Here is a 56,140-nt window from a genome sequence, read left to right as displayed (position 1 = left end):
ACCAGCATCGAGACGACGGACAAGAAGACAAAAGAGAAGCGGCAGTACGAGACTCGCACGATTCTATGGACCGCGGGCGTCGAAGCAGTGCCGTTCGCCGAGGCACTGGCCACGGCGCTGGGTGTGAAGCAGGTCGGCGGTGGCCGCATCGAGGTGGAAGCCGATCTGACCGTTCCCGGCCACCCGAACGTCTACGTGGTGGGCGACCTCATGTCGCGGGACAAACTTGCCGGGGTGGCCGAGGTCGCGATGCAGGGTGGTCGGCACGTCGGTGCCCGGATCGCTGCAACGGTGGAAAACGGCGTGCCCAGCCGAAAACCGTTCAAGTACCGCGATCTTGGAACCGCGGCCTACATTTCGCGACGCCACGCGTTGCTTCAGGCAGGGCCGGTCCAGTTGTCCGGGTTCATCGGATGGGTGTCATGGGGAATCATCCACATCGCGTTCCTCGCGGGGTTCCGCAATCGCGCCAGCACGGTGCTGAACTGGGGCGCAACCCTGGCGTCGAAAACGCGTCGGGAACGGGCAATCACGTACGGCGACCCCGAAACCGCGCGGCAGCCGTACAACTGAGGGTTACTCAGTCTTGAACACGGGGTTTCCGGCGGCGTCGATCATCCACCACAGGCTGCCGACGCTCTGTCCGAGCATGTCTCCGGGAACCTTGTCGTCGAGGTACCGATAGACGGGCTTGCCGTTGACGGTGATCTGGAAAGATCCTTCAGGCCCGTCGACAGTGTCGATGACGGCGTCGATTCCTTCGACGATCGGCGAATCCGTGACCGAGGTGACCGCCGGCCAGTAACGCAGGCACGCTTCGTCGCACGACCCGGCTTGTGAGTTCTCCTCGTCCGGGTTGTAGACGTAGACGGTCATGCCCTCGCCGTCGACGGCGATCGTCCCGAGTGGGGAGTCGGCGGTCTTCAGCAGGGGTGCATCAGCGGCGGCGGGTGGCGACAGCGACGTCGAAATGGCAGTGACGTTGTCTGCGCTGTCCCCGGAATCGAGGGCGTCGGGCGAGCAACCGGTGAGGATCAGGGCGCTACTCGCAACCGTCGCGAACAACCACTGTCTGCGCATGACGTCTCCGTTCTGGGCGGGAGTGCTCGGGACAAGCAATCGGGGATACCCGTTGCGGACGAGCTGAAAACGCCGGGCGTCCGGATTCCTCGACAATAGCTCTGTTACAGAGCTATTGTGAGGTGTGGATGAAATCGGAGCAGATCACAGGCTTTCGGATGATGTCCTGGAGACGCTCGGGCAATTGCGTCGAGGCACGAGGAAGGCATCGGGGCGACCGTTTGCAGAACGACCGCTCGGCGGCGCCCAAATCGAACTCGTCAGGCTGCTACGGCGCAACCCGGGTCTGTCGGTGGCTGAGGCTGCCGGGCGATTGGGTGTCGCGGCAAACACGGTGTCCACCCTGGTTCGGCAGCTCGTCGACGATGGAGTGATCGAACGGGTTGCCGACGAGGCTGATCGACGCGTCGCGCGATTGGTCCTCTCGGACGAGGCGCGCGCCCGCGTCGAAGTGTGGCGTGATCGCCGGAGTGTGATTGTCGGTCAGGCATTGTCGAGTCTGACCGGAGAAGACAGGGCGAGGATCGAGGCTGCGCTACCAGCCCTGTCGCGATTGGCGAGCGCTCTGGCAGCAGCCGGATCAGAAGGTGAGGGGCAGTGAGATGCTGACACAGTGGTGGAAGAGCCGAGCGGCAGGTTCACCCGACCCTGGCGCACACACGGTCGAGATCGACTCGGTTACATACAAGTTCGGCGACCACCGCGCGGTGGACAACCTGAGTCTGGTCATCAATGCGGGGGAGTGTTTCGGCCTGCTCGGTCCCAACGGCGCAGGAAAGACTACGACGATCAGGTTGCTCAACACGTTACTTCCTCTGCAAGACGGTGACATTCGGATTCTCGGTCGCTCAGTTCGTACCGAGGCGATGACCATTCGGCGCTACCTCGGGTACGTGCCACAACAGCTCTCGATCGAAAGCGCATTGACCGCACGCGAGAACGTGACCTGGTTCGCGAGACTGTACGACGTTCCGCGGTCCGAACGACGCGAGCGCGTCGACCAGGCGCTCGAGATGGTGGACCTGCTCGATTCAGGTGATCGTCTGGCGTCGAGTTTCTCCGGCGGTATGGTGCGACGGCTCGAACTTGCACAGGCGCTGGTGAACCGACCGTCGCTGCTGGTACTCGACGAACCGACGGTGGGGCTGGATCCCATTGCCCGCGAATCCGTCTGGCAGCGAGTGGCGGAGATGCAGAAGCAGTACGGCATGACTGTGCTGCTGACGACGCACTACATGGAAGAGGCCGAGGAGCTGTGTGATCGTGTTGCGTTGATGCATCACGGTGAACTTCGGGTGGTGGGCGAGCCGAGCGAGTTGGCCGCCGAACTGGGGCCGGAGGCCACTCTCGAAGACGTGTTCCGTCACTACACCGGCGACGATCTCACCGGCGACAAGTCAGGAGGTCTCCGCGATGTCCGCAGTGCCCGTCGCACAGCGCGCCGCTTGGGCTGATCCCACTACCAACGGTTTCGCTCGATTGCTCTCGAGAATTTACACATTCTGCCTCGTGGAAGTTCAGAAGTTGCGGCACGACCGATCTGAATTGGTCACGCGCGCAATCCAGCCGATCCTCTGGTTGGTGATCTTCGGCCAGACGTTCAGTCATATCCGAGCGATCCCCACTGGCGACGTACCGTATCTCGACTTTCTCGCGCCCGGCATCATCGCGCAGTCCGCTCTTTTTGTTGCGATCTTCTACGGAATCCAGATCATCTGGGAGCGTGACGCGGGAGTCCTCACCAAATTGATGGTCACGCCGACGCCGCGCGCAGCATTGGTGACAGGTAAGGCATTCGCCGCCGGGATCCGCGCAGTCGCCCAGGCAATGGTGGTCGTCATCGTGGCGGCGCTGTTGGGCGTGAGTATGACGTGGAACCCGCTCAAACTGCTCGGGGTCGTATTGGTCGTTGTCCTGGGTTCCGCGTTCTTTGCCTGCTTGTCGGTTGCGATCGCGGGAATCGTGCTCAAACGAGATCGATTGATGGGCATCGGGCAGGCAATCACCATGCCATTGTTCTTTGCGTCCAACGCGCTGTACCCGGTCGAACTCATGCCGACGTGGGTTCAGTGGCTCAGCCGCATCAACCCGCTGAGCTACGAGGTGTCAGCACTGCGCGGTCTACTCATCGGAATGCCGACCAACTATGTCGTCGACTTCGGCGTGCTGATCGGGGCAGCGCTGCTCGGAATCGTCACCGCCTCGGCACTATTGGGCCGCTTGACTCGCTGATCTTCGCGCTGGATCAGTCACGAGTGAACGGTGGGGCGTACGTGCTGCAATCCGGAGGTACGGCCGGGAGTCCTTCGGACGAGCGAAGTTTCTCCGCAATCGACGAGAGTAGGTCCTGCGATTCAGGGGAGAGATCGACCGCTTTCATAGCCAGAGAACGCAATTCGCTGTCGTGGAACTCTTCGACAACCGAACGGTCTTCTTCCGGAATCAGTTCGGGATCTTGGCGAGGCGTCGGGCCGAAGAAGTACTCTGCTGCTACGCCGAAGTAATCGGCCAATGCCAAAACGACTTGCTCTGACGGATTTGTGCGCACACCGCTCCGGAGCTGAGAGAGGTACGGTGTCGAAATCTTGCATCCGCGTTGTGAAAGGGCTTCCACAACTTGTGCGTTGGTGAGTCTCGGTGCTGTGGCCGGGTACAAGGCGTTCAAGCGGTCCTTGAATGAATCGGTCACAATTCCTCCCTCGAGCGTGACCCAGCGTCACAGCTACTTCGCAGTTTTCACATAGTAGACGACACGGTTATTCTGGACTCCGGTCGAAAGTCCTTTCACCTGCGGATATTTGGCGCGGAGAGATTCCAAAGACTTTGTAAAGTATGTGATTTACGCCGCGTACTGACCGTTCGTTTTGCCAACGGGCGTGCGGGTGGCGTATAAGCAAAATGTCGGTGGTTACGCCGTTGCGCTGCAGGTTCTTTCGGCCGGTCCTATGTAGCTGCGTCGATGCATTGTGGCCCTGTCTGTAACGTGCGAGCACTGCCGCCGGGCGCCGGGCGTCACTCTCTCCGGCGGTTGGCGCGCCGCGTGTTCGGAACTCTTTCTCGGTGCTCTGCTCGACGCTCGCGCGTAGTGATGGGCGAGTATTTTTCTAGGCAGTCGAGAGTGAGCGGGCAGGTGTGTCGACCTGTCGAAAGTGGCGCGCGTCGAAAGCGGCCGATTGGTATGTCATCGACGTTGGAACACAGTGCTTCTCGTCAGTCGCCGCTATCTCCTGCGGTGATATCAGCGTCGCCCGGACGCGTTTTGCGGCAGACCGAGCTCGAGGCGCAGCGTCCCGGCACGACATGTCGAGCATCGCCTCTGCGTCTTTCGGATCGGAATAGCCCGCTGCGCCGGTAGTAGTCGACGTCCGTCGACATCGGGTGCGTGTCAGGACCCTTCGAAGGACTACGCGGCTTGCACACGGAGGGCGACAGTCCGGGCGGCAATTCTGTCGCACAGATCTACCATCAGCCCCTGCCGTGCGCTGCTCCTCCTGCAGGATGCGTGCCTCGGCCTCGGAAGCGGCTTATGGCACGGGGCTTGCTGACCGGCGCATACTGGTTACAACGCGGTGTGTTCGAAGGGCAGGACTGACATGGTCAGTGTCGAGAAGTGGGCGATGTGGGATTCCGCCGTGGAGGTGGACGTCACCGAAGGCGCTGCGCTGCCCACTGCGCACGCGTTGATCGCAGCTGTCATCGACGAGACCGAGGCGGTGTGCGACCTTCGCCGCGGCGACGCCGAGATTCACGCCGTCAACCTCGCTCAGGGAACTCCGGTCAAAGTGACTCGGCGTATGTCTGCTCTCTTGCGGTCGGCGCTGTGGGCGGCTCGTATGACCGGCGGCGCAGTCAATCCGCTTGCCGACAACTACTCCGAGGACGAGTCCATCCCTCCGGTCCACCCGACCCCGACGTTCGAGGACGTACAGCTCGACGGCGACGTGGTGTACGCGCCCTGGGGTGCGTCGTTCGACATCACCGGAGTTGCCAAGGCAGACACCGTCGATCGCGCCGCGCAGATCGTGGCTGCCGAACTGCAATGTGGTGTTGCCGTACGGATCGGCGACGTGATCGCCACGGCCGGCCATGCACCGGCCGGTGGCTGGCAGATTCCGGTACCGGGCAGCGAGGAAGTCGAACTGATCAACGGAACCGCGATGGCGACGGCGCGGGCGGTAGAGCTGCCCTCCTGGGAGCCGAACCAGGAGCGTCCCTCCACGGAGTGGGCGCAAGTCTCGGTGATCGCGGACGACGCGGTGTGGGCGTACGCCGCGAGCGAAGCAGCGTTGATCCGGGGTATCAGCGCCATCAAATGGGTTGAACAGCAAGAGCTTCGCGCTCGGCTCGTCGACCGATCCGGACGTGTGTACGCGACGGAGAGTTGGTTCGGCCCTGCTGCCGCGTGAATCAGGCCCGTCCGCGCTCCTTGCGGTACCAGTGCACGAGTGCGTCGGTGGACGTGTCGCCGAGGTCGCCTGGTGCCTCTTCGGATGAGAGTGCAGGTCCCAGTTCCAGTGCCTGCGTCTTGCCGAGTTCGACGCCCCACTGATCGAACGGATTGACACCCCACACAGCACCTTCGACAAATACCTGGTGCTCGTAGAGTGCGATCAACTGACCGACGACCGAGGGCGTCAATTCCTTGGCCAGGATGGTGCTCGAAGGCCGGTTGCCTGGCATCACCTTGTGCGGCACCAACTCCGGGGCCGTGCCCTCTGAAGCGATTTCTTCGGCGGTCTTGCCGAAGGCGAGAACCTTTGTCTGAGCGAAGAAGTTACTCATGAGCAGATCGTGCATGGATCCGGTGCCGTCCGCCGTCGGCAGATCGTCGGTGGATTCCGCGAAGCCGATGAAATCGGCGGGCACGAGCCACGTGCCTTGATGCAGGAGCTGATAGAACGCGTGTTGGCCGTTGGTTCCCGGCTCGCCCCAGAAGATCTCACCGGTGGACGTGGTCACCGGTGAGCCGTCGGCGCGCACCGACTTGCCATTGGACTCCATGGTCAGCTGCTGCAGGTACGCGGGAAAGCGCAACAGGTCGTTGGAGTAGGGCAGCACTGCGCGGGACTGAGCGCCGAAGAAGTTGGAGTACCAGAGCCCGATGAGCCCGAGGAGAACCGGCGCGTTCTGCTCGAGCGGTTGGTTTCGGAAGTGCGTGTCGATCTGGTGGAAACCGTCGAGGAATTCGGCAAAACGAACGGGTCCGACGGCGCACATGACCGACAGTCCGATCGCCGAGTCGACGGAGTAGCGCCCGCCGACCCAATCCCAGAATCCGAACATGTTCGCGGTGTCGATGCCGAACTCCGCCACGCGATCACCATGGGTGGAGACTGCGACGAAATGCTTGGCTACGGCCGAGACGTCTTCGCTGCCCAGACCGGCGAACAGCCAACGCTTTGCCGCCGTCGCATTGGTGAGCGTCTCGAGGGTGGAAAACGTCTTGGACGCGACGATGAAGAGGGTCGTCTCCGGATCGAGGTCGTCGAGCTGCCCGACCAGGTCGACCGGGTCGATGTTGGAGACGAACCGAACGCTGATTCCGGCGTCGGCGTAGTGCCGTAGCGCGCGATAGACCATCACGGGCCCGAGGTCGGAACCGCCGATGCCGATGTTGACGATGGTGCGGATGCGCTTGCCGGTGGCGCCCGTCCACTCGCCACTGCGCACCCGATCCGCGAAAGCGCCCATCGCGTCCAGAACTTCGTGAACGTCCGCGACGACGTCCTGACCGTCGACGGTCAGAGCAGAATCCTTCGGCAGACGCAGTGCTGTGTGCAGCACGGCTCGGTCTTCCGAGCTGTTGATGTGATCGCCCGCGAACATCGCGTCGCGTCGTGCCTCGACGCCGGCCTCGCGGGCCAGCTCGACGAGTAGCGCGAGAGTCTCGCGGCTGACGCGATGCTTGCTGTAGTCGATGTGAAGATCACCGGCGTCGATCGTCAGCTCTCGCCCGCGGGCTGGATCGTCCTGGAAGAGTTCTCGCAGGTGAACGCCTTCGATGTCGGCGTAATGAGCGCGCAGTTTCTGCCAGGCTGAGGTTCCGGTGATGTCAGTGCTCACGATCATCGACTTTAGTGGCACAAGCTGGAAACTTCCGCGTGAGTCTCGCTGGCGGGCAGACGGACGCGGCTCCGACGAGCATCATGGAACCCATGGACACATTCGAATTCATTCGATCAGTTCCCACCCAGTTGTTCGTCGGCGGCCGGTTCGTGCCCGCGGAGAACAACGCGACCTTCCCGGTGGCGGATCCGGCGACCGGAAAATCGTTGACCGATGTCGCCGATGCGAGCCCCGCGGATGCGATGCGCGCTCTCGACGAAGCCGTGGCCGTCTCGTCGAAGTGGGCGAGCACACCTGCGCGCGAGCGTGGTGAAATTCTGCGAGCCGTCTTCGAGAAGATCACCGAGCGCGCCGAGGACGTGGCGCTGCTGATGACCCTCGAAATGGGCAAGGCACTCGCCGAGAGCCGTGCCGAGGTCAAATACGGCGCCGAGTTCTTCCGGTGGTTCAGCGAGGAGGCCGTTCGCATCGGCGGGCGCTACACGCCGGCGCCGGCGGGCAACGGCCGGATCCTTGTCACCAAGGCGCCGGTCGGACCGTGTCTGGCCATCACTCCCTGGAATTTTCCGTTGGCGATGGGCACCCGCAAGATCGGACCGGCGTTGGCCGCCGGCTGCACGATCATCGTCAAGCCCGCCTCGGAGACCCCGTTGACGATGCTGCTGCTCGCTCAGCTCATGGCCGAAGCAGGGCTGCCCGACGGAGTCCTCTCGGTGTTGCCGACATCGAAATCCGGTGAAGTGACCGGCCCTCTCATCGACGACCCCCGACTGCGCAAGCTCACCTTCACCGGGTCCACCGGCGTCGGCAAGATGCTGGTGGAGAAGTCCGCGAAGCGATTGCTCCGCACGTCGATGGAATTGGGTGGCAACGCGCCCTTCGTCGTGTTCGACGACGCGGACGTCGACAAGGCAGTCGAGGGTGCGGTACTGGCCAAGCTTCGCAACGGAGGCGAAGCCTGCACCGCCGCCAACCGGTTCCATGTCGCCAACGCCGTGCGTGAGGAGTTCACGACCAAGCTGACCGAGAAGATGGCGGCGTTCACGATGGGACCGGGTACCGACCCGGAGACGAAGCTCGGCCCGCTGATCAACCAGAACCAGCTCGACACGGTCGCAGAGTTGGTTGCAGATGCGGTGGATGCCGGGGCGAAGGTTCGACTGGGCGGTAAAGCGCCAGGTGGTGAGGGTTACTTCTATCCGGCTACGGTGTTGGCCGACGTTCCGGCGAGCGCGCGGATACTGAAGGAAGAGGTGTTCGGACCCGTTGCCGCGATCACCGGCTTCGACACCGAAGCCGAAGGCATCGCGGCCGCCAACGACACCGAGTTCGGATTGGCTGCGTACATCTTCACGAGGGATCTCGACCGTGCGCTTCGGGTCTCCGACGCACTGGAATCAGGAATGATCGGCGTCAACCGAGGAGTGATCTCGGACGCGGCAGCGCCGTTCGGCGGTGTGAAGGAATCCGGATTCGGCCGCGAGGGCGGGACCGAGGGGATCGAGGAATACCTGAACACGAAGTACATCGCGCTCGAGAACTGATACACACACGAACGGCTACATCGGGACTGCCAGAGGCATCCGATGTAGCCGTTCGCAAGTGATCTGGGTGTGCGCTAGTGGCCCAGGCGTCCGCGGCCCAGGCGCAGGAGCAGCATCGCGAGGGTGTGGCCTTCCTGGCCCAGCTCGTTGAACCGTTCGAGGACCTTCATCTCTCGGCTGTGCACCAGACGCGGACCACCCGATGCCATCCGGGTACGGCCGATGATCTGGGAGACCTCGGAGCGGCGTTTGATGGCCGCGAGGATCTCGGCGTCGAGACGGTCGATTTCTTTCCGTAGTTCGTCGATCTCCGCCTCACTCTGGGGGATCTCGACGTCTGTCGGAGCAGTGTTTACAGTATTTACAGTATTTCCATTGGGGGCTGCAGCCTGGGTGCTCATTGCTATTCGTCTCCTCTTCCTACTGCGTGGATCGTGGTCTCGGCTCGGGTCGTTACCGATCCAGGCACACTGACGAAAATGCCCCGGATCCGATTCGGACCAGGGGCGGGTGAGCTGTTCAGATCACGTGCACCGAGGTCCGGGGCACGTAAAGTAACGCCACAGCGGGCCGACGGGGTCGGCCGTGTTGTCGCGAACGGAAATGCTGAACATAGCGTCCAGTTTGCCATGCTCGACACAGGTAATCCAAGTGCCTCTACCAGCAGGTGGACGCACTGACGACCGTGTCGGTGGACGCCGGTAGCGTGGACAGGCGATGAACACGTACCCAGCACTCGGTGAGCACGACGGACATTCCCAGCACGACGGGGGCGGCGCGCGGGGACATGGCGCGGGTTCGGACGCCCTCCTCGAGGGTCTCAACCCGCAACAGCGCGAGGCCGTGGTCCATGCCGGTTCGCCGTTGCTGATCGTCGCGGGCGCCGGCTCGGGCAAGACGGCAGTACTGACGCGTCGCATCGCCTATCTGCTGGCCGAACGGGGTGTCACCCCCGGTCAGATCCTGGCCATCACGTTCACCAACAAGGCTGCGGCCGAGATGCGCGAGCGTGTGGCAGCCCTTGTCGGACCGCGTGCCAACGCCATGTGGGTATCGACGTTCCACTCCAGTTGCGTGCGCATCCTGCGAGCACAGGCGGCGCTCCTGCCCGGTTTGAACTCGAATTTCTCGATCTACGATTCCGACGATTCGCGTCGACTGCTGACGATGATCTCGAAGGACCTCGAGCTCGACACCAAACGATTCTCCGCGCGGCTTCTCGCCACTCACATCTCCAACCTGAAGAACGAACTCGTCGGACCGGAAGAGGCGGTTGTCGCAGCCGATCAGGATCCGGCCGAGCTGCCGCGACTGATCGCCAAGGTCTACGGCCACTATCAACAGCGGTTGCGTGCGGCGAACGCACTCGACTTCGACGATCTCATCGGTGAGACCGTTGCGCTTCTCCAGGCGTTTCCCCAGATTGCCGAGTACTACCGCCGCCGCTTCCGTCACGTGCTCGTCGACGAGTACCAGGACACCAACCACGCGCAGTACATGCTGGTGCGTGAACTGGTCGGCGGTGCCGGAGAGTCCGACCATGCCGTTGCCCCGGCCGAACTGTGCGTCGTCGGTGACGCCGATCAGTCGATCTACGCATTTCGCGGAGCCACTATCCGCAACATCGAAGAGTTCGAACGCGACTACCCGGACGCTCGGACCATCCTTCTCGAACAGAACTACCGTTCGACGCAGAACATTCTGTCTGCGGCCAACTCCGTGATTTCCAAGAACACCGGCCGACGTGAAAAGCGTCTGTGGACCGATTCGGGTGAAGGTGAACTGATCGTCGGCTACGTTGCAGACAACGAGCACGACGAAGCATCTTTTGTCGCCTCGGAGATCGATCGGCTGGTGGACCAGGGCGAGACCAAGTTCGCCGACATCGCGGTGTTCTACCGGACCAACAACTCCTCACGCGCGCTCGAGGAGATCTTCATTCGACTCGGTGTGCCGTACAAGGTGGTCGGCGGCGTTCGCTTCTACGAGCGCAAGGAAGTTCGGGACATCGTCGCGTATCTGCGCGTCCTCGCCAACGAAGACGACACCGTGAGCCTGCGACGCATTCTCAACACGCCACGACGCGGTATCGGTGATCGAGCCGAAGCCTGCGTCGCCGTGCACTCCGAGCATCGCAACATCAGCTTCGCCGCCGCTCTCCGCGACGGCGCGGAAGGCAAAGTGGCGCTGCTCAATACGCGGTCACAGAAGGCCATCGCGTCGTTCCTCGAGATGATGGACGGGCTGCGGGCCCTGCTGCCGACAGCAGCCGCCGACGAGGACGAACCCTTCGAACTCGGTGACATCGGTGAGGTCGCCGAGGCAGTGCTCGAGCGAACCGGCTATCGCGCCGAGCTTGCGGCCAGCAGCGATCCACAGGACGGCGCGCGACTCGACAACTTGAACGAACTCGTCAGCGTGGCAAGAGAATTCAGCTCCGACGCACGAAACGCGGCCGGACTGATCGATCCGGACGACGAGGAAACCGCAGCAATGCGTGAAGGCGAACCCGATCCGGGTTCGCTTGCCGCCTTCCTCGAACGGGTATCACTTGTCGCCGACGCCGATCAACTGCCGGACTCCGACGACGGCGTCGTGACGATGATGACGCTTCACACCGCCAAGGGCCTCGAGTTCCCGGTCGTCTTCGTCACCGGTTGGGAGGACGGGCAGTTCCCGCACATGCGCGCCCTCGGTGATCCGGCAGAGCTGTCCGAAGAGCGTCGACTCGCTTACGTCGGCATCACCCGTGCCAGGCAGCGCCTGTACCTGACGCGCGCGATCATGCGTTCGGCTTGGGGACAACCGATCCAGAACCCGGCGTCGCGGTTCATCCAGGAGATCCCGGAGGACCTGATCAATTGGCGCCGTGAGGATCCGGGCACCGGTGGTGGATTCGGAAGCGGCAGGCCGGGTTACGGCAGCGGAAGCCGATACGGCAGCCAGGGCGGCCAGGGATACGGTGGCGGGCAGAACTACGGGGGAGGGTCCGGCAAGGCTGCGTCGACTCCCAGTTTCGGTGCCGCGCGTGGCCGCAACAACGTTCTGGTCCTTGCCACGGGTGACCGCGTCAGTCACGACAAGTACGGTCTGGGCACCGTGTTGGAAACCAAGGGCACCGGACCCACCGCGACGGTCACCATCGACTTCGGTAGCGCGGGCAAGGTGCGGTTGATGCTCATCGGCGGTGTGCCGATGGTCAAGCTGTAGAAGACAGACAAAAAACTTCCGGCCCGTACCTGGAAAGGTGCGGGCCGGAAGTTTTTGTCAGAAGCGTTGGGCTTGCGGTCAGTCCTGCTCGATACCGAGGCTGATGCCGCGTGATGCGAGCCAAGGGAGGGGGTCGATCTTGTTCTCGCCGGCGAGGTGAACCTCGAAGTGAAGGTGCGGGCCGGTGGAGAAGCCGCGGTTGCCGACAGTGGCGATCTGGTCGCCGGCCATGACCTGCTGACCGACGGTGACGGTGGACGTGTCGATGTGGCCGTAGACGGTGATCGTTCCGTCTGCGTGCTGTAGGCGTACCCACATGCCGAATCCGGAAGCCGGACCTGAATCGATGACCTTGCCGTCGGCGACTGCGACGATGGGCGTCCCGATCGGGGCGGCGATGTCGACGCCGGCGTGCAGGGTGCCCCAGCGGGTGCCGAAGTTGGACGTGAACGTGCCGACTGCCGGCAGGACGAACAGCGGGCGACGGGCAGCTGCTTCGCGTGCTGCGCGCTCGTCACTGAAACGCTGGCCCTTGGCAAGCAGGTTGCTGAACTGGGAGAGGTCGGTCGGTGCTGCGACGTTGAGGACCTGGGGAGCGTCGGCCTCGGTGGTGGCTGCCGTGGAGGTGGCCGGAGCGAACTGAGCGGCCTGCGGTTCTGCGGTGGTGCCGATCGCGGAGGACTCGTTGGCGAGTGCAACTTCCGAGTGGTCGGCGGCGGAAGACGAACCGTCGTTGACAACTGCCTGGCCCGCGGCGACAACTGCGCCGGCTGCAACTGCCAGAACGGCGGCGCGGCCCTTGAGAGCAGAGGGAGGGGTGGGGAGTCGGTGAGCACCGCTGCGGCGAACCGGAGATTCGACATCGACTGTCGGTGCGGAAGAGGCGTAAGTGGGGGTGCTGATCACGTCGGACTCGACGGACTCGTGAGAGTCGGAATCTGACGACGTGGAGGATGAATTTCGAGTGAACATATCGGTAGAGATCTCAGAACTTTTGGTCTCGGTGTAACGCCTGGCCGAGTGCGTTGGATAAGTGGTCGTGACCTCGTCTGGAGCTGAGTTCGAGAACCTACTAGCGGTGAACTGGCTGCGGTGATGCATATGCCGGTTCTCTCCTCGAGTTCGTGATCAGCCCGTGACTTAGACCGACTGACGGTAACGAAATGATTGCGATGGGCGCAAGCCGTAGCGGAAACCTGTCCGATTATGTGACGTGCCTCACAGCTTGACCTGGGAATATGTCGATACGGGCAAAACGGACGAATCATCTCGTTTCGTGATCACGCGTGTCACAACCGGATCACCGGTCCATTCAGGCACTACCGTCGATCGAGTGTCCACAACACCTGGAACTACGTCGCAGGCGCGTTTCGACGACCCCGGAGTGAAGTCCGGGGCGCCACTCGCGGCGGTAATCGGACTGCTCGGTGCCGTCGGAGTGGCGGCCAGCCCCGTCGTCGGAGTCGGGAGTGGCCGCGGGGTCGACACGACGGGGGCTCTTGCTTCTGCCGCTCTCTTCGCGGCCGTCTGCACGATCATCGTGCCGTTGGTTGCAGTGCTCACCTCGGGCCGCAGGCCTGCCTTGGCCGGTGGACTCCTGGCCGGTATCGGAGCGGTGTCGCTCGGAGTGGCGATTCTCGACGTCCAGTTGTTCGTCGACGCAATCGATGCAAACCGCTTGGACCTTTTCCGTCCGATTTCGGCGGGTTCGATCGATGCGGGTCCGGGCGCTTATCTCGCGCTCGCGGGACACTGCCTTCTTGTCCTGTCCGGGGTGCTCGGACTTGTCGCCGTCCATCGTGAATCGGAACGGGACGGATACGGCAGCGCTCGCGCCGCAGAATTCGACGGGCGATCGGTTGGCGGACGGATCGGCGCGTGGCCGACAGCGCTGCTGATTCTGGTCGCAGTGGTGTTCGTCCTCTCCCTGTTCGGTCCTTCCTTCAGTTCGCAGGATCCGATCTTTCTGGTCAAACCGCTCGTCGACTCTGCGTCGGCCACTGCCGTCGGTACAGGATTGGTCGGCGTCGCGGTGCTCGTTGCGGTCGCGGCGGCATTGACGTCCATCTCGCTGCCGGTGGGCTGCGGCGCTCTGATCGGTGTTGGTCTCGGCGCGCTCGCAGTCAGTGGAACCAGGGTGGTGGCTGGGTTCGCGGCCGGCGATCGGATCGGCGTCGGATCGGGATCCGTGGTCGGGGCGCTGGCCGCCGTGGTCATCGTCGTGATCGGAGTTTCAGCGCCTTACCTCGCATCCAGGCGTGAAACAGATGCGATTCCCGCTGAAAGTGTGGTCCGCGCGCCTGCGAAGACAACAAAGGGTGCGCTCAAAGCAGCGATGGTGGCTCAGTCCCGGGCGGCGCAAGCGCGGGTCGACAGACTTCACCGCGTCGCCGGTACCGCCGCAATCATCACTGCGGCTGTTGCGGGCGTCGGCTCGGCTTTGCCTGTCCTGTCGTTGCCGGACGGAATCCCGGAGCCGTCGATGCTGTCGTCTCGAGTTGTCCTGCTCGCCGCTGCCGTATTGCTCCTCGCCGCGCTGGGCCTGTTTGCCCCGGGCCGCGCCGCCGTGGTGCGTCCGGCCGTCGGAGTGTTGTGGACCACGGTCGTGATGGGAGTCGCCGCTGTCATGCAGTCGGCGGTCATCGCGACGGACGTTCCAGGCGTCGGGTTGGGAGCCGGTGCCTTCGCGCTCTGCGGCGCGGCTTTCCTCGCTGCGGCGACGGGACTGCTCGTCTGGCTGGCGGGAAGCGCAGAACGTGAAGACGTCGACACGTCGGTAGTCGGCGGTTCGAAAGGGCTGGTGCTTCTCATCGGTGGGATCGGCGCAGTCGCTGTCCTGATCGGGACCGCGCTTCCCCTCTATCGGGGTGACGCCTACACAGCGGCGTCAGTTCTGGAGTGGCCGTGGGGAATTGACGTTTGGGGGCAACTGCTCGTCGGCGTCACCGTCGTGATCGCCGCTGTGATCGCAGCGTCTGCGCGGCCGGCTCGAGGCGCGGCATTGCTGATCGGATCTGCCGTGGCAGCTCTGGTGTACGTCAGTGAGTGGCCGCTCACGTCATCGCGCATATCGGACGCAACCGTGGGGGTGGGTGCGATCACAGCGGCCACGGGCATAGTGTTGCTTCTCGTTGCAGCGTTCTCGAGCGCAAGAATCAGTGAGACTGATGCTTGACAAATTCGGTGTGGCCACCTTGCTCGATCGGTGAGGCGTGCCTCATTGCGCATTTGCGCGTGACTTGGGCCACATAGCATCAGTGCGGGCGCAAACCGAACGCGGCAACTGGTTAAAGTCCAGAACAGACCCGCTCCTACCCCTCGAGCGGGTGACAACGCAGACGAGACGGTGAGCAGATGGATCTCTTCGAATACCAGGCGAAGGAACTCTTCGCCAAGCACGGAGTGCCGACTTCGGCTGGACGTGTTACAGACACAGTCGCCGGCGCACGCGAGATTGCCGAAGAAATCGGTAAGCCCGTGATGGTGAAGGCACAGGTCAAGGTAGGCGGCCGCGGCAAGGCCGGTGGCGTCAAGTACTCGCCCGACGTGGATGCCGCAGTGGCAAACGCCGAGGCAATCCTGGGCCTGGACATCAAGGGCCATGTCGTCAAGAAGCTGCTGGTCGCAGAGGCAAGTGACATTGCCGAGGAGTACTACATCTCCTTCCTGCTCGACCGCACCAACCGCACCTACCTGGCCATGTGCTCGGTAGAGGGTGGCGTCGAGATCGAGGTCACCGCCGAGGAGAACCCCGACGCCCTCGCCAAGATCCCCGTCGACGCAGTCAAGGGCGTCGACCTCGCGTTCGCGCGCAGCATCGCCGAGGCAGGAAAGCTGCCCGCAGAGGTGCTCGACGCAGCGGCCGTCACGATCCAGAAGCTGTGGGAGGTCTTCATCAACGAGGACGCACTCCTCGTCGAGGTCAACCCCCTCGTTCGCACGCCTGACGATCAGATCCTCGCCCTCGACGGCAAGGTCACCCTCGATGAGAACGCGGCGTTCCGTCAGCCCGGCCACGAGGCATTCGAGGATCGCGACGCTACCGATCCCCTCGAGCTCAAGGCCAAGGAAAACGACCTCAACTACGTCAAGCTCGACGGTGAGGTCGGAATCATCGGCAACGGCGCAGGCCTGGTCATGTCCACCCTGGACGTCGTCGCATACGCCGGCGAGAACCACGGTGGCGTCAAGCCCGCCAACTTCCTCGACATCGGCGGCGGAGCTTCCGCTGCAGTCATGGCTGCCGGCCTCGACGTCATCCTGAACGACGCACAGGTCAAGAGCGTGTTCGTCAACGTCTTCGGCGGCATCACCGCGTGTGACGCAGTTGCCAACGGCATCGTCGGCGCACTGAAGACCCTGGGCGACGAGGCCAACAAGCCGCTCGTCGTTCGCCTGGACGGAAACAACGTCGAAGAGGGTCGTCGCATCCTCGCCGAGGCCAACCACCCGCTGGTCACGGTCGTCGCAACCATGGACGAGGCCGCCGACAAGGCCGCCGAACTCGCTCACGCAGCGAAGTAAGGGACTCACAGAACAATGGCAATCTTCCTCACCAAGGATTCAAAGGTCATCGTCCAGGGCATCACCGGCGGCGAGGGCACCAAGCACACCGCTCTGATGCTCAAGGCCGGCACCCAGGTCGTCGGCGGCGTCAACGCTCGCAAGGCCGGCACCACGGTCTCGCACGTTGCTGCTGACGGTTCCCCTGTCGAGCTCCCCGTCTTCGCGACGGTCGAAGAGGCAATCAAGGAGACCGGCGCAGACGTCTCCATCGCATTCGTTCCCCCGGCCTTCTCGAAGGACGCCATCGTCGAGGCCATCGACGCGGAGATCCCGCTCCTCGTGGTCATCACCGAGGGCATCCCGGTTCAGGACTCCGCTTACGCTTGGGCGTACAACGAGTCCAAGGGCAAGAAGACGCGCATCATCGGACCGAACTGCCCCGGCATCATCACCCCGGGTGAGGCCCTCGTCGGCATCACGCCCGCCAACATTGCAGGCACCGGCCCCATCGGCCTGGTCTCCAAGTCGGGCACCCTGACCTACCAGATGATGTACGAACTCCGTGACTTCGGCTTCTCCACCGCCATCGGCATCGGCGGCGACCCGGTCATCGGAACCACCCACATCGACGCCATCGAGGCGTTCGAGAAGGATCCCGAGACCAAGGTCATCGTGATGATCGGTGAAATCGGTGGCGACGCGGAAGAGCGTGCAGCCGATTACATCAAGGCCAACGTCACCAAGCCGGTCGTCGGCTACGTGGCTGGCTTCACCGCTCCCGAAGGCAAGACCATGGGCCACGCAGGCGCCATCGTCTCCGGTTCCTCGGGAACGGCTCAGGCAAAGCAGGAAGCTCTCGAAGCTGCAGGCGTGAAGGTCGGCAAGACGCCGTCCGCCACTGCTGCTCTCGCTCGCGAGATTCTTCAGTCCCTGTAAGGGGCTTCGCCCCCGTGCGTGGTTAGGGAGTCTCCGGACTCCTTAACCACGCACAGTGGTATCGACCCACATCGACCCGGCAGGTTCCAACTGCCCGGCACCGGATGTGATGGATGCGACGATCGAGTCGAGATCGTCGGCGTCACCGGCGGCGAGCGTCATCACCGCCTTCGATCCGTACGCAGTTCCGAGCACCGAGACGCCCCGCGCTCTCAGCTCCGCTTCCACCCGACCGGCCTCTGAGTGCCGGATCGCCAAAGTGCGCAGGATCCTCCTCTCCCTGGCCACAAGCTCGGCCGAATCGAGAGCAACCGAGACGGCTCCCGAATACGCGCGGACCAATCCACCGGCGCCGAGCTTGATTCCGCCGAAGTAGCGCGTGACGACAACAATCACATCGACCAGATCTCGAGACTTGAGAACCTGAAGCATCGGCACCCCAGCTGTCCCGCCTGGTTCGCCGTCGTCGTGTGCACGCTCGACGCGTGAGTTCGCTTCGTATCCGATCACGAAAGCCGAACAATGATGGCGCGCATCGGGATACAGCGACTTCTGCTCCGCGACGAACTCCGTGGCGGCCTCGGCGTCGTCGATCCGGCGAAGCGCGGCGATGAATCGTGAGTGCTTCACCTCGGTTTCGACGACATGGTCGGCGCCGGGCGCGAGGGTGAAGGGCATCTGCCCATTGTCTCCTGTCGGTGTTAGCGTGCGAAGTCGAGACACATACGCTGGTAACCATCGAAGACCGTCTACGAGGAGAAGTCATGACGTTCACGCCGCAAGGGCCCAGCTTCGGGCCACCGAATCAGCCGGCAGCGGGCGGTGGAACCAAGAATCTCGGATTCATCCTGCTCATCGCCGTCGCGGCACTCGGCCTGATCAATTTCCTACTCGGTTTTGCGCCTTTCACGTCGATCAGTGGAAGCAGCAGCGGCATCGGTAGCGGTCTGGACACCAGTTCGAGCTTCTTCGAGTCGAGCATCTACGGCCTCGGATTCGTTTTCGCCGGCGGTGTGGTCGCAGGCGTATCGCTCCTCCCGAAGCAGTCGTATGCAGGCATTGCCGCAGCGCTCACCCTCACGGGTTTCTTCGCTTTGGTGTTCGCCGCGTTCTCCGTAGGTACCAGCGACTACGTCGACATCAGCCTCGGTTGGGGTCTGATCATCGTGCTGATCCTCTCGTTCGTGCAGACGGTCGTCGCAGTCGCCGCGTTGTTGTTCGAGATCGGAATCCTGAAGGCTCCCGCGCCGCGTCCGGTAGCTCAGCAGTACGGTCAGCCGCAGGGCTATGGCCAGCCCCAGGGCCAGGCGCCGGGGCAGGCGCCAGGTCAGCCGCAGGGATACGGACAGGCTCAGTACGGCCAGCCGCAGCAGGCTCAGCAGCCGGGCCAGTACCAGCAGAACCCGCAGTACGGGCAGGCGCAGCAGCAGGGATACGGGGGAGCGCACGCCGCCCCCGCCGACCCGACTGCTTCGCAGCCGCCTTACGGCCAGACTGCGTCTCCCTACGGTCAGAACCCGGTGCAGAATCCCGCACAGACCGACTCGGCCGCGACGACGTCGTCTTACTATCCGCTGACCTCGCAGCCCGCGAGTCAGCCGAACCCGAGTTACTCGTCGGATCAGTTCACCGCTCCGCGCGGTTACGGCCAGCCGTACAACCAGCAGCAGACTGGCTCGACCGAGCAGCCGACGGGCTTCGAGCCGCCCACTTTCGAAGCGCCGACGCCGTCTGCTGAGCCTGACCAGGGCAGCAGCGATTCCGCGGCCGAGACCAAGGTCTTCGGGTCGCAGAACCCCGACGAGCGTCAGCAGTAGTACTACTTCGTTTCACGAACATGAATGTGGCCTCCGACCCGCTGCGGGTGGAGGCCACATTCCGTGAGCCCGACGGCGCGCCTGAGTGCGCGGCGCACTATCGAGTGAAACCCTCGAGGGGATGAGTTCTTTGATTGATGGCACCCGGTCCCGTCCCGCGTCCTCACGACCCGGACGTGGTCGTACTGGCGGCGGCCGCGTCGGCGGCGGTCGCCCGGCACCGAACCCGGACCTGGCGCGCAAGCTGCTGACGGTCGCCTTCCGGCCGTCGGGTCTGACGATGCTGCTGATCGCGGCTGTCGTTGTGGTCACCTTGGTATCGGCGAGCAGCGACCTGACCGGAACCTTCGGCGCCATTGCCACCACATGGTTGGTCATCCACCAAGTGCCGGCGACTATCAGCGGCGTCCAACTCGGTGTACTGCCTTTGCTTCCGACGGCCGTCATGATGTGGGTGGTTGCACGCCGATGCGCGTCGACTGCGGTGCACACCGACTCCCGTGACGACACCCTCCGCCTGGTGGGGGCCGCGGTAGCCGGACCGTTGACTATCACGGCAATCGCTCTCGCCGTGGTCGCCGACGCCTCCGCAGCCATTCCGCTGTCGAGCCCCAACACGTTGGCCGCTTTCGGCTGGGTCGCCGGGATTCACCTGATCGCCGCGTCCGTCGGTGTTGCTGCTGCGCACTGGGATCGCGTCGTCGCCGAGATTCCGCCGTGGGCATCTGCCGCTCTTCGACCGGCAACGGCTGCGTCGGCAGCGCTGTTGGCTGCGGGCGCCGTGGCCGTCGTGGTGTCACTACTCGTGTCGTGGTCGACGGTCGGTGACCTACTCGCGCGCGGCAACGGGTTTGTCGGCGTACTGGGATTAACGGTGTTGTCGCTGCTCTATCTGCCGAACCTCGTGGTCGGCGCAGCCGCGGTGATGACGGGATCGACGGCCGATTTCGGCAATGTCTCCATCAGCGTGTTCGGCAACATCGGCGGTGACCTGCCACCCTTGCCCCTTCTCGGAGCGATTCCGGAAGGCGTCGCCGGTGGAATCTGGCCCGTGTTGTTGATCGTTCCGGCAGCGGTGGGCATGATGCTCGGCCGTGATTGCGCTCGACGCATCGCCGGGCAGGACAGTGTGCTCGCAGTGCTGACGGCAGCTGCCGGTGCCGGCGTCGTCATGGCGCTGCTCGCTCTTGCTGCCGGGGGAGACCTCGGGCAGTTCGGCACCGTCGAGGTCCTGTGGTGGGGCTTCGGTCTTCTGACTTTTGCGTGGCTGGGATTGTTCGGAACCGTCTCGGCGCTGTTCGCGATGTGGTTCTCACACCGCGGACACATGAGGGACGAGGTTGCGCCCCCGACGGCTGAACCGGCTCGAACAGTCGAGCCCGAACTTGCGATCACGGCTGCGGCCACACCGGAAGACGAGGACGACGAGAACACGGGCGAAGTGCTGGCCCAGGAATCTGCGGTCGTTGTCACCAAGGTCGTCGAAGCGGAAATCGTCGAGGAATCAGGCGAACCCGTGCAGGTAGTGACAGAGGAAACCGTCGAGATCGAAGTAGTCGACGCCGAGGTTGTCGCGGCACCCGAGGCGGACCCCACAGCCGACTCCGCAGCCGGGGCCGAGCCGGAGACCGACCTGCCCTCGAAGCCGCAGAAGTCCAGCGACTAGGCTGTCATGCGGCCGATACTCCGGCCGCATCATCTTCCAGTTCTCAGGAGTAGTGCGCTGACTGCCTCGGCCGACAATCCGCAGCCGACAATGCCCGACGGGGTCCAATTTCGCGACTCGATCGCGCGGGTAGTCGTACTCGCTTCCGGCGCGGGAACCCTGTTGACTTCGCTGATCGACGCTTCGCACGCCGAGGGATACCCGGCCGAGATCGTTGCCGTCGGTGTAGATCGTGACTGCCTCGCCGCCGAGCACGCTGCGGGCTCGAAGATCCCGTCCTTCAAGGTCTCGATCAAGACTTATGAAAATCGTGCCGCCTGGGACGAGGCGCTGACAGCAGCGGTGGCCGAGCACGAACCCGATCTCGTGGTCAGCGCAGGCTTCATGAAAATCCTCGGCCCCAGCTTTCTCGCGCGTTTCGGCGGCCGAATCATCAACACTCATCCCGCGTTGCTGCCTGCCTTTCCCGGCGCGCACGCGGTTCCCGACGCTCTGGCGTACGGCGTGAAGGTCACCGGTTCCACGGTGCATCTCGTCGACGGCGGAGTTGATACCGGGCCGATCTTGGCGCAGGAAGCTGTGCCGGTGCATGACGACGACACCGAGTCTTCGTTGCATGAACGCATCAAAATTGTGGAGCGACGGTTGTTGGCGGACGTCATCGCCGCTGTTGCTACGCGCGGAGTGGTTTCCGATGGACGAAAGGCCGTGATCCCCAGTGAGTGAACGCAAGGCTGTGCGCCGTGCACTTGTCAGCGTCTACGACAAGAGTGGTCTGATCGAGCTGGCCACGGGCCTGCACGAGGCCGGTGTCGAGTTGGTCTCGACCGGTTCGACCGCGTCGAAGATCGCCGACGCCGGTATCCCCGTGACGCCGGTCGAGGCGCTGACCGGATTCCCGGAATGCCTCGAAGGCCGTGTGAAGACGCTGCATCCGCGCGTCCATGCCGGCGTTCTCGCCGATACCCGCAAGCCGGATCACCTCGCTCAGCTCGAGGAACTCGGCATCGCGACCTTCGAATTGGTCGTCGTGAACCTGTACCCCTTCACCGAGACGGTTGCCTCGGGCGCTAGCCCGGACGAGTGCGTCGAGCAGATCGACATCGGCGGCCCGTCGATGGTGCGTGCTGCAGCCAAGAACCATCCGTCGGTTGCCGTCGTGGTCGATCCGGCTCGGTACGCCGATGTCCTGACGGCCGTTGCCGGTGGCGGATTCACCTTGCGTGAGCGCACTGTGCTTGCGGCGCAGGCGTTCCAGCACACTGCGTCGTACGACGTCGCTGTTGCGAGCTGGATGACGAGCACGATCGCAGCTGACGAGGACGGTTCGCTGTTCCCCGCCTGGGTCGGTGCTACCTGGAACCGCAGCGCTGTCCTTCGCTACGGCGAGAACCCGCACCAGGACGCCGCGCTGTACGAAAACCCGGCTGCGCCTGCAGGTTTGGCTCAGGCAGAGCAGTTGCACGGCAAGGAGATGTCGTACAACAACTACACGGACTCCGACGCAGCGTGGCGTGCAGCGTACGACTTCACTGATCCGGCCGTCGCAATCATCAAGCACGCCAACCCCTGTGGCATCGCCATCGGCACCGACATTGCCGACGCCCACCGCAAGGCGCATGCATGCGATCCGGTCAGTGCATTCGGTGGTGTCATCGCAGCCAACCGTGAGGTCACCGTCGAACTGGCAGAGCAGATCGCCGATATCTTCACCGAGGTTGTCATCGCGCCCTCGTACGAAGACGGGGCTGTCGAGGTTCTGCAGCGTAAGAAGAACATTCGTGTTCTGAAGGCTGCGGCTCCGACCGCTACCGGAATCGAACTGCGTCCGATCTCTGGCGGTACCTTGCTCCAGCAGCGCGACGTTCTGGACGCTGACGGCGACAACCCGGCCAACTGGACTCTCGCCAACGGTGAGGCTGCAGATGCCGAGACTCTCGCTGACCTCGAATTTGCTTGGCGTGCCAGCCGATCGGTGAAGTCAAACGCGATCCTGCTGGCCTCCGGCGGCGCGTCCGTCGGCGTCGGTATGGGCCAGGTCAACCGCGTCGATGCAGCGCATCTTGCTGTTCAGCGAGCCGGTGACCGCGTCGTAGGGTCGGTTGCCGCCTCGGACGCGTTCTTCCCGTTCCCCGACGGTCTGCAGGTTCTTCTCAACGCCGGCGTCAAGGCTGTTGTGCAGCCGGGTGGTTCGGTTCGCGACAACGAGGTGATTGCCGCGGCCAAGGAAGCCGGTGTCACTCTTTATCTGACCGGTGCGCGCCACTTCGCGCACTGACTTTCTGCTTCGGTAGCGGGCCTCGACTCCTCAACGGGAGTTCGGGGCCCGTTCTGCATTCAGGCCGGCCCGGTTCTTTCAGGCTGCGCTGCTGTGGGTGCCCTGGAGTTCGCGGGGTGAGCCGGTGATGACCACGCGTGAGGCTCCGCGACTGCGGATCTCGCTGATCAGTGCGCCGAGGGTGGCTTCGTGGGCAGCATCGGAGTGCGAAAGATCCAGGGTGACGGCGTATCCGGTGAGGTCACCCGGCAGATCGACATACGGCGGCGCGATGGACAGTTGGTTGACTCGAAGTTTCATCTGGTGCTCCTGCGTGTGAAAGGTAAAAGAAAAGGCACCCGAGGCGTTTGCCCTGGGTGCCCGAGAACGAATCCGGTGAAACTGGGGATCATTCTCGGGGTACACCGCGCTTGTTGCCCATGTGCTTGGCCGACATTGCGGCCGAAAAAATGTGCTTGCCTGCGGTGCAGCTGCGCCACGAAGGTACGGATGCAAAGTTCGGGTGTAGCGACATGACGTCCGTTCCTTTCTGTGTGGCGTTGCTGGTTAATGGATGACCGTACAGCACGGATCGAGGGTTCGCACCAATAAAAAGCGCCGCGAACGTAAACTCCGGGTGACTTCTGTCCCCGGGTTCGCTGGATTGAGAGAGCCTTCGTTGCAGGTCAGGCGCAGAAAGCAGAAGTCCCTCCGCGATGGTTCGCGGAGGGAACTTTCTACCCGAAAAAGAGGACGTTCGGTCTGTACGTGATCAGGAGAACGAGCGGACCCACGCTGTGAAGGGCTCCGCGAACTCTGCCGAGTACGGAAGCGGAGCGACGTAGTCGGCCCCGGTGGACTGTTCTTCGCCGATGTCCTTGAGTACGAAGTTGGCGTTGCGCATCCGCACTGACGTCAGCGCGGTATGTGAGAGCGCGGCGTCGAGTGCCGCGACGTCGGAGGGAATTACTTGGATGTCCTTGTCCGAGCAGCTGGTGAGAACGGGCATGCCTGCCGGCAGCGCCGCTACGAGCGCAACCGGGTCCAGTGCGTCTTCCTCGGCGAGTGCCTTGGCATTGGCGTGAACGAGTCCCGCGTTCTGCAGCGGTTCGGGTAGATCATCCGGAACCGTGCCCTCGGTCCGAAGAGACTCGACGGCGTCGGCGAGCGCGACGCGCAGTTCGTCAGCCAGTTCGACCGGCAACTGTCCGGCGTCGACGACGGCGTCGAGCTGGCGGTGAATCTGCGTCGTGAGTAGATCGAGAAGCCGGACACTCAGCGGCTCGAGCAGTGCGAGGGCGCTGACTCTTGTGCCCTCTTTCGCCGTGGCAAGTGCCAGCGCGACGACGGCGCCGTCGCTGTGTCCGACGACGAACAAGCGCTCGGGATCGACGCCGGGTTGTCCGGCGAGGTAGTCAAGTCCGTCGGAGGCGGCGTCGACGAATGTGTTGAAGCCGAGATCGGCGATGTCCTCGATCTCGTAGTCGCCGAGTGCGGTTTCGCCGCTGCCGAGCTTGTCGTAACGCAGGCTTGAGATGCCTTGATTTTCAAGAAGATCCGCGATGAACCGCAGAGTTCCGATGTCGCCTTCGAGGAGTGCGCTGTCGCCGTTTCGGTCGGTGGGGCCGCTGCCGGCCAGAATCAGCGCGGCCGGCGCCGGGGAGTCGGGTGAGGCTGCCAGGCGAAGACTCCCGTACAGGGTGACGTCGCCGGATTGGAACGAGATCTCGGTGTCGGACATGACGACTTGTCTACCAGGTCCACAGGTTCAGGCGGTGCGCAGACTCCGGACACGTCGCCATCCGCGCCAGCTGAACCACAAGAGTGCGGCGAGCAGCGGAATGATCAGGAGCGGCAAGATCATCGCGATCAAGGAGGTGAAGAAAGTCAGCACATCCTCGATGACGGAGACGACGGGATTCGCCAGTCCGCCGGTAGTGGCCGTACTGACCGCGCGAGTGCCGGTCTGGGCGGCGCTGAATGTCAGCGCCGTCGGCGCTCCGACGATGATGCCCGCCAACGCGGCCATCGCAGGGTCGAGATGGCTGAAGGCCGCCCAGGCCGCGATCACTCCGGCGATGGGCCCGGTGACGTTCCCGATCACCGAGAGTGCGTTGTCCACGAAGGGAATGAGGTCGGCACCCAGTTCGACCACCGCGGCTATTGCCAATGCCACCAGCGCGCCGGTGGATCCGATCCACCGCATCGACTCGCCGACGGTGATTCCGAACAGTTCGAAGTGGACGGCAGCGCTGAGCATCAGCAACGGCAGGAAGGTTCGCATTCCGGACGCTGCGGCGAGTCCGAGGCCGAGCATGGCGGGCAACACCCAGGTATCCATGGGTGGAGTTTAGGTCTACTGTGCGCCTTTATTAACCGCCGGCGGTTAATAAAGGCGCACAGCAAAGTCTCGGAAAGGACCTTTCATGGCGACAAACCCGCAGCCGATGTTCTTCCTCAACCTGCCCGTCAAGGACCTCGGCAAGGCCACCACCTTCTACGAGGGCCTCGGATACTCCAAGAACACGCAGTTCTCCGACGAGAATGCGTCGTCGATGGTCATCAGTGACACCATCGTCGTGATGCTGTTGGCCGAGCCCTTCTTCAAGACCTTCACCACCAAGGGCATTGCCGACACCTCGACGTCGACGGAAGCGCTGCTCGGTCTCTCGGCCGAGACCCGTGAGGCCGTCGACACCCTCGTCGACAAGGCGCTCGCGACCGGCGGTTCCGAAGGAAACGCGACGCAGGATCACGGCTTCATGTACAGCCGCAGCTTCCAGGATCCCGATGGCCACATCTGGGAAATCATCTGGATGAATCCCGAGAACATCGAGAGCTGAGCGACCGAACTTCCTCGGCGAGAGGCGAAACCCCGCAAACACTCGTAGCGTGGAGTAGTGACTGTCGCAAAAACCCTCGGAGAGCTACGCGCCTCCGGACACGTACAGCGAAGTGTCAAGGAAGAACTACGAGAGAACCTTCTTGCCGCGTTGCGGGACGGACGTGACCCCTGGCCCGGGATAGTCGGGTTCGAGGACACGGTCGCCCCGCAACTCGAGCGGGCGCTGATCGCCGGCCACGACGTGGTTCTGCTCGGCGAACGAGGTCAAGGAAAGACGAGGTTGCTTCGCACTCTCGGGCTCCTGCTCGACGAGTGGACGCCCGTCATCGAAGGCTCGGAACTGGGGGAGCACCCTTACGAGCCGATCACACCGGCTTCGATACGTCGAGCCAAGGAACTGGGTGACGACCTCCCGATCGCCTGGCGACACCGCAGCGAGCGGTACTCCGAGAAACTGGCAACGCCGGACACCTCGGTCGCCGACCTGATCGGCGACGTCGACCCGGTCAAGGTGGCCGAGGGTAGGAGCCTCGGCGATCCGGAGACCATTCACTTCGGTCTCGTGCCCCGCGCGCATCGCGGAATCGTGGCCATCAACGAGCTTCCCGACCTCGCCGAGCGCATCCAGGTCTCCTTGCTCAACGTGATGGAAGAGCGGGACATCCAGGTCCGCGGGTACACGCTTCGGCTTCCGTTGGACGTCCTTCTGGTCGCGAGCGCAAATCCTGAGGACTACACCAACCGCGGGCGCATCATCACACCGCTCAAGGACCGCTTCGGCGCCGAAATCCGCACTCACTACCCCGTCGAGTTGGCGGGCGAGATCGCGGTGATCGAGCAGGAGGCGCACCTGGCCGCGGAGGTGCCTGACTACCTTCTCGAAATTCTTGCCAGGTTCACGCGCTTGCTACGCGAATCCACCTCGGTGGATCAGCGATCGGGTGTGTCGGCACGATTTGCCGTCGCCGGCGCGGAAACCGTCAGTGCAGCGGCGGTACGACGCGCGGCGGTGCTCGGCGAGGCCGATCCTGTTGCACGGCCCGTCGATCTCGAGTCCGTGGTCGAGGTTCTTCGCGGCAAGGTCGAATTCGAATCCGGTGAAGAGGGACGGGAACTGGAGGTGCTCGAGCACCTGCTGCGTCGCGCGACCGCCGATACGGTTCGGGTACGACTCGGCGGAATCGACCTCGGGATGTTGGTTGCTGCTGTGGAGACGGGCAATACGATCGTCACCGGTGAATCTGTCACGGCCAAGGCGTTTCTCGACGAGCTTCCGGACCTCGAGGTCCTGGACGAAGTAGCCGAACGCCTCGGCGCGCGATCCGACGGCGAGCGTGCCGCCGGTGCCGAACTTGCCCTCGAAGGGCTTTACCTCGCGCGCCGGATCTCCAAAGATCAAGGCCCGGGCGGCCGCTCGGTGTATTCGTAAGGGGCAGTGATGATCCACAATCCGCGGTACGGGCCGTACGACGGTGGTCCCGATCCGCTGGCGCCTCCGGTAGATCTGCGCGATGCCTTGGCAGCAATCGGCGACGACGTGTTGTCAGGCACGTCGCCGCGCCATGCCCTCCGGGAACTCCTGCGCCGCGGAAACCGAGACATGCGCGGGCTCGACGACCTTGCTGCTCAGGCGAACCGGCGTCGACGTGAGTTGCTACGCCGCAACAATCTCGACGGAACGCTCGACGAGGTTCGTACGCTTCTCGACAAGGCGGTGCTCGAAGAGCGCAAAGAACTGGCACGTGCTCTCGACGACGACGCACGATTCAACGAAATGCGGATCGAGGAGTTGCCACCGTCGACAGCTCAGGCCGTGCAAGATCTGGCCGACTACAACTGGCGCAGCGAACAGGCTCGCGCGGATTACGAGAAGATTCGTGAACTGCTCGGACGTGAGGTCCTCGATCAACGCTTCTCGGGAATGAAGCAGGCACTCGAGGGCGCTACCGACGAGGATCGTGAGCAGATTCGCCAGATGCTGGCAGATCTGAATCAACTGCTCGATGCGCACTCTCGGGGCGTCGACACTCCGGAGCAGTTTGCGGAGTTCATGGACAAGCACGGGCAGTATTTCCCGGACAACCCGCGCAACGTCGACGAACTTCTGGATTCGTTGGCGCAGCGCGCGGCGGCCGCACAACGATTGCGTAACTCGCTCTCGCAGGAGCAGCGTGACGAGTTGGATGCGTTGGCGCAGCAGGCGTTCGGTGATCCGAGTCTGATGAGTGAGCTGAGTCAACTCGACCAGTTCCTTCAGGCGGCTCGGCCGGGTGAGGACTGGGAAGGTTCGCAACAGTTCCGCGGCGACAACGGAATGGGGTTGGGTGAGGGGACCGGTGCCCTGCAGGATATCGCCGAGCTGGAATCGCTGGCAGATCAACTGTCGCAGCAGTATGCAGGCGCAGCGCTCGACGACATCGACCCCGAGCTACTCGCGCGGCAACTCGGCGACGAAGCGGCCGCTGATGCTCGCACCCTGGCCGATCTCGAAAAGGCTTTGCAGGAACAGGGTTTCTTCGATCGCGCACCAGACGGTCAATGGCGCTTGTCGCCCAAAGCCATGCGACAGCTCGGACAGACCGCTCTGCGTGACGTCGCCGGGCAACTGTCGTCGCGAACCGGTCAACGCGATACGCGTCGGGCAGGTGCGATGGGCGAACCGACCGGAGCTTCCCGCGAATGGGAGTTCGGGGACACCGAACCGTGGGACGTCACGAGAACCATCACCAACGCCGTCCTACGTGACCCTGGCCGAATGCCGGTGCGGCTGAGCGTCGTCGATGTCGAGGTGGCCGAAACCGAACAGCGTAGTCAGGCTGCGGTGGCTCTGTTGGTGGACACGTCGTTCTCGATGGTGATGGAGGATCGGTGGGTGCCGATGAAGCGCACCGCTCTGGCACTCAATCATCTGGTGAGCACGCGGTTTCGCAGCGACGAGCTGCAGTTGATCGCCTTCGGACGCCACGCGCACGTACTGAGCCCGTCGGAGCTCGCCGGTTTGGACGGCGCGTGGGACCAGGGAACCAACCTGCACCACGCACTGTTGTTGGCGGCCAGACACCTTCGACGCCATTCCAATGCGCAGCCGGTGGTGTTGATCGTCACCGACGGTGAGCCGACGGCTCATCTCGAAGCGGACGGAGAAGCCAGGTTCGACTACCCGCCGAGTGCGCGAACCCTCGGTTTGACGGTTCGAGCACTCGACGCCGTGGCCAGGCTGGGCGCCAAAGTCACGTTCTTCCGCCTCGGTGAGGATCCAGGTCTGGCCAGGGTGGTCGACCGGATGGCGCACCGGGTGGGTGGACGCGTCATCGCGCCGGACCTGGACGGCCTCGGCGCAGCCGTCGTGAGTGACTACATGCGAGGTCGCCGTTAATTCTGCCGCCGTCAGTCTTGTTCAGCGGGCTGGTGCTGGGTGATGCAGTGGATGCCGCCGCCACGTTCGAACAGCGGTCTGGCGTCGACGGTGACGACAGTGCGTCCGGGGTAAGCGGCTGACAGGATCCGGGCCGCTTCGGCGTCGGCCGGATCGTCGAAGCGGCAGGCGATCACTCCACGGTTGACCACGAGATGGTTGATGTAGCTGTAGTCGACGAATCCCTCGTCGTCGCGCAGGATTTCGGGTGCAGGCACCCGAATGACCTTCCACGGCCGGCCGCCGACGTCCGTCGAGCTTTCGAACAACTCGATGATCGTCTTGCTGACGGCGTAGTCGGGGTGCACCGGATTGCGTTGGTCATGGACGAGTACCACTCCGGGGGAAGAGATGGCAGCGACGATGTCGACGTGTCCGCGCGTTCCGTACGTCTCCTGATCGCGAGTCAACCCGCGGGGAAGCCAGATCACGTGCTTGGCGCCGATGGTGCGGGCGAGTTCGGCCTCGATGTCGGCCTTCGTCAGGTCGGGGTTTCGTCCCGGATCGAGTTGGACGGTTTCGGTGACCAAGACGGTGCCGAGACCGTCGACCTGAATACCGCCGCCCTCGTTGACGATTGGTGAGTCGATCAACTGGGCACCGGATTGTTCGACGACAAATGCGCCGATCTTCGAGTCCTTGTCCCACTGCGCCCACTCCTGTGCGCCCCAGCCGTTGAACACCCAGTCGACTCCGCCGAGACGGCCTTCGTCGGACAGGACGAACGTCGGCCCGATGTCGCGCATCCACGCGTCGTTGAGAGGCGCCTCGACGATGTCGACCTTCTCGGACAGATACTTTCGTGCTTCTTCGACTTCGGCGGGATCGACGACGACGGTGACCGGCTCGAATTCTGCGACGGCGTGGGCGACGGCCGCCCACGTCGAGCGCGCTTCGTGCTGTTCCTCGGCGGTGTCGCCGAGGGAGTACCCGGCGCTGGGGTACGCCATCCAGGTGCGTTCGTGCGGTTCACTTTCCGCGGGCATTCGCCAGGTCATCGGTTGGCTCCCACAGTGTTCACCGGTGCGGTCAGAGTCGAGTAGGTGTCGGGTCGGCGAGTGGCCAGGAACGGGAACAGTGCAAGCCAGTCTTCACGTTGCCGAAGGTCGAGATCGGCGACCAGCACTGCTGATTCGTCGCGGGGAGCCTGAACGAGGATGCGTCCGTACGGATCCGAGATGAAGGAAGAACCGTAGAAGGTGATGAGACCTTCACTGCCGTGGCGATTGGGAACAACCATGAAGGTGCCGTTGGCGATACCGTTTCCGACGATCACCTGCTGCCACAGCGGTTGGGTGTCGAAGTTCGGGTGATCGGGCTCGGAGCCGATCGCCGTCGGGTACACCAGAACCTGGGCACCGGCGAGGGAGTATGCACGTGCGACCTCCGGGAACCACTCGTCCCAGCATGTCGGGAGGCCGAACTTCGCGCCGAGTGCCTCGTGGACGGGGTATGCGTCCTGCGCCGGACCGCCGCGGAAGTACGTGTCCTCGTAGTATCCGGCCGTCACCGGAATGTGGAGCTTGCGGGTTCTGGCGAGAAGCTCACCTTCGGGCGAGACGAGGATTGCGGTGTTGAATCCCAGTCCGTCCTCGGCCTCACTGCGCTCGTACAGCGATGCGTGGACGAGGACCTGGTTCTCGGCGGCGGCTTTGGCGGCGAAGGCGAGAGTGGGTCCGGTGAGCAGGTCTTCCGCTTCGCGTCCGGGATTGTCGCCGGCCGGGGTGGAGGCGGGGTAGCGGCTGAGCGTCAGCTCCGGAAGAAAGACCGCGGAAGCGCCCAGCTTCGCTGCGGACGCAATGCCCTCGCTCAATTCGGTGTAGAGGTCGTCTTGGTCCTCGTGCCAGCGATGTTGCACGAGACCTACACGCAGAGGTGTGGACGTGGACGGCGTAGTCGCGGCAAGAGACTCGGGTGGGGTGAGGGCGGTGATCGTCAGCATGGGGTTTCCTCGGTGCTCGGGTATTCGACGTTCAACGTAAAACGAATGTGATTCGTTAAGTATGGTGGGTGAGCGCTGATTGATCAAGGACTTTCGAGGAATTGTTTTTTGCGGCGCCCCGAACGGTGTGGATCACTACAGGAGGACATATGCCGCGGCCATCGCAACGACTGCTCTCACCGGCGATCATCACCGAGGCAGCGATCGAGTCGGTGGACGAATCCGGCGACTTCACCATGCCGGGACTCGCCGCACGACTGAAGGTGCGACCGTCGTCGCTCTACAACCACGTTTCCGGACGGGCCGAGATCGTCGAACTGATGAGGGCTCAGCTGATGGCGGGAATCGACGTGGAGTCGGCCTCGGGATCCTGGAGCGAGACCGTCTCTGCGCTGGCAGCCGAGTACCGGCGAAGCTACGCAGCACATCCTCGCCTGATTCCGCTCTTCACCGCCCAGACGGTGCAGGCCGGTGTGGCGTTCACCCTGTACAACGCGTTGGCGCAGGCATTCGCCGATGGTGGCTTCGACCCGGCTCAAACGCTGCACGCAATCACAACCGTCGACAGTTTTGTTCTCGGTTCGGCGTTGGATCTGGCGGCGCCGGATGTCCAGTGGGCATCGGGGCCCGAGGCCAACGACGCGATGAAGGCGGCGTTGGCAACATCCGGGAAAAATCCCGAACGTGCCGACGCCGCCTTCGAATTCGGCTTGCGCGTATTGATGGCGGGCCTGATCGCTCAGGCCCCCGAACCTACTGTCTCCTAAGACACGCTGAGGTCGTTCTCGTCGCGCAGAGCCTCTGTGTCGCGGTTGAGGGTTTTGCCCTCGAAGAACTCGGGATTGCGCACTCGCATGACCATCATCAGTACCGCGCCGAGAATGAGGATTCCGAAGCCGAGGAAGAAGACCAGGCCGATTCCGCCGATGGATGCTCCGCTGGCGTTGTCCGGATTCATACTCTCCTGGACCGAAATGACGAACACCGCAAGCAGCATGAGACCACCGATGAGTGGGAACGCGAGCCGGAAGACGAAGTTTCGTACGCTCTCGAAGAGCGTCTTGCGGAAGTACCACACGCACGCGAATGCCGTGATGCCGTAGTACCAGCAGATCATGATACCGAGGGCGGCGATTGTGTCGAGCAGCGCACTTTCGGAGAGGAATGTGACGACGCTGTAGAACACTGCCGTCACCGCGCCGGCCACGACGGTGGCGTACGACGGCACCAGGAACCGAGGCGAGACCTCGGCGAGCTTCTTGGGGAAAGCTCCGTATGCGCCCATGGCGAGCATGGTTCGGGCGGCGGGCAGGAACGTGGTCTGCAGGCTCGCAACGGAAGAGACGAAGACTGCGAGGAAGAGGAGCATTCCGCCCCAGTTGCCCAGGACCGGGTCGGCCAGAGCGCCGAAGACGTTCTCGGAGTTGTCGGGATTGCCGAGACCGAGGCCTTCCTCGCCGACGCCGGCGTACATCATCGCGGCAACGGCGACCAGCAGGTAGGTCAGGAGAATGGTTGCGACACAGAGCAAACCGGCGCGGCCCGGGGTCTTCTTGGGGTTCTTCGACTCCTCGCCCAGCGTGAGACAGGTATCCCAGCCCCAGAACGCGAAGATCGATCCGGTGAGTCCGATGACAAACGCACCGATGGCGAGTCCGCTGAACGGGTTGAACCAACTCAGGTCGAAGGACAATCCGGCCGGGGCATCGCCGGCGCCAACGTGAACCAGTGCAACGACGGCGAAGACGACCAGCAGCACCATCTGGAAGCCGACGAGTGCGAACTGCACGCGCTCGCTGGTAGTGATTCCTCTACTCGCTATCCATGTGGCCAGGGCGATGAAGACGAGTGTGGTGCCGACATTGACAAATTTGTTGCCCGGCAGATCGGCGATCGACGGATTGTCGACCACTCGCGCGATGAACAGATAGAAGAAGTCGACGGCAATGGCAGCAAGGTTCGAGAGCACGATGATGGTGGCGATCACCATGCCCCAGCCGCACATCCAACCGACGTACGGCCCGAATGCCTTGGTGGACCAAGTGAATGACGCGCCGCAGTCAGGTGTGTCGGAGTTCAGCTCGCGGTACGCGTACGCGGTGAGGAACATCGGGATGAAGCCGGCGATGAAGATGGCGGGCATCTTGAGGCCGACCGCGGCGACGATCAATCCGATGCTGGCGGTCAGGGTGTAACCCGGTGCCACGGAGGAGATTCCGAGTACTGCGCCTGAGATCATGCCGATCTTGCCGGTGGCGAGGCCTTTGGAACTCAGTTCGGTGCTGGTCATGACAGTGCCTCCGGCTGGGTGAATTCGTGCTTGGGCACTACGACCATGGGAACGGGCAGCACGCGCAGCATCTTGGCGGCGGTGGAGCCCAGGAAGAGTTTTCGGGGCTGCGCGAGACGGCTGGAACCGACCATCACGAGGTCGCCGTCCTGCCAGTCCAGTTGACGCACTGCCGATTCCACTGTTGAACCGTCGGCGATGATGACCTCGATGGGGAACTCGGCGGGGAGCGCCGCTCTTGCGATGTCAAGCGTGTCCTGAGCGTGATTTCGTGCACGCTCCCTGGCGGACTCGGCGGTGTCGCGGTGATCGCGCAGGTCGTTCTGGGGGTCGAGTGCCACGAGCGAGACCAGTCGCAGCGGAACCTGCATCAGTTCGCTGGTACGTACGGCGGTGTTCAAGACGACGTCGGCGCCGACGCGGGTACCGAGCGCGCAGGTGACCTCTCGTATTGCGGTAGCCGCCGAATGCCGCGTTCCCCGAGGCGCCAGTGCTACCGGGACGTGGGCGGAGTGCAGCAGTTCGGTCGAGACCGAACCTATCGCGTGACGGCCGAGCAGACCGTCGCCGGAAGCTCCCACCACGATCGCCAGCGCGCTCAGTCGGTCAACCTCGTCGAGCAGGCCCTGAGCAAACGACTCGTGGAAGCTCAGGTGTACTTCCACCTGGATGTCCTCGGGCACCGCTGCTTTCGCCTCGGCCAGCCAGTCGTGTGCACGTGCGGCGAGAATGTCGTCGTAGCCGGCTTCCGAGGGAACCTTGGCCGGCAGTGTCCGATCCGGTGGGAGGACCATGCAGATGTCGAGTTGCGCGCCGAGACTGCGCGCGAGCTGGGCCCCGAGGACCAGCCCGTCTTTACCGCTGGGTGTGGCGAGGTATCCGACGATAAGGCGCATGGTGGCTCTTTTCCGGATTGGAGGAATCTGCTGTGCGCCTTTATTAACCGCGGGGGGTTAATAAAGGCGCACAGCAGGAGGGGCGGCGACTCAGTCGTGCGAACTCATGACGTGCTTGAGGCGGGTGTAGTCCTCGACTCCGTATGCCGAGAGATCTTTGCCGTAGCCGGAGTACTTGAAGCCGCCGTGCGGCATCTCGGCAACGAGTGGGATGTGGCAGTTGATCCACACCGCACCGAAGTCGAGAGCGGCGGAGACGCGTTGCGTGACACCGTGATCCTTGGTCCAGATGCTCGAGGCCAGGCCGAACCGAACGTCGTTGGCAAGCGTGATCGCCTCCTTCTCGTCGGAGAAGCTCTGGACTGTGAGGATGGGACCGAAAGTCTCTTCCTGCACGATGTCGTCCGATTGCGCGACGCCGGTGATGACGGTCGGCTCGAAGAAGAATCCGGTTTCGCCCGAACGCTTTCCGCCGGTAACGATCTTGGCCGACGCCGGCAGGTTCGCGATCTTGTCGCTCACGGCGTTGAAGTGGTTGATGTTGTTGAGCGGGCCGTAGAAGGCATCAGGATCGGAAGGCGCGCCGGGGCGCAGCTTCTCGGCGTTCCGGACGAGGGCTTCGACGAGCTGATCGTGGACGGACTCGTGGACGAGCACGCGAGTGGCCGCGGTGCAATCCTGGCCACCGTTGAAGAACGCTGCCTCGGCGATGCCGGTGGCGGTCTTCTCGATGTCGACGTCGCCGAAGACGATCGCCGGCGCTTTGCCGCCCAGCTCGAGGTGCGCGCGCTTGAGTTGCTGCGCTGCGGACACGGCGACAGCGATGCCCGCCCGCACCGAACCGGTGATCGAGACGAGACCGAGGGCCGGGTTCTCCACCAACGTCGCGCCGGTTCCGCCGTTGCCGAGCACGACGTTGAACACGCCGTCCGGCAGGATGCCCTTCGAGAGCTTCGCCAGGACCAGCGTGCTGCCTGGTGTGGTGTCGCTGGGCTTGAGGACGATCGTGTTGCCGGCCGCGAGGGCGGGCCCGATCTTCCACAGCGCCATCATGAACGGGTAGTTCCAGGGAGTGACCTGGCCGACTACGCCGATCGGCTCACGACGGACGTAGGAGGTGAAACCCTCCATGTACTCTCCGGCCGCCTTGCCCTCGAGAAGTCGTGCGGCTCCGGCGAAGAACCGCATCTGATCGGCTCCGACCTTGACCTCTTCGTCGGCGATCATCTGGTGGGCCTGGCCGGTGTTGGCGCTTTCGGCTGCGACGATTTCGTCGCTGTGCGCTTCGATGGCGTCGGCGAGTTTGAGGAGTGCGGCCTGCCGCACGCTTGGTGTCGTCTTACCCCAGGTCTCGAATGCGCGTTGTGCTGCTTCGACGGCGGCGTCGACGTCTTCCTTGGTGGAGACCGGCGTACGCCCGACCACACTCTCGTCCACGGGGTTGATCAGGTCGAGTGTTTCCGTCGCGGCCGAGGCGACGAATTCACCGTTGATGTAGTTCTCGAGTACGACGATCGACATCGGTACCGGTTCCTCTCGAGGTCGAACGAGTTCCGGCCGAGGTGATCAGCACGGAACTCGCACTTTGTGGGGCGTGTGTGAGCAAGTGTGCGCTGACTCACAAGTAAAGGCAGCTGCCAAAAAGGTGAAATCTTTGATCCCCGACGCGCCGAGTTGTACAGTCCTGCCCATGACGATCGCTGTGCGGTGGATGTTGGCGCAGCCGGATCTCGCGCTGGAACTCAAAGGTGGGGCGCAGGGTGTCGGTCGCGAGATCACATTTGCGCACGCCACGGAGCTGCTCGACCCGTTTCGATGGTTGACCGGCGGCGAATTCATCCTCACCACCGGCATCCGATTGCCGTCCACTCAGCAAAAGCGCGGCCGCTATCTCCGGATGCTCGATGCGGCGGGTGTGGCGGCGGTGGGATTCGGAACCGGGCTGTCGTACCCCGAGGTCCCGGCCGATCTGGTGGCCGTCGCCGACGAGATCGGACTCCCGCTGATCGAGGTGCCGCTGCCGACGCCGTTTGCTGCCGTCGTCAAGCGTGTGATGAGCCGGTTGGCAGAGCAGGAATACGAAGCGGTCCTCCGGGCTTCGCGGGCGCAACCGCGGATGACGCGTGCCGTCATTTCCGGCGGAACTGCCGCAACCGTGCGTGAACTGGCGATCGCAACCTCGGCGACGGTGCTTCTTCTCGACGTCGCCGGACGAGTTCTCGAGAGCGCACCTCAACTGCCGACGGACGACGTGATCGACGAACTGCGAGCAACTCTCGGGGGCGGCGCATCCAGCAGCGTGACGCTTGCAAGGTCTGGAGCGTCGATCGCGGTGCAGCAGATCAGCGTCGGGCGAACGCCGTACGGATACCTGGCGGTGATCAGCGCTTCGGCGCTGAGCTACGTCGATCAGATACTGCTCGGTCACGCGAATTCGTTGCTGGCGTTGGACTTCGAGAAACCTGCGCGCCTGCGCGCCACTCAGGATCAGTTGAATTCGCATGCCCTCGGGCTGCTGCTCACCGAAGACCGCGACCCGGCACCGGCGTGGCAACAGATCCGGCAGGCCGCCGACGGCGAGGGAATGATCCGAGGGTTGACAGTTCTTGCCGACACGTCCGACGTAGCGGGACGCGTCGGAGTCGAGATTGCCGAGTTCATGAACAAGGCAGGGCGGCAGTTGTTCTCGCGGATCAACGACACTCGCGTCACAGTGCTGCTGCGTGGAACCGACGACGTCCACTTCGCCCGAGAGCTACTGGGCGGGGTATCGAGGTCCGATCTTCGCTCACTTCGTGTGGGCCTGAGTGCGCGACGGGTGGTCGCAGCGCTGGCCGTCGCCGTCGAACAGTCGCAGCTGTGTGCGTCTGCGGCGGAAATCGGTGGCGAGCCTTTGGAATTCGCGGCGCTGACCGGAAGTGTGCTGCTGTCTTTCGATTCGACGCGTGAAGTGCTCAACACGCTGGCGGAAACGATGATCACACCGATCGAGGACTACGACCGTGACAACGGCACCGAACTGCTGGCGTCATTGCGGGCATTTCTCGAGGCCAACGGGCACTGGGAAGCGGCAGCCATCACGATGGGCGTCCACCGGCACACGCTGCGAAGCCGAATGGCGAAGGTGGAGAGCTTGATCGACTGTCGACTCGAGGTAGCGAGAGTTCGTGCGGAACTGCTGCTCTCGATCATTGCCCGGCAGTCGTGACTGCCGGGCAATGATCGAGACTTGGCAAAGTGGCCGTCAGGCCTTGCTGCGGGCGATGATGTCGGCGGCGGTTCGCTGCCCCATCCGAACAGCACCGTCGACGTGCTGGTACCCCTCGGCCGCGATGTCGGAGCACGAGAAGTGGATCGGGCCGACGGGCGTGCGGGAATCCGCGCCGTATCGGTGCAGGCCACCGAGGTCGAAGCTTGCCGCGTACGCACCGCGGGTCCATTCCTCCGAGCCCCAGTCGGATTCGTAGTACACAACCGGTTCTTCGGCCTTCGGGCCCAGGTAGCGGGCAAGTGAGGCCAGAATCGTGGCCTTACGCTCCTCGACGGAAAGCTCGAACATCGCGTCGGCCTTCTCGTCGGAGACGAAAGCGACCAGGGTGCCGCGATCGTCCTCGTGGTTGGTGTTGTCGTACACCTCCTGCACTACCTCGGACGCGCCGAAGCCGGTGCCGGAGAGGCCGGCTTCGCGCCAGAAAGGCGTCTCGTACACCGCGTGCACCTTGATGACGAGGCCGAGGGACTGGTGTTGGTGCATCTGGTGCTGACGACGCGGCAGCGGGGGATCGTACGAGATCCGGGAGTAGAGGTTGGGCGGTACGGCCAGGATCACTCGGCTTGCCTCGACGCGAACATCGCCGTCCGCCAACACCGTTGCACCGGATTCGTTCCACTTCACCGTTCGCACGGGTGCGTTGAGGAAGACGTCGTCACCGAGGGCCTCCGCCATGCGGATCGATACCTGCTGCATTCCGCCGATCACTCGCTTGTCGAGGATGAAGTCCTCGTCGACGAGGTGGGAGAACGAGCCTGCCGAAGCGGCCATGAGTACGGCCTGCAGGGCAGAGAACGAGTGGGCGGGCTTGGTGAGCATGCCACCGGCGATGAAGAGGCCGATGTTGTCACGTGCCTCGGCGTCGTCGGACTGATTGATCAGCCACTGCTTGAAGGAGACTGTGTCGAGATCGCGGGCGAGGGGATGTGCCCACGGTTCCTCGGCGCCGATCTGTGCTGCGAGATCGTCCATCTCGTCGATGAGACGGTCCATCTCCTTCTTCGTGGTGTCGTTCGTGGGGAAGGAATCACCCGTGTACTGCGTCCGCTCACCTGCCGACGAGATGTAGACGGACTCGCCCTCGCGGTAGCGCTCGAAAGTTTTCAGACCGAGTTCGTCGAGCAAGAAGATCAGCGCGGTCTGGTCGGGGGAGACCCACTGGCCGCCGATTTCCAGAACTGCTCCGTCGATGGTGTCGGTCCACGTGCGGCCGCCGACGCGGTCGCGCGCTTCGATCACAGCGACGGTCAAACCGGCCTTGCGCAGCGCGGTTGCAGCTGCCAGGCCAGAGGGGCCGGCGCCGACGATTGCAACGTCTCTCTGGAGAGTAGGCACTTTGCGAGCTCCTTCATGTTGAGCACCGCTCGAGTCGAAAGCTGCCGACGAGCGAGTGAACGGGTGTCGGTTTTCAGTCTGTCCCGACGAGACGCACACCACACCTGACGAAACGGAGTGTTCGATCGGTGATCTTGTGCCGTTTAGGCGCGGCTAGCCGTTGATGACGTGGCGATCGCCGAGCGGTCGGCTCAGCGGAACGTCCAGGCTGCCGAACACGGCAACCAAGATGCACATCTTGTCCGCGGCCTCCGGCAATGCTCCGGTTCGGAGCGTGACGATCACCGTCGTATCAGTCTCTTCGACGGTTGCGTACGCGCCGTAGCACTCCGGAGTTCCGGTCACGAAGTGGACTGCCACCGTGTGATCGTCGACCTCGGACCACGATTCGAACATGGTGGCCGTCGCACCCACGATGTCGGTGCGGCTGTCGAACTCCGTGCCCATCTCGCTGTCGTCGACCTCGTCGGGAACGGGGGTTCCGAGCGACCAGTCGGCGGGACTTGCTTCGTTGGCCGCCATCGGATTCGGCGCAGCAACCGGCCCCGTTGTCTGGGCCCCGACGGAGCATCCGGCCACAGCAAGGCAGGCCAGAACGGCGAGGGTTAGTACACGCATGAATCCACCGTAACCCTGCTCAAGCGAGTAGCGCCGTGACCAGCGCAATCGCCGGTATCGACGCCAAAGTGGTGACAAAGGCGCTGTCTCGGGCGAGGACCATTCCGCGCCGATATCGGCTTGCATAGATGAAGACGTTCTGTGCCGTCGGCAACGTCGAGACGACCACGATGGCGAACAACTGATGGCCGTCGATGCCGAGGAGGAAGTGCGCCATCAGGTAAGCCAGCACCGGTTGGACGACGATCTTGAGGGTCGACGCAAGCGCGACGTCCCGGCGCGGACTGGAGCCCTTCTCGAGCACTCGTACGCCGTACAACGAGAGCCCGAATGCCAACAGTGCGCCGGGGACCGACGTGGCGCCGATCAATTCGAAAGGCTGCATCAAGGGTCTCGGCGGTACCCAACCGATCAACGCCACGATCAACCCCGCAGCGCCCGCGAGCACGATCGGATTCTTGAACGGAGCGGTGACAGTGTCGATCAGTGACAGTTTTTCGGCTTCGCCCCGCAATGCCGTGAGATCGAGGATCGTCAAGGCGATCGGGGAGTACACGACGATCTGGAAGAGCAGGAGCGGAGCGACGAACGTGGCATCGCCGAGCACGAACACCGCGATCGGGATCCCGAGGTTGGCCGAATTCACGTACGACGCCGACAGCGCGCCGATAGTCAGTTCGGGCAGCGGCCGGTTGAGCCAGATCTTTGCAACGACGACGTACAGAGTGCCGACGGCAAAGGCAGTAGCCGACGCGACCGCGAGCGTCGGGGAGAAGATCACCGACAGATCGGACGACGCGAGGGTGGTGAACAGCAGGGCAGGGGTCGCGACGAAGAAGACGAGTCGACCGAGAACGAACTGTCCTTGGCTACCGAGGGTACCGAGACGGCCGAGCAGATACCCGACCGCGATGACGACAAAAATTACGGTGAAACCCGCAACAACTCCCGACACGCTGCGGGCACCTCTCGACTGGAATGAACGACTTCGGGAAATCTTAGTCCGGGCAACAAAAAGGCCGCGCAGCCGATTGACTGCGCGACCTCTTCGGTACTTCTACGTGTGACTACCGTGCGGCGGTGAAGGGAAGCAACGCCATTTCGCGTGCGTTCTTCACTGCAACGGCGACCTGACGCTGCTGCTGCGGGGTCAGGCCCGTGACGCGACGGCTGCGGATCTTGCCGCGGTCCGAGATGAACGTGCGAAGCAAGTTGATGTCCTTGTAATCGACATGCGTGATCTTCGCTGCGAACAACGGGTTCTTCTTGGGCTTACGACCCTCTACGGGGCGTGGCTTCTTCGACGGTGAACGCTTGACTGCCATCCGACTTCCTTACCAGCTCGACTTGTGTACGCCAGGCAGTTCCCCACGGTGCGCCATTTCTCGCACGCGAATCCGGGAGAGCCCGAACTTCCGCAGGTGGCCGCGCGGACGTCCATCCGCAGCGTCTCGATTGCGCAATCGTACCGGACTGGCGTCGCGTGGTAGACGTTGCAGGGTCGCTTGGGCCTTCGCGCGCTCCTCGGGTGAGCTTTTCGGGGAGCGGATTGCCTCCTTGAGCGCCGATCGCTGCTCCGCGTATCGCTCGACGATGACCCGTCGCTGGTTGTTCTTGGCGATCTTGGACTTCTTGGCCATGCCTACTTCTCTTCTCGGAAATCGACGTGCTTGCGCACCACGGGGTCGTACTTCTTCAGTACGAGGCGATCGGCGTCGTTGCGACGGTTCTTGCGGGTCACGTACGTGTACCCGGTGCCCGCCGTGGACTTGAGTTTCACGATCGGGCGGATCTCGTTGCGTGCCATCTGCTCAGACCTTCTCGCCGCGCGCGCGGATCCGGGCGACGACGGATTCGATGCCGTCGCGGTCGATCGTCTTGATGCCCTTGGTCGAGAGGGTGAGCGTGATTCGACGACCCTCGCTGGGCAATACGTATGTCTTGCGCTGGATGTTCGGGTTCCAGCGACGATTCGAACGCTTGTGGGAGTGCGAGACGGATTTTCCGAACCCCGGCACACGTCCGGTCACTTGGCAGTGAGCCGACATGGGTGTTCCTTTCAACTTGCAGATGACAATCGTTTTCGACAATGCGGTGAGATCAATGTAGCGTTCAACCTCGGTAATGACAATCATTCCCAGAAAGGCCCGCTGTGAACACGATCTTGGACGGCAGGACTCCGCTGGTCCTGGTCGCCGGCATGAGCGAATCCACTCCACACACCGCACGAGCGTTGCTGCGAACCGGAACTGTTCTGGTTCACCACGACCTGAGCCACGTCCGTGAAGGGGTGGTCCGGCGGACGGTCACCTCGATGACCGGGGGCACCGGGTCTGCCGGCACGGTGTCCGAACGCGAGACGATCCTCGAGCTCGCGCACGGCTGCGTCTCCTGCACCCTGCGCGAAGACCTGCTGCCGCTGCTGCGTCGCCTTCACTCGCACAGTTCGGTCCAGCGGATCGTCTTGCTGCTTGACCGCCAACTCGAACCCGAAGCGCTGTGCTGGGCGATCGAGCATGTCGTCGTGACGGGCGTCGTCGGCCAAGTGGACGGACCGGCGCAGCGTGACTGCCGCGTCGACGCCGTCGTGACGTGCATCGACGCCCAGACCTGGCTTGCCGACGCCACCGGCGACGAAGCCCTCGACGACGACCGCACCCTGGCTCAGGTCGTCGTCGGGCAGGTCGACTTCGCCGACGCTCTCGTACTGCGCGGGTCCGATGGACTCGACGGCTGGCAGCGGTCCCGCTTGAACGCGGTTCTCGCGCGCATTGCTCCGCGGGTACCCGTCTTCGATGAGGGAGACGACATCGAGGCACTGCTCCTCGAGGTGCCTGCGGATGCGCGACGCGGTGAGCCGGCCGACGCTCACTCACCGCTGTTGCGTCGTCAGCCGCCGCTCGACGACGACGGCGGAGTGATGCTCGTCGAGTTCACCGCGAACCGGCCGTTCCACCCCGAGCGTCTGCACGAGGCGATCGACGTCCTGCTCGAAGGTGTCGTCTATTCCCGCGGGCGCGTCTGGGTGGCGACTCAACCGGGCGAAGCGCTCTGGCTCGAATCGGCGGGCGGTGGCCTGCGAGTTGCCAGCGCGGACACCTGGCTGGCCGCGATGACGCCGCAGCAACGCGAGCGCGTTCCAGCCGAGCGCCGTGCGCTCGCGGCCCTGAAATGGGACGAGCGTTTCGGCGACCGTGACACCTCGATGGTCGTTCTGACGTGCGGTGCGAACCCGCTCGAGATCGACCGAACACTGCAGCACGCCCTGGTCACCGACGAGGAGTTGGCCGACGAAGCGTCGTGGACCACCTGGGAAGACCCGTTCGGAGAGTTCCACGAAGACCCGTGCGACGAATCCGAATCACCTTATGCCGAAACCGAATCAACGCGAGAGGGAAACGAATGAAGAAGCAGATGCACCCCGACTACCACCCCGTGGTGTTCCAGGACGCCAGCACCGGCAAGAGCTTCCTGACCCGGTCGACCGTGACGAGTGAGCGCACCGTCGAATGGGAAGACGGCGGCACATACCCGCTGTTGGTCGTCGACGTCACGAGCGACTCGCACCCGTTCTGGACCGGAGCACAACGAGTGATGGACACCGCCGGACGCGTCGAGAAGTTCGAGCGTCGCTACGGAAAGCGCAAGGCACTCTGATGGCCGTTCCCAAGCGGAAGATGTCGCGTTCCAACACCCGCAGTCGCCGTGCCCAGTGGAAGGCGACGGCGCCCGATCTGGTCGAGGTCACGGCCTTCGGCCAGACCCACCGGGTTCCTCGGCGACTGGTCAAAGCAGTTCGACTCGGGGTGATCGACCCGAGCCGCATCTGACCGTGCGATCCTTGGCCGGTGCTGCTGAGGATCCTCGAACTGGTGGGCATCGTGGCGTTCGCGGCCTCGGGTGCCCTGGTGGGCGTCACCAAGCGACTCGACATCTTCGGGGTGTGCTCGGTGGGTGTGTTCACCGGCATCGGCGGCGGTATCGTCCGCGACGTCCTTCTCGGCGTCCATCCGCCCAGTTCGCTGAGCAGTTGGCCGTACTTCGGAACGGCCGCCGCCACCTCACTCGCCGTGTTCTACCTACACGAGCCGCTCAATCGACTGCGTCGTGAAATCCTGGCGCTCGACGCCCTGGGGATGGGCTTGTTCGCGAGTACCGGCGCCGTCATCGCGCTGGACAACAACGCCAGTTCGCTGGCGGCGACGTTGATCGGTGCGACCGCGGCGATCGGCGGCGGAGTGATCCGCGACGTCCTCGTCAACGAGGTACCGCTGCTCCTGCACAAAGACCTGTACGCGGTTCCCGCACTGCTCGGCGCTGCGTTGGTGGTCACAGTCTCGCAAGCCGGACTGTCCACCAACGCCGCGCTGGTGTGCGGCACGGCGTTCGCCGCGGTGTTCAGACTGCTTGCGTTATGGCGTCATTGGAGCCTGCCCGGGCCCAGGCGAACCCGGGACTGACCGCGACACGCCGGAGGCCGGAATCGGACCCTCTCAGCCGCATCTCAGCACTTCAGTCCAAACTGTCGGTATGCGTATTTTGGTGGTCGACGACGACCGGGCGGTTCGCGAGTCGCTTCGGCGGTCGCTCAGCTTCAACGGCTACACGGTCGAGCTCGCGGTCGACGGGCTCGACGCACTCGAGAAGATCCTCGCCAACCGGCCGGACGCCGTCGTGCTCGACGTCATGATGCCGCGACTCGACGGACTCGAAGTGTGCCGTCGTCTTCGCAGTGCCGGCGACGACCTGCCCATCCTCGTGCTCACCGCACGCGATTCGGTCAGCGAGAGAGTTGCCGGCCTCGATGCCGGAGCGGACGACTACCTGCCCAAGCCCTTCGCTTTGGAAGAGTTGCTTGCCAGGTTGCGTGCACTACTGCGTCGCACCGCGCCCGATCTGGACGCCGATTCCGAAATGATGGCGTTCGAGGACCTCACACTCGACCCGGTCACCCGTGAGGTCAAGCGCGGTGAACGATCGATCAGCCTGACCCGCACCGAGTTCTCCCTCCTCGAAATGCTCATGGCCAACCCGCGTCGCGTGCTGACCCGTGGACGCATTCTCGAAGAGGTGTGGGGGTACGACTTCCCGACGTCCGGCAATGCGCTCGAGGTGTACGTCGGCTACCTGCGTCGCAAGACGGAAGCCGACGGCGAACCGAGGTTGATCCACACCGTCCGCGGAGTCGGCTACGTCCTGCGGGAGACGCCTCCGTGATCACCGCTCCGTTCGGCAAGAACGCCGAACCGAAGAAATCCTCCACCACCCAAGCGTCCGTCGAAATGCGCCCGCCGATGCCACTGACCCGTTCGGTGTCATTGCGTTGGCGTGTGACGCTCCTCGCTGCGTCGGTGGTGGCCATTGCCGTCGCAGTCATGGCGATCGCGGCGTACGCGGTGGTTTCGCGTGCGCTCTACGCGGACGTCGATCACCAGTTGCGTACCAGGGCGGCGGTGCTCATCGACAGCAATGTCGTGCGATTCGATCCTCGCTACATCTCCGGTGCGACGCTGTACACCACCGACATCAGTGTGGCCCTGATCTTCTCGGACCTGAGCACGTACCAGCCGCCCGGTTCCGACGTGCCGATCGGCGAGGCCGAAGATGCCGTAGCGCGTGGCGAATCGGATTCTTCGCTGCGAACCGTCGACGGTCAGCGAGTGCTTGCTCAACGAACCCATGACGGAAGCACTTTGGTGATCGGTCAGCGGCTCGCGCCGACCGTTGCAGTACTGGACCGACTGGCCTGGGTGCTCTTCGTGGTCGGCGGGTGTGGCGTCATACTTGCTGCGGTGGCGGGTACTACCGTGGGCCGCACCGGTTTACGGCCCATCGCCAGGCTGACTGCCGCCACCGAACGCGTTGCACGGACCGACGATCTGACGCAGATCCCCGTTACCGGCAGCGACGAATTAGCGCGCCTGACAGAGAGTTTCAACACGATGCTGCGGGCGCTCGCCGAGTCTCGTGAGCGTCAGTCGCGCCTCGTTGCGGACGCCGGACACGAGTTGCGCACACCGTTGACTTCGTTGCGTACCAACATGGAATTGCTGATCGCGTCCAGTCGCCCCGGTGCGCCGCAGATTCCCGACGAGGACATGGCGGAACTTCGTGCCGACGTCGTCGCGCAGATCGAGGAACTGTCGACTCTGGTCGGTGACCTTGTCGATCTGGCCCGCGAAGACGCGCCCGAAACCGTGTACGAGCGCGTAGACGTCAGCGACGTCGTCGAGCGTGCGCTCGAACGAGCGCGGCGCAGGCGCAACGAAATCGAGTTCGAAGCGGTCACCACTCCGTGGTACGTCTACGGAGATCAAGCGGGCCTGTCGCGTGCGGTGCTGAACGTCCTCGACAACGCTGCGAAATGGAGTCCGAAGGGCGAACAGGTACGCGTCGAAATGCGTCCGGTCGGCCAAGGATTGTTGGAATTGACCGTAAGTGATGCGGGACCCGGCATTCCGGAGGAGGATCGGGAGTTGGTGTTCGATCGTTTCTACCGGTCGACCGCGGCACGTTCGATGCCGGGATCGGGTCTGGGACTTGCGATTGTGCGTCAGGTCGTCGTCAAGCACGGCGGCACCATCGCGATCGACGAATCCGATCGTGGGGGAGCGCTTGTTCGTATCGTGCTTCCCGGCGAACCAGGGCCGAGTGCCGAGTAGCGTGTTCTGTAGACCCGTTGGTCCCGTACTTCGGTGACTGTCGTCACGAGTTAATGCGTTCGGCCCGAGAGTCTTTCGCGCCGAACCGACAACACCGGATTTTCACGTCGAACTCTGGGTAAAGTGACAGGCACGTCTCAGCGCCTTCTCAGCAGCGCAAGGCAGCATTGTCGGCAGAACAGTTGTGACTGCCCGTCCGGTGGTCACCGTAGACGAAAGCGAGCCGATGACCGAGGACCGTAACGTCGGGCCGACCCGGCCCGAGCAGCCCAACAGCGAGCCCACCACCCAAGCGCAGCCGCAAGCACCTCAAGTGCAGCCCAACAGCGAGCCCACCACCCAATCGCAGCCGCAAGCACCTCAAGTGCAGCCTCAGCAGCCTCAGGGGCAGGCGCCTCAGCAGCCCTACCAGCCGACCGAATCCTTTGCCCGACCCACCGAAGCCCGACCCGCTGAAGGCCGACCCACCGAAGCCTTCGGGCAGGCGCCGCAGCAGCCCACGCAGGCTTTCGGCCACCCGCACGGTGCCCATGAGGCCGCATACCAGCAGAGCGCCCCGTACGGCGCACCCAACCCTGGTGGCCCCGGCGGCCCGAACGGCCCGGGCGGCCACAACCAGATCCCCGCACCGCTACAGGGGCCGAACTCCGGTTCGACCACCACAAAGCCGAAGTCGGGACGCATGGCGCTGGTTGCCGGTGCTCTCGCCCTGGTCCTGGTCAGTGGTGGTGTCGGTGGCGTGGTCGGTGCCGTCGTCGCGGACCGCAACGGTGGAACCGCGACGGTCACCAACTCTCTGAACGCCCCGAAGCCCACTGCGACCAACACGTCCAATGCTCCCGCCGGCTCGGTTCAGGCCGTTGCCTCGAAGGTGGTGCCGAGCGTCGTGCAGATCGAGGTGGCCACCGCGCAGGGACAGGGCGGTGAGGGTTCCGGTGTCATCCTGTCCTCCGACGGTCTGATCCTGACCAACAACCACGTTGCCGGTGCTCAGGGAGCGCAACTTCGCGTCGCGTTCTCCGACGGAACCAAGGCCTCGGCCACCCTTGTCGGTGCCGATCCCGTCTCGGACATCGCCGTCATCAAGGTCGACGGCCGCAACGACCTCACCCCCATCGATCTCGGGAACTCCGGCGACGTTCAGGTCGGACAGCAGGTTGTGGCCGTCGGGTCCCCGCTCGGCCTTGCCGGCACGGTCACCGAAGGCATCATCTCCGCACTCGATCGCCCGGTGTCCACGAGCGGCGAGTCCGGCAACCAGAACACCGTCATCGACGCTCTGCAGACCGACGCAGCGATCAACCCCGGCAACTCCGGCGGCGCCCTCGTCAACATGGACGGCCAGCTGATCGGCATCAACACGGCGATCGCCTCGCTCGGAGCGTCGTCGGGTACCCAGGGCGGTTCCATCGGCCTCGGTTTCGCCATCCCGATCGATCAGGCACGCCGCGTCGCCGACGAACTGATCAAGACCGGCAAGGCGACTCAAGCCATGATCGGCGTGACCGTACCGTCGCAGGACAACGCCGACGGCGCAACCGTCATGGATGTCACTGCTGACGGGCCGGCCGCCAAGGCCGGTATCCCGAAGGGTGCAGTCATCACCAAGGTTGACGATCGTGTTGTCGCAGATGGTGATTCGCTGATCGCGGCAGTGCGTTCACATGCTCCCGGCGACAAGGTCTCGATCACGTACAGCGACGGCGGGCAGACCAAAACCGTCGACGTCACGTTGGGAACCGCGGCAGCGCAGGGCGGCCGATGATGTTCGGCGATCAGCAGACGATCGACCCGATCTTCGGCCAGATCGCAACGGCGTCGGGATCGGACACTACGGTAGGTGTCATGGAACTCGAAGCCACATCGGCCGGCCGCGCTCTGGTCGTCATCGTCGACGATCGCACAGCCCACGGCGACAACACCGACTCCATCGGTCCACTGGTTACGGAACTGCTGAACGAAGCGGGTTTTCTCGTCGATGCGACGGTCGCCGTCGCCGCCGACGAAGTGGAGATCCGCAACGCTCTCAACACCGCAGTCATCGGTGGCGTCGACCTCGTGATCTCGGTCGGCGGTACCGGGGTATCCCCGCGTGACGTCACTCCCGACGTGACCGCAGAGGTTCTCGATCGCGAGATCCCGGGAATTGCCGAAGCACTTCGCGCTTCCGGTCTGTCGGCCGGATCGCTCGAAGCAGGATTGTCCCGCGGCCTCGTCGGGGTTTCGGGAAGCACCGTGGTCGCCAATCTGGCGTCGACCAGGCCGGCAATTCGCGACGGCATGGCAACCCTGACGGCTTTGGCGAGTCACGTCATCGCCGAGCTGTCCAGCCTCGAGGGCTGAGTCAGCTTGTCGGAGCAACCAGATACCCCGAAGAAGCCGCCAGTCGACAAGAAGCGCCTGGCGCACATCTTCGGGGACGTCTTTCCCGAGACGACGTCGGACGAGCGGGGGCCTGAAGGTTCCTCGCGATCCTCGGACGACGACTGGCTGCGCAGTCAGCGGCCCCCGCACCACGGCGGTTGAGAAGTAAATCAGGCCCTCGGACACAATGTCCGAGGGCCTGATTTGTTCTGTGAGCGCTGCCTATTCGAGCGTCTTGGCGTGGGCTCCCGTGTCGGCGCCACCGGCATTGGCGGAGAGGATGTCGCGGATCTGGATGAGCAGATCGGTTTCGCTGGCTTCCTTGTCCTCAGGCTCGGAGACGAACTTCTTCTTTGCCGCATTCGCGGGAACGATCAGCACGAAGTAGACGACCGCCGCGATGATGATGAAGTTGATGATCGCGGTGACCACGGCGCCGAAGTTCAAGAACGTCTCAGCGGTGTCACCCGTCAGCTGAATGCCCCACCCGTATTCGTTGCCGCCGCCGATCGAAGCGACGAGTGGGTTGATGATGTTGCTGGTGAATGCCGTGACGATGGCGGTGAAGGCTGCGCCGATGACCACTGCGACGGCCAGGTCGAGCACGTTTCCGCGAAGCAGGAAATCCTTGAATCCCTTGAGCATGTCGGTGTCCCCTCGAGTCTCCGATGGCAAGTGCCAGATGGTCCGTTGATACCGAACCGACTGGAAAAATCCTAGAGGAGCTTCGGACGCTTTGTGCGGTCAGCGGAATGTCACGGTGATCGCATTGGACAGGGATGCCGCGGCAACGACGTTGGCTGCCGGTGTCGGCAGAGCCAACAGAATCACCTGTTCCTGCTGGTTACGTGTACTTTCCGACGTGGTGACCAGCGCGACTACTGCTCCCGCCGCAAGAATCTGCGGGGCCTGGTCGGCAATTGATTCGTTGGGTGTGTCGGGGCGGGATGTGTCAGTGCGGGATGTGTCAGGGCCGACGGTCAGGACGTCGACGACATCCCCGCTGCGCAACATGTCCGCGACGGCTGCATCGGCCAATCGAACGGGGACGATACGGGCGTCGTCGGTTCCTACCGACAACCCGGCCAGCCGTGGGCTGAGAACGCGCACGTCGGTGACGGTTTCTCCGGAGCGAATCGGGCCGGCAACGGTTCTCCCGACTACCAGGTCGGTATCGGAGACAACTCCTTCGGGAAGCTGTTTCGAGTCGATCTCTCGGATCTCGACATCCGAATCCGCGATCACCTGTCCGGGAGTGAGATCGCGACTCGAGACAACTGCAGCGACGGTATCGGTCGCGGGATCGCCTCGGAAGAAGAGAACGACGCCGAGTGCTGCCAGGGCAACGGCTGCGATCTTGCGGACTGTCGCCGTGCGGAACCGAGTGCCGCGCGTCAGTTCGACGACGCGATCGAAGGTGCTCGGGGTGAGATCGAGCTGGGCGCGCAGTGGATCGGAGCGCCTCGGCGAGCGAGAACGTGCTGACGGCATTCATGCACGTTAGGGCCGGAAGCGGTGCTTCCGGCCCTAACGATGTGAAACTGTGGACAACCCGGAGGTTGTGGAAATCAGCTTGCGGCAGCCTTCGCGGGCGCAGGCGTGCTGGTCGACGAACTCGATGTCGAAGAGGAGTCCGACTTGGACTCGGACTTCGCAGCGGGTGCCGAATCACTCTTGGCGGGCTCGCTCGCAGTCCCGGAGCCGCCGCGGCTGTCGGTGCGGTAGAAGCCGCTGCCCTTGAACACGATGCCAACAGAGTTGAACAGCTTGCGGAGCTTGCCTGAGCAAGCTGGGCAGACCGTCAGCGAATCTTCGCTGAAGGACTGGACGATGTCGAAACGGTTGTCACATTCCGTACATGCGTATGAGTAGGTGGGCACCGGGCTTCCTCCGCACTGTGATGTTCGAGCAGCCGCGTATTTACACCGCAGCCTTTAGCACTCTACAAGTGACAGTGCCAACAGCGCTAATCAGGGATCTATTCCCGCAGATCAATCGCCCTGGAGCCGCGTGAGGCCGCCGCTCGGCGTCAATGCCCAGCCCATCGGAATGTCGTGGTCGTCGGCCGGCAAGATCTCGACGAGTTCGGAGTCTCTGACAATTGCCACGAGCCGAGTCTGCGGTCCGACCGACCCGAGCGTCCGGTCGTAGAAGCCTGCGCCGCGGCCGAGGCGTGTTCCACGAAGATCCACCGCGAGAGCAGGGATCAGCATGCATTCCACGTCGGACAGGGTTTCCGGTGGTAGGACGGGTCCGACGGGCTCCCGAATGCCGTACTTCGCGGGGCGCAAACCGTCGGCACCGCTGTATTGAACCCAGGACAACGGTCCGGGTTCTCCGGTGATCGGAAGTAGTACACGCTGCGCGATCTCGGCAACGGCGTCGAGCAAGTCGGTGGAACCTGGTTCGGTGCGGGTGGGGACGTACGCACAGACGGTTGAGCCGTCGACAATCACTGAACGTATGTGCGTGATCAACGCCGCAGTTTCCGTATTTCGAGTGTGCTCGGAGACTGCATCACGTGCTGCGAGTGCGATTTGTCGCCATTGTGCTTTTGTCTGAGGTGTCACCCCGCAACGATATTCGTCGTGCTGACCGAGCGGTAACAAGCGGCGGCTAAGGTGTTGGCATGACAGACGTTGTCGCTAGCAGCACGAGGGCCTTCCGTACGGCCGTGGTTCCCGCAGCCGGACTTGGTACGCGTTTCCTGCCTGCCACCAAGACGGTTCCGAAAGAATTGCTGCCGGTCGTGGACACACCGGGTATCGAACTGGTGGCGGGTGAAGCTGCGGACTCGGGAGCCGAGCGGCTCGTCATCGTGACGTCCCCGGGCAAAGATGGAGTGGTTGCGCACTTCGTCGAGGATCTCGTGCTCGAAAGCAAGCTGGAAGCGAGCGGAAAACTTGCTGCCCTGGCAAAGGTGCGCAAAGCGCCGGGTTTGCTCGAAGTCGATTCCGTGATCCAGGAGCAGCCCCTCGGCCTCGGGCACGCAGTCGGTTGCGTCGAGTCGGTTCTCGACGACGACGAAGATGCCATCGCGGTCCTTCTGCCCGATGATCTCGTACTCCCGCGTGGCGTCCTGGAGATCATGGCGCGAGTTCGGGCCAAGCGCGGCGGATCCGTTCTCTGTGCAATCGACGTTCCCAAGGACGCAGTGAGCGCTTACGGTGTCTTCGACGTCGAGATCGTTCCCGACGCGGTCAATCCCGACGTCCTCAAGGTCGTCGGCATGGTCGAGAAGCCGGCTGTGGAAGACGCGCCGTCGACCTTTGCCGCTGCGGGTCGCTATCTGCTCGATCGTGCGATCTTCGACGCACTTCGCCGCATCAAGCCGGGAGCCGGCGGTGAGTTGCAACTCACCGACGCCATCGCTCTCCTGATTTCCGAGGGTCATCCGGTTCACGTGGTGGTGCACCGCGGAACGCGTCATGACCTGGGCAACCCCGGCGGGTACCTCCGCGCTTCGGTTGACCTGGCACTCGACAGTGACGATTACGGTCCGTCCTTGCGTAAGTGGCTCGCGGATCGGCTCGACCGCTGAGCGTGTCGCCACGGTGGTTGCTCGCCCGATAACGCAGTATCAATGTGCTTGTCCCTTTTCGAAGGCAAGGCATCATGAGCTGACGGATATCACCGAATTTCCAGACACAGGAGGACGCGGACCAGATGCGGTCGGTTGAGGAGCAGCAGACCAGGGTTACCGCTGCTGCAGTGGCACCCCGTCCGGTTCGGGTCGCCATCTCGGAGGCGCAGGGACTGCTGTGTGCCGAGGAAGTGGTGACCGAACGCCCATTGCCGGGATTCGATCAAGCTGCCATCGACGGTTACGCGGTTCGCAGTGTCGATGTCGCCGGCGCTGGAGCCGACCTCCGCGGCGAGGACGGCGAGCCTACGGACCTCAGCTTGCCGGTGGTCGGCGAGGTGACGGCGGGCTCACGCCAACCGATCCGGTTGCAACCGCGTCAGGCCGTTCGAGTCGACACGGGCGCGCCGCTGCCCACGCTGGCCGACGCCGTGCTCCCGCTCGAAAACACCGACGGTGGTCGCGCTCGCGTCAGGATCTTCGAGCCGGTGCGTTCGGGCGATTACGTTCGCCGTGCAGGTGACGACGTCCAGCCGGGTGACGTGGCCGTTCGGGCAGGCACCATCATCGGAGCCGCGCAGGTCGGTTTGCTTGCCGCGGTCGGTCGCGACAAAGTGCTCGTCCATCCGCGTCCGCGTCTCTCCGTCATCAGCGTCGGTGGAGAACTTGTCGACGTGGATCGCACGCCGGGGCCTGGTCAGGTCTACGACGTCAATTCGTATGCCCTCGCCGCCGCAGCGCGCGATGCCGGCGCCGACGTCAACCGTGTGGGAATCGCAGGCAACGACTCGCGCCGTCTTCGCGAAGTAGTCGAGGGACAGCTGATTCGCTCGGAAATCGTTGTCATCGCCGGTGCCGTGGGCGGCGGAGCGTCCGACGAGGTTCGTGAGGCGCTTGCCGACCTGGGGACACTCGAGGTGGAGCGCGTTGCCATGCATCCGGGATCAGTGCAGGGCTTCGGCAAGCTGGGACGAGACGAGGTTCCGACCTTTCTCCTACCGTCCAACCCGGTCAGCGCACTGGTGGTATTCGAAGTCATGGTTCGCCCGCTGATCAGAATCGCGCTCGGACGCCGCCAACCGATGCGGCGAGTAGTGAAGGCGCGCACGGTGGGAACGATCACGTCGATTGCCGATCGCAAGGGTTTCCTGCGTGGTCAGCTGATGCGTGACGAAGCGACGGGGGAGTACCTGGTGCAGGCACTCGGGGGTGCGCCCGGTGCGTCCTCACATCTCCTCGCGACCTTGGCGGAAGCCAATTGCTTGGTTCTTGTCGATCGAGACGTCACCGAAGTGCACATCGGTGAAGAAGTCGACGTAGCTTTTCTCGCCCAACGTGGGTAACGCCGACCCGAGTGGGGTGTGATGTCAGTCCATCCAGGATGGCCGGAAGATCTCGGCCCACTGCGAGTGCCCGCGGGAGTGGTGACCGTCCGCCCCGTGAAGCTCCGTGACGCTGCTGTGTGGAGTCGCCTCCGCATTCGCGATCGCGAGCACCTGGAGCCGTGGGAGCCCACCGGAGAGTCGCCCTGGGATGCTCGCCACCACATCACTGTCTGGCCGTCCCTGTGCGGGAATCTTCGCTCCGAGGCGCGCAAGGGCCGGATCCTTCCCTTGGTGATCGAACTCGACGGGAAGTACTGCGGGCAGGTCACCATCGGAAATGTCGTGCGCGGCGCTCTGCGGTCCGCCTGGGTGGGCTATTGGGTCGCCTCGCACGTCACCGGTGGGGGCGTAGCCACAGCGGCCGTGGCGCTCACACTCGATCACGCATTCTCGAAGGTCGGTCTGCATCGAGTGGAGGCGACCGTTCGGCCGGAGAACGCATCGAGTCGCGCAGTCCTACGAAATGTTGGGTTCCGGGAGGAAGGTCTTCTCAAGCGCTATCTCGATGTCGACGGCCAATGGCGTGATCATCTTCTGGTCGGAATGACCATCGAGGAAGTACCCACCACCGTCGTCGACAGATTGGTGCGGTCCGGACGCGCTTCGTGGGTGTGACCAATACGGCGCCACGAGCGTGAGAAACGCGAGCTAAACGACAGTTACCGCTGAGTAGTCCTACTTTCGGCCGGAAAAATGTGGTTTTTGATTCAACCAGAACTTGAGACTTTTGGGACTGAACCGGAAGTTCAGTTCGGTACGCGTGTGACACATGAGTATGGTGGGGTTCGGCGCGTCGGCAACGATGCGAGGGCGTCGGCCGTTAACCTTGACTCGTCAACGGCTGGCATAGGTGCTGGTAGGTGATCGGGAGGAGGCCGCGGCATGCCTAGCTCATTCGTGTGGATCGGGCTGGTGGCCGTGTGGCTGTTCGTCCTGGTGCCGATGCTTGTCAACAAGCGCCCCAGGATCCGGCAGACGAGTGACGCGGCGCTCGCGACTCGAGTACTCCACCGCGGCGACAGCAACCCTGTTCAGCGCGGGCCGGCAGCAGGACATCGAAGCGATCCGAACTGGCAACCAGAACCAGTGCGCAGCAGCTACGACGCGGAGGACCAGATGGACACTCACGCAGAAGACGACTACACCGGCGGTCGTGCACCGGTCGGAGAATTTGTTCCCGTTCGGCGCGGCCGAGGCGGATTCGACCCCGAGGCGGATGCCATCGCCCGGGAGGCGCGGTACGCATTCCGTCAGCGGACATTGTTGGGCCTGGCATTCGTCGCGATTCTCTCGGGCGCTCTCGCATTGATCATCTCGCCGATGGTGTGGTGGTTGTTTGTGCTGACCGTGTGCGGCCTCGGTGGGTACATGGCGTACCTACGTCGGCAGGTTCGGATCGAGCAGGAGATTCGCCGCCGTCGTACCGAACGCCTCAACCGATCGCGACTCGGAGTCGAATCGCACACCGACGAAGAGTTGCGCCTGATTCCGGCGCGACTGCGCCGACCAGGAGCGGTTGTCCTCGAGGTCGACGACGAAGATCCGGCGTTCGATCACCTGGATCACTACGAAGAAGAGATCAGGCACACCGAGATGCGTCGCGCGTCCGGTCAGTGACCTATCTCGGTCGATCTTCTGGGCAGATCTTGTCGGGCCGAAAGTTCGTGTCGGGTGATTCCAACGGGAGTATTCGTTCCTGTTAGAGTTGCCGAGCACCGCTGAGGCGGTGGCACGGGGCTGTGGCGCAGTTGGTAGCGCGCTTCGTTCGCATCGAAGAGGTCAGGGGTTCGATTCCCCTCAGCTCCACCAAGAAGTACCAGCAAAAAGGGTCTTTCAACGAAAGTTGAACGGCCCTTTCCTGCATTTTCAGAGCCTGCCCGAATTGTGAAGATTTAGCTCGAGTGTGCGCCGTTTCATACGATTGCGACCGCTGATCCGGACCGTTGAGCTTCCAAGTGAGGGATGATCCTTGGGCGGATACATGTTTGCCGGAAATGTAACGAGGGTGTGTCCGGTGCGATAGGCACGATGAGTCTGCCGCAGTTTTCCGCAGGTCGGACGTATGTGTCGGGGAGGAATGTCGATGAGCCAGCCACGACGGCTAGCGATGATGCTTGTTGCTGTGATGTGCCTGATGGGTATCGGCGTCCTTGCCGTATCGGTCTTCCCTGCCATCGTCGCCGCCCAACCTGGCGGCAACAGTGGCGGTGGAAACAATGGCAACGGAAACGGCAACTACGGCAATAACAACGGCAACAACGGCAACAACGGCAACAACGGCAACAACGGTGGCGGTAACAACGGCAACGGCAACGGCAACTACGGCTGGCATTGCCACCATCACAACTGCGGTACAACGGTAATTCCGACGCCGACCACGACTGAGCCGACCACGACGACTGAAACCACGACGACGACTGAGCCCACGACGACTGAGCCCACGACGACTGCG

Annotated in this window: 58 protein-coding genes and 1 tRNA gene (1 of these 59 cut by a window edge); 34 read left to right on the top strand and 25 right to left on the bottom strand. The window is 63.5% G+C overall.

Going from position 1 to position 56,140, the window contains the following annotated elements; translation table 11 throughout:
- Positions 1–573, top strand: the 3' end of a protein-coding gene (locus ABX74_RS07125) for an NAD(P)/FAD-dependent oxidoreductase (protein WP_047888491.1). The gene continues 750 nt to the left of window position 1, outside the view; 573 of the gene's 1,323 nt are visible here — the last part of the coding sequence; the start codon falls outside the window, past its left edge; its stop codon occupies positions 571–573.
- A gap of 3 nt (positions 574–576) precedes the next feature.
- On the opposite strand, the gene ABX74_RS07120 is transcribed toward ABX74_RS07125, so the two are convergent.
- On the bottom strand, positions 577–1,080 hold the full coding sequence (locus ABX74_RS07120) for a lipoprotein (RefSeq protein ID WP_047888490.1): 504 nt from the start codon (positions 1,078–1,080) through the stop codon (positions 577–579).
- A gap of 124 nt (positions 1,081–1,204) precedes the next feature.
- Here ABX74_RS07120 and ABX74_RS07115 point away from each other — a divergent pair, with 124 nt between their 5' ends.
- The 3 genes from ABX74_RS07115 to ABX74_RS07105 are packed head-to-tail and all read left to right on the top strand — an operon-like array spanning position 1,205 to position 3,312.
- Positions 1,205–1,681 (top strand): MarR family winged helix-turn-helix transcriptional regulator, encoded by a 477-nt coding sequence (locus ABX74_RS07115; protein WP_020908655.1) that lies wholly within the window; start codon positions 1,205–1,207, stop codon positions 1,679–1,681.
- A 1-nt stretch (position 1,682) separates the two neighbouring features.
- Complete coding sequence (locus ABX74_RS07110; RefSeq protein WP_047888489.1) at positions 1,683–2,534, top strand: ABC transporter ATP-binding protein; 852 nt, start codon at positions 1,683–1,685, stop codon at positions 2,532–2,534.
- On the top strand, positions 2,494–3,312 hold the full coding sequence (locus ABX74_RS07105; RefSeq protein ID WP_019744762.1) for an ABC transporter permease: 819 nt from the start codon (positions 2,494–2,496) through the stop codon (positions 3,310–3,312). The genes ABX74_RS07110 and ABX74_RS07105 overlap by 41 nt, the downstream gene beginning before the upstream one ends.
- Before the next feature lie 13 nt (positions 3,313–3,325).
- Here ABX74_RS07105 and ABX74_RS07100 read toward each other — a convergent pair whose 3' ends face one another.
- Positions 3,326–3,769 carry a helix-turn-helix domain-containing protein gene (locus ABX74_RS07100; protein ID WP_019744761.1) on the bottom strand — a complete coding sequence of 148 codons (444 nt, stop codon included), beginning with the start codon at positions 3,767–3,769 and terminating at the stop codon, positions 3,326–3,328.
- A gap of 904 nt (positions 3,770–4,673) precedes the next feature.
- Here ABX74_RS07100 and ABX74_RS07095 point away from each other — a divergent pair.
- The gene (locus ABX74_RS07095) at positions 4,674–5,486 is read left to right on the top strand and encodes an FAD:protein FMN transferase (protein ID WP_047888488.1); all 813 of its coding nucleotides are present in this window, start codon (positions 4,674–4,676) and stop codon (positions 5,484–5,486) included.
- Between the two features lies 1 nt (position 5,487).
- On the opposite strand, the gene pgi is transcribed toward ABX74_RS07095, so the two are convergent.
- Positions 5,488–7,143 (bottom strand): glucose-6-phosphate isomerase, encoded by a 1,656-nt coding sequence (pgi, locus tag ABX74_RS07090; protein WP_021345178.1) that lies wholly within the window; start codon positions 7,141–7,143, stop codon positions 5,488–5,490.
- Positions 7,144–7,235: 92 nt separating this feature from the next.
- Here pgi and ABX74_RS07085 point away from each other — a divergent pair, with 92 nt between their 5' ends.
- Positions 7,236–8,690 (top strand): NAD-dependent succinate-semialdehyde dehydrogenase, encoded by a 1,455-nt coding sequence (locus ABX74_RS07085; protein ID WP_182260973.1) that lies wholly within the window; start codon positions 7,236–7,238, stop codon positions 8,688–8,690.
- A gap of 74 nt (positions 8,691–8,764) precedes the next feature.
- On the opposite strand, the gene ABX74_RS07080 is transcribed toward ABX74_RS07085, so the two are convergent.
- A complete protein-coding gene (locus ABX74_RS07080) occupies positions 8,765–9,091 on the bottom strand; it encodes a chorismate mutase (protein ID WP_019744757.1) in 327 nt (108 codons plus the stop codon).
- A 316-nt stretch (positions 9,092–9,407) separates the two neighbouring features.
- On the opposite strand from ABX74_RS07080, the gene pcrA reads away from it, so the two are divergent.
- Complete coding sequence (pcrA, locus tag ABX74_RS07075) at positions 9,408–11,900, top strand: DNA helicase PcrA (protein ID WP_020970358.1); 2,493 nt, start codon at positions 9,408–9,410, stop codon at positions 11,898–11,900.
- Positions 11,901–11,978: 78 nt separating this feature from the next.
- Here pcrA and ABX74_RS07070 read toward each other — a convergent pair whose 3' ends face one another.
- Entirely contained in the window at positions 11,979–13,001 is a 1,023-nt protein-coding gene (locus tag ABX74_RS07070; RefSeq protein WP_047888487.1) for a M23 family metallopeptidase, read from the bottom strand.
- 232 nt (positions 13,002–13,233) lie between these two features.
- Here ABX74_RS07070 and ABX74_RS07065 point away from each other — a divergent pair, with 232 nt between their 5' ends.
- From ABX74_RS07065 to sucD, 3 genes are all read left to right on the top strand, one after another.
- On the top strand, positions 13,234–15,075 hold the full coding sequence (locus ABX74_RS07065) for a hypothetical protein (RefSeq protein WP_223257851.1): 1,842 nt from the start codon (positions 13,234–13,236) through the stop codon (positions 15,073–15,075).
- Between the two features lie 179 nt (positions 15,076–15,254).
- Positions 15,255–16,424 carry an ADP-forming succinate--CoA ligase subunit beta gene (gene sucC, locus ABX74_RS07060; RefSeq protein WP_019744753.1) on the top strand — a complete coding sequence of 390 codons (1,170 nt, stop codon included), beginning with the start codon at positions 15,255–15,257 and terminating at the stop codon, positions 16,422–16,424.
- A gap of 15 nt (positions 16,425–16,439) precedes the next feature.
- On the top strand, positions 16,440–17,342 hold the full coding sequence (gene sucD, locus ABX74_RS07055; protein ID WP_003946432.1) for a succinate--CoA ligase subunit alpha: 903 nt from the start codon (positions 16,440–16,442) through the stop codon (positions 17,340–17,342).
- Positions 17,343–17,384: 42 nt separating this feature from the next.
- Here sucD and ABX74_RS07050 read toward each other — a convergent pair whose 3' ends face one another.
- The gene (locus ABX74_RS07050) at positions 17,385–18,020 is read right to left on the bottom strand and encodes an IMPACT family protein (protein WP_047888486.1); all 636 of its coding nucleotides are present in this window, start codon (positions 18,018–18,020) and stop codon (positions 17,385–17,387) included.
- An 86-nt stretch (positions 18,021–18,106) separates the two neighbouring features.
- Here ABX74_RS07050 and ABX74_RS07045 point away from each other — a divergent pair, with 86 nt between their 5' ends.
- The 4 genes from ABX74_RS07045 (at position 18,107) to purH (ending at position 23,103) form a co-directional block, all read left to right on the top strand.
- The gene (locus ABX74_RS07045; protein WP_021332301.1) at positions 18,107–19,159 is read left to right on the top strand and encodes a DUF5336 domain-containing protein; all 1,053 of its coding nucleotides are present in this window, start codon (positions 18,107–18,109) and stop codon (positions 19,157–19,159) included.
- 121 nt (positions 19,160–19,280) lie between these two features.
- Positions 19,281–20,825, top strand: a complete 1,545-nt coding sequence (locus ABX74_RS07040) for a DUF6350 family protein (RefSeq protein ID WP_082148466.1) — start codon at positions 19,281–19,283, stop codon at positions 20,823–20,825.
- Between the two features lie 6 nt (positions 20,826–20,831).
- Positions 20,832–21,551: a phosphoribosylglycinamide formyltransferase gene (purN, locus tag ABX74_RS07035; protein WP_082148465.1), complete on the top strand. Its 720-nt coding sequence runs from the start codon at positions 20,832–20,834 to the stop codon at positions 21,549–21,551.
- Positions 21,544–23,103, top strand: coding sequence for a bifunctional phosphoribosylaminoimidazolecarboxamide formyltransferase/IMP cyclohydrolase (gene purH / locus ABX74_RS07030; protein ID WP_003946407.1), 1,560 nt, complete (start codon positions 21,544–21,546; stop codon positions 23,101–23,103). Before purN ends, purH begins: the two co-directional genes overlap by 8 nt.
- Positions 23,104–23,181: 78 nt before the next feature.
- Here the strand turns inward: purH and ABX74_RS07025 are convergent, their stop codons facing one another.
- The 3 genes from ABX74_RS07025 to ABX74_RS07015 all read right to left on the bottom strand — a co-directional run bounded on the left by ABX74_RS07025 (position 23,182) and on the right by ABX74_RS07015 (position 25,423).
- Positions 23,182–23,403, bottom strand: a complete 222-nt coding sequence (locus ABX74_RS07025; protein ID WP_003946391.1) for a hypothetical protein — start codon at positions 23,401–23,403, stop codon at positions 23,182–23,184.
- A 451-nt stretch (positions 23,404–23,854) separates the two neighbouring features.
- The gene (locus ABX74_RS07020; RefSeq protein WP_046378989.1) at positions 23,855–24,823 is read right to left on the bottom strand and encodes an alpha/beta hydrolase family protein; all 969 of its coding nucleotides are present in this window, start codon (positions 24,821–24,823) and stop codon (positions 23,855–23,857) included.
- 27 nt (positions 24,824–24,850) lie between these two features.
- Complete coding sequence (locus ABX74_RS07015; RefSeq protein ID WP_007727593.1) at positions 24,851–25,423, bottom strand: DUF4126 domain-containing protein; 573 nt, start codon at positions 25,421–25,423, stop codon at positions 24,851–24,853.
- Between the two features lie 85 nt (positions 25,424–25,508).
- Here ABX74_RS07015 and ABX74_RS07010 point away from each other — a divergent pair, with 85 nt between their 5' ends.
- The 3 genes from ABX74_RS07010 to ABX74_RS07000 are packed head-to-tail and all read left to right on the top strand — an operon-like array spanning position 25,509 to position 29,303.
- Positions 25,509–25,925, top strand: coding sequence for a VOC family protein (locus ABX74_RS07010; protein WP_047888485.1), 417 nt, complete (start codon positions 25,509–25,511; stop codon positions 25,923–25,925).
- A 57-nt stretch (positions 25,926–25,982) separates the two neighbouring features.
- Positions 25,983–27,356, top strand: a complete 1,374-nt coding sequence (locus ABX74_RS07005; protein ID WP_047888484.1) for an ATP-binding protein — start codon at positions 25,983–25,985, stop codon at positions 27,354–27,356.
- A gap of 9 nt (positions 27,357–27,365) precedes the next feature.
- Positions 27,366–29,303: a vWA domain-containing protein gene (locus ABX74_RS07000; RefSeq protein ID WP_047888483.1), complete on the top strand. Its 1,938-nt coding sequence runs from the start codon at positions 27,366–27,368 to the stop codon at positions 29,301–29,303.
- Between the two features lie 11 nt (positions 29,304–29,314).
- Here the strand turns inward: ABX74_RS07000 and ABX74_RS06995 are convergent, their stop codons facing one another.
- Positions 29,315–30,340: an agmatine/peptidylarginine deiminase gene (locus tag ABX74_RS06995; protein ID WP_047888482.1), complete on the bottom strand. Its 1,026-nt coding sequence runs from the start codon at positions 30,338–30,340 to the stop codon at positions 29,315–29,317.
- The gene (locus ABX74_RS06990; protein ID WP_047888481.1) at positions 30,337–31,284 is read right to left on the bottom strand and encodes a nitrilase-related carbon-nitrogen hydrolase; all 948 of its coding nucleotides are present in this window, start codon (positions 31,282–31,284) and stop codon (positions 30,337–30,339) included. The genes ABX74_RS06995 and ABX74_RS06990 overlap by 4 nt, the downstream gene beginning before the upstream one ends.
- A gap of 149 nt (positions 31,285–31,433) precedes the next feature.
- Between ABX74_RS06990 and ABX74_RS06985 the strand changes: the two genes are divergently transcribed.
- Complete coding sequence (locus ABX74_RS06985; RefSeq protein WP_019744741.1) at positions 31,434–32,051, top strand: TetR/AcrR family transcriptional regulator C-terminal domain-containing protein; 618 nt, start codon at positions 31,434–31,436, stop codon at positions 32,049–32,051.
- Here ABX74_RS06985 and ABX74_RS06980 read toward each other — a convergent pair.
- The 3 genes from ABX74_RS06980 to ABX74_RS06970 all read right to left on the bottom strand — a co-directional run bounded on the left by ABX74_RS06980 (position 32,048) and on the right by ABX74_RS06970 (position 35,991).
- A complete protein-coding gene (locus ABX74_RS06980; RefSeq protein ID WP_007727566.1) occupies positions 32,048–33,574 on the bottom strand; it encodes an APC family permease in 1,527 nt (508 codons plus the stop codon). The genes ABX74_RS06985 and ABX74_RS06980 overlap by 4 nt on opposite strands.
- Entirely contained in the window at positions 33,571–34,470 is a 900-nt protein-coding gene (locus ABX74_RS06975) for a universal stress protein (protein ID WP_047888480.1), read from the bottom strand. Before ABX74_RS06975 ends, ABX74_RS06980 begins: the two co-directional genes overlap by 4 nt.
- A gap of 90 nt (positions 34,471–34,560) precedes the next feature.
- On the bottom strand, positions 34,561–35,991 hold the full coding sequence (locus ABX74_RS06970; protein WP_042952576.1) for a gamma-aminobutyraldehyde dehydrogenase: 1,431 nt from the start codon (positions 35,989–35,991) through the stop codon (positions 34,561–34,563).
- Between the two features lie 169 nt (positions 35,992–36,160).
- Between ABX74_RS06970 and ABX74_RS06965 the strand changes: the two genes are divergently transcribed.
- Positions 36,161–37,678 carry a PucR family transcriptional regulator gene (locus tag ABX74_RS06965; protein WP_047888479.1) on the top strand — a complete coding sequence of 506 codons (1,518 nt, stop codon included), beginning with the start codon at positions 36,161–36,163 and terminating at the stop codon, positions 37,676–37,678.
- Positions 37,679–37,714: 36 nt separating this feature from the next.
- On the opposite strand, the gene ABX74_RS06960 is transcribed toward ABX74_RS06965, so the two are convergent.
- The 7 genes from ABX74_RS06960 to rpmB all read right to left on the bottom strand — a co-directional run bounded on the left by ABX74_RS06960 (position 37,715) and on the right by rpmB (position 41,742).
- Complete coding sequence (locus ABX74_RS06960) at positions 37,715–39,076, bottom strand: flavin monoamine oxidase family protein (RefSeq protein WP_047888511.1); 1,362 nt, start codon at positions 39,074–39,076, stop codon at positions 37,715–37,717.
- Between the two features lie 153 nt (positions 39,077–39,229).
- On the bottom strand, positions 39,230–39,694 hold the full coding sequence (locus ABX74_RS06955; RefSeq protein ID WP_007727550.1) for a hypothetical protein: 465 nt from the start codon (positions 39,692–39,694) through the stop codon (positions 39,230–39,232).
- Between the two features lie 19 nt (positions 39,695–39,713).
- On the bottom strand, positions 39,714–40,649 hold the full coding sequence (locus tag ABX74_RS06950) for an AEC family transporter (RefSeq protein ID WP_047888478.1): 936 nt from the start codon (positions 40,647–40,649) through the stop codon (positions 39,714–39,716).
- Positions 40,650–40,761: 112 nt separating this feature from the next.
- On the bottom strand, positions 40,762–41,019 hold the full coding sequence (gene rpsR, locus ABX74_RS06945; protein ID WP_003946414.1) for a 30S ribosomal protein S18: 258 nt from the start codon (positions 41,017–41,019) through the stop codon (positions 40,762–40,764).
- Between the two features lie 9 nt (positions 41,020–41,028).
- Positions 41,029–41,334, bottom strand: coding sequence for a 30S ribosomal protein S14 (gene rpsN, locus ABX74_RS06940; RefSeq protein WP_019744735.1), 306 nt, complete (start codon positions 41,332–41,334; stop codon positions 41,029–41,031).
- 2 nt (positions 41,335–41,336) lie between these two features.
- On the bottom strand, positions 41,337–41,501 hold the full coding sequence (gene rpmG, locus ABX74_RS06935) for a 50S ribosomal protein L33 (protein ID WP_047888477.1): 165 nt from the start codon (positions 41,499–41,501) through the stop codon (positions 41,337–41,339).
- A gap of 4 nt (positions 41,502–41,505) precedes the next feature.
- The gene (gene rpmB / locus ABX74_RS06930; RefSeq protein ID WP_020908631.1) at positions 41,506–41,742 is read right to left on the bottom strand and encodes a 50S ribosomal protein L28; all 237 of its coding nucleotides are present in this window, start codon (positions 41,740–41,742) and stop codon (positions 41,506–41,508) included.
- A 104-nt stretch (positions 41,743–41,846) separates the two neighbouring features.
- Here rpmB and mrf point away from each other — a divergent pair, with 104 nt between their 5' ends.
- The 9 genes from mrf to ABX74_RS30315 all read left to right on the top strand — a co-directional run bounded on the left by mrf (position 41,847) and on the right by ABX74_RS30315 (position 48,882).
- Entirely contained in the window at positions 41,847–43,100 is a 1,254-nt protein-coding gene (mrf, locus tag ABX74_RS06925) for a ribosome hibernation factor-recruiting GTPase MRF (RefSeq protein WP_082148464.1), read from the top strand.
- On the top strand, positions 43,097–43,351 hold the full coding sequence (locus tag ABX74_RS06920) for a type B 50S ribosomal protein L31 (protein WP_003946367.1): 255 nt from the start codon (positions 43,097–43,099) through the stop codon (positions 43,349–43,351). The genes mrf and ABX74_RS06920 overlap by 4 nt, the downstream gene beginning before the upstream one ends.
- Positions 43,351–43,524 (top strand): 50S ribosomal protein L32, encoded by a 174-nt coding sequence (gene rpmF / locus ABX74_RS06915; RefSeq protein ID WP_007727540.1) that lies wholly within the window; start codon positions 43,351–43,353, stop codon positions 43,522–43,524. Before ABX74_RS06920 ends, rpmF begins: the two co-directional genes overlap by 1 nt.
- 18 nt (positions 43,525–43,542) lie before the next feature.
- A complete protein-coding gene (locus tag ABX74_RS06910) occupies positions 43,543–44,154 on the top strand; it encodes a trimeric intracellular cation channel family protein (protein WP_003946409.1) in 612 nt (203 codons plus the stop codon).
- Between the two features lie 70 nt (positions 44,155–44,224).
- Positions 44,225–44,911, top strand: a complete 687-nt coding sequence (locus tag ABX74_RS06905) for a response regulator transcription factor (protein WP_003946387.1) — start codon at positions 44,225–44,227, stop codon at positions 44,909–44,911.
- 65 nt (positions 44,912–44,976) lie between these two features.
- On the top strand, positions 44,977–46,356 hold the full coding sequence (locus ABX74_RS06900; RefSeq protein WP_020908630.1) for a sensor histidine kinase: 1,380 nt from the start codon (positions 44,977–44,979) through the stop codon (positions 46,354–46,356).
- 226 nt (positions 46,357–46,582) lie between these two features.
- Positions 46,583–48,121: a S1C family serine protease gene (locus ABX74_RS06890; protein WP_223257850.1), complete on the top strand. Its 1,539-nt coding sequence runs from the start codon at positions 46,583–46,585 to the stop codon at positions 48,119–48,121.
- Between the two features lie 80 nt (positions 48,122–48,201).
- Entirely contained in the window at positions 48,202–48,699 is a 498-nt protein-coding gene (locus tag ABX74_RS06885; protein WP_176720912.1) for a molybdenum cofactor biosynthesis protein B, read from the top strand.
- Positions 48,700–48,705: 6 nt separating this feature from the next.
- Entirely contained in the window at positions 48,706–48,882 is a 177-nt protein-coding gene (locus ABX74_RS30315; RefSeq protein ID WP_020908628.1) for a hypothetical protein, read from the top strand.
- A 60-nt stretch (positions 48,883–48,942) separates the two neighbouring features.
- Here ABX74_RS30315 and mscL read toward each other — a convergent pair whose 3' ends face one another.
- The 4 genes from mscL to ABX74_RS06865 form a co-directional block, all read right to left on the bottom strand.
- Positions 48,943–49,365 (bottom strand): large conductance mechanosensitive channel protein MscL, encoded by a 423-nt coding sequence (gene mscL / locus ABX74_RS06880; RefSeq protein ID WP_029255923.1) that lies wholly within the window; start codon positions 49,363–49,365, stop codon positions 48,943–48,945.
- Between the two features lie 99 nt (positions 49,366–49,464).
- Positions 49,465–50,211 carry an SAF domain-containing protein gene (locus ABX74_RS06875; protein WP_047888475.1) on the bottom strand — a complete coding sequence of 249 codons (747 nt, stop codon included), beginning with the start codon at positions 50,209–50,211 and terminating at the stop codon, positions 49,465–49,467.
- 77 nt (positions 50,212–50,288) lie between these two features.
- On the bottom strand, positions 50,289–50,600 hold the full coding sequence (locus ABX74_RS06870; RefSeq protein WP_003946378.1) for an FmdB family zinc ribbon protein: 312 nt from the start codon (positions 50,598–50,600) through the stop codon (positions 50,289–50,291).
- Positions 50,601–50,711: 111 nt separating this feature from the next.
- Positions 50,712–51,290, bottom strand: a complete 579-nt coding sequence (locus ABX74_RS06865; RefSeq protein WP_046378977.1) for a 5-formyltetrahydrofolate cyclo-ligase — start codon at positions 51,288–51,290, stop codon at positions 50,712–50,714.
- Positions 51,291–51,349: 59 nt separating this feature from the next.
- Between ABX74_RS06865 and ABX74_RS06860 the strand changes: the two genes are divergently transcribed.
- The 6 genes from ABX74_RS06860 to ABX74_RS30150 form a co-directional block, all read left to right on the top strand.
- Positions 51,350–52,261, top strand: coding sequence for a UTP--glucose-1-phosphate uridylyltransferase (locus ABX74_RS06860; protein WP_019744725.1), 912 nt, complete (start codon positions 51,350–51,352; stop codon positions 52,259–52,261).
- Positions 52,262–52,386: 125 nt separating this feature from the next.
- The gene (gene glp / locus ABX74_RS06855; protein WP_003946353.1) at positions 52,387–53,646 is read left to right on the top strand and encodes a gephyrin-like molybdotransferase Glp; all 1,260 of its coding nucleotides are present in this window, start codon (positions 52,387–52,389) and stop codon (positions 53,644–53,646) included.
- A gap of 21 nt (positions 53,647–53,667) precedes the next feature.
- On the top strand, positions 53,668–54,303 hold the full coding sequence (locus ABX74_RS06850; protein ID WP_007727523.1) for a GNAT family N-acetyltransferase: 636 nt from the start codon (positions 53,668–53,670) through the stop codon (positions 54,301–54,303).
- A 267-nt stretch (positions 54,304–54,570) separates the two neighbouring features.
- Positions 54,571–55,305 (top strand): gephyrin-like molybdotransferase receptor GlpR, encoded by a 735-nt coding sequence (gene glpR, locus ABX74_RS06845; protein ID WP_019744722.1) that lies wholly within the window; start codon positions 54,571–54,573, stop codon positions 55,303–55,305.
- A 116-nt stretch (positions 55,306–55,421) separates the two neighbouring features.
- Positions 55,422–55,497: transfer RNA gene (locus ABX74_RS06840), tRNA-Ala, on the top strand.
- Between the two features lie 274 nt (positions 55,498–55,771).
- On the top strand, positions 55,772–56,140 hold a 369-nt coding region (locus ABX74_RS30150), incomplete at its 3' end, for a hypothetical protein (protein WP_189637311.1).

Origin of the sequence: Rhodococcus sp. ARP2, from assembly GCF_001029585.1 — a bacterium.
In the GTDB taxonomy this organism is placed as follows: Bacteria; Actinomycetota; Actinomycetes; order Mycobacteriales; family Mycobacteriaceae; genus Rhodococcus_F; species Rhodococcus_F erythropolis.
This window is presented reverse-complemented; position numbering and strand designations above follow the sequence as displayed.

Bases quoted from the DNA above. Each gene is read 5' to 3' on its own strand.
- purN (WP_082148465.1), top strand. From the start codon at position 20,832: ATGCGGCCGATACTCCGGCCGCATCATCTTCCAGTTCTCAGGAGTAGT.
- ABX74_RS06990 (WP_047888481.1), bottom strand. From the start codon at position 31,284: ATGCTGACGATCACCGCCCTCACCCCACCCGAGTCTCTTGCCGCGACT.
- ABX74_RS06995 (WP_047888482.1), bottom strand. From the start codon at position 30,340: ATGACCTGGCGAATGCCCGCGGAAAGTGAACCGCACGAACGCACCTGG.
- ABX74_RS07000 (WP_047888483.1), top strand. From the start codon at position 27,366: ATGATCCACAATCCGCGGTACGGGCCGTACGACGGTGGTCCCGATCCG.
- ABX74_RS06920 (WP_003946367.1), top strand. From the start codon at position 43,097: ATGAAGAAGCAGATGCACCCCGACTACCACCCCGTGGTGTTCCAGGAC.
- ABX74_RS06980 (WP_007727566.1), bottom strand. From the start codon at position 33,574: ATGACCAGCACCGAACTGAGTTCCAAAGGCCTCGCCACCGGCAAGATC.
- ABX74_RS06965 (WP_047888479.1), top strand. From the start codon at position 36,161: ATGACGATCGCTGTGCGGTGGATGTTGGCGCAGCCGGATCTCGCGCTG.
- ABX74_RS07045 (WP_021332301.1), top strand. From the start codon at position 18,107: ATGACGTTCACGCCGCAAGGGCCCAGCTTCGGGCCACCGAATCAGCCG.
- ABX74_RS07085 (WP_182260973.1), top strand. From the start codon at position 7,236: ATGGACACATTCGAATTCATTCGATCAGTTCCCACCCAGTTGTTCGTC.
- ABX74_RS06875 (WP_047888475.1), bottom strand. From the start codon at position 50,211: ATGCCGTCAGCACGTTCTCGCTCGCCGAGGCGCTCCGATCCACTGCGC.
- rpmF (WP_007727540.1), top strand. From the start codon at position 43,351: ATGGCCGTTCCCAAGCGGAAGATGTCGCGTTCCAACACCCGCAGTCGC.
- ABX74_RS06890 (WP_223257850.1), top strand. From the start codon at position 46,583: ATGACCGAGGACCGTAACGTCGGGCCGACCCGGCCCGAGCAGCCCAAC.
- ABX74_RS06985 (WP_019744741.1), top strand. From the start codon at position 31,434: ATGCCGCGGCCATCGCAACGACTGCTCTCACCGGCGATCATCACCGAG.
- pcrA (WP_020970358.1), top strand. From the start codon at position 9,408: ATGAACACGTACCCAGCACTCGGTGAGCACGACGGACATTCCCAGCAC.
- rpmB (WP_020908631.1), bottom strand. From the start codon at position 41,742: ATGTCGGCTCACTGCCAAGTGACCGGACGTGTGCCGGGGTTCGGAAAA.
- ABX74_RS07010 (WP_047888485.1), top strand. From the start codon at position 25,509: ATGGCGACAAACCCGCAGCCGATGTTCTTCCTCAACCTGCCCGTCAAG.
- ABX74_RS07050 (WP_047888486.1), bottom strand. From the start codon at position 18,020: ATGCCCTTCACCCTCGCGCCCGGCGCCGACCATGTCGTCGAAACCGAG.
- ABX74_RS06975 (WP_047888480.1), bottom strand. From the start codon at position 34,470: ATGCGCCTTATCGTCGGATACCTCGCCACACCCAGCGGTAAAGACGGG.
- ABX74_RS07080 (WP_019744757.1), bottom strand. From the start codon at position 9,091: ATGAGCACCCAGGCTGCAGCCCCCAATGGAAATACTGTAAATACTGTA.
- ABX74_RS06850 (WP_007727523.1), top strand. From the start codon at position 53,668: ATGTCAGTCCATCCAGGATGGCCGGAAGATCTCGGCCCACTGCGAGTG.
- ABX74_RS07040 (WP_082148466.1), top strand. From the start codon at position 19,281: ATGAGTTCTTTGATTGATGGCACCCGGTCCCGTCCCGCGTCCTCACGA.
- ABX74_RS06970 (WP_042952576.1), bottom strand. From the start codon at position 35,991: ATGTCGATCGTCGTACTCGAGAACTACATCAACGGTGAATTCGTCGCC.
- ABX74_RS06885 (WP_176720912.1), top strand. From the start codon at position 48,202: ATGGAACTCGAAGCCACATCGGCCGGCCGCGCTCTGGTCGTCATCGTC.
- ABX74_RS07070 (WP_047888487.1), bottom strand. From the start codon at position 13,001: ATGCATCACCGCAGCCAGTTCACCGCTAGTAGGTTCTCGAACTCAGCT.
- ABX74_RS06905 (WP_003946387.1), top strand. From the start codon at position 44,225: ATGCGTATTTTGGTGGTCGACGACGACCGGGCGGTTCGCGAGTCGCTT.
- rpsN (WP_019744735.1), bottom strand. From the start codon at position 41,334: ATGGCCAAGAAGTCCAAGATCGCCAAGAACAACCAGCGACGGGTCATC.
- rpmG (WP_047888477.1), bottom strand. From the start codon at position 41,501: ATGGCACGCAACGAGATCCGCCCGATCGTGAAACTCAAGTCCACGGCG.
- ABX74_RS07105 (WP_019744762.1), top strand. From the start codon at position 2,494: ATGTCCGCAGTGCCCGTCGCACAGCGCGCCGCTTGGGCTGATCCCACT.
- sucD (WP_003946432.1), top strand. From the start codon at position 16,440: ATGGCAATCTTCCTCACCAAGGATTCAAAGGTCATCGTCCAGGGCATC.
- ABX74_RS07110 (WP_047888489.1), top strand. From the start codon at position 1,683: ATGCTGACACAGTGGTGGAAGAGCCGAGCGGCAGGTTCACCCGACCCT.
- glp (WP_003946353.1), top strand. From the start codon at position 52,387: ATGCGGTCGGTTGAGGAGCAGCAGACCAGGGTTACCGCTGCTGCAGTG.
- ABX74_RS06860 (WP_019744725.1), top strand. From the start codon at position 51,350: ATGACAGACGTTGTCGCTAGCAGCACGAGGGCCTTCCGTACGGCCGTG.
- ABX74_RS07020 (WP_046378989.1), bottom strand. From the start codon at position 24,823: ATGTCCGACACCGAGATCTCGTTCCAATCCGGCGACGTCACCCTGTAC.
- ABX74_RS06900 (WP_020908630.1), top strand. From the start codon at position 44,977: ATGCGCCCGCCGATGCCACTGACCCGTTCGGTGTCATTGCGTTGGCGT.
- ABX74_RS07120 (WP_047888490.1), bottom strand. From the start codon at position 1,080: ATGCGCAGACAGTGGTTGTTCGCGACGGTTGCGAGTAGCGCCCTGATC.
- ABX74_RS07025 (WP_003946391.1), bottom strand. From the start codon at position 23,403: ATGAAACTTCGAGTCAACCAACTGTCCATCGCGCCGCCGTATGTCGAT.
- ABX74_RS07095 (WP_047888488.1), top strand. From the start codon at position 4,674: ATGGTCAGTGTCGAGAAGTGGGCGATGTGGGATTCCGCCGTGGAGGTG.
- rpsR (WP_003946414.1), bottom strand. From the start codon at position 41,019: ATGGCAGTCAAGCGTTCACCGTCGAAGAAGCCACGCCCCGTAGAGGGT.
- ABX74_RS07015 (WP_007727593.1), bottom strand. From the start codon at position 25,423: ATGGATACCTGGGTGTTGCCCGCCATGCTCGGCCTCGGACTCGCCGCA.
- glpR (WP_019744722.1), top strand. From the start codon at position 54,571: ATGCCTAGCTCATTCGTGTGGATCGGGCTGGTGGCCGTGTGGCTGTTC.
- mscL (WP_029255923.1), bottom strand. From the start codon at position 49,365: ATGCTCAAGGGATTCAAGGATTTCCTGCTTCGCGGAAACGTGCTCGAC.
- sucC (WP_019744753.1), top strand. From the start codon at position 15,255: ATGGATCTCTTCGAATACCAGGCGAAGGAACTCTTCGCCAAGCACGGA.
- ABX74_RS06955 (WP_007727550.1), bottom strand. From the start codon at position 39,694: ATGCGTGTACTAACCCTCGCCGTTCTGGCCTGCCTTGCTGTGGCCGGA.